We start from the raw sequence: 47,899 nt of genomic DNA on the forward strand, positions 1-47,899 counted from the left end.
ATGGTTGTTTGTGCAATTTCACCGCCTGTTAAGCGTTTATTTGAAATGTCGGGCTTATTCAAAATCGTTCGCTTAGAAGAAAGTGAAGCGCACGCGCTCGCGACGTTGGGGGTGGCATAGATGAGAAATGAAATGAACCTTCAATTTTCAGCATTAAGTCAAAATGAATCGTTCGCTCGCGTTACAGTAGCGGCTTTCATTGCACAACTAGATCCAACGATGGAAGAATTAACGGAGATTAAAACAGTTGTGTCAGAAGCGGTTACAAATGCAATTATTCATGGATACGAAGGAAATGCAGAAGGTATTGTTTATATTTCTGTAATTTTGGAAGAAGCAATGGTGAAACTCACGATTCGAGATGAAGGGATTGGAATCTTTAACTTAGATGAAGCGAGACAACCCCTTTTTACAACTAAACCTGAATTAGAGCGTTCCGGAATGGGATTTACTATCATGGAAAATTTTATGGATGAAGTAGAAGTTATTTCAAACGAATCTTTCGGGACAACAATCCATTTGACAAAATACTTATCAAATAGTAACGCTCTATGCAATTAAGGAGAATAGCCTATGGACATAGAGGTCAAAAATGAGAAGAAGAAACCTCAGTTAAAGGACCACGAGCTAAAAGCGTTAATTCAAAAAAGTCAAGATGGAGATCAACGAGCGAGAGATACAATCGTTCAAAGTAATATGCGCCTCGTTTGGTCGGTTGTACAGCGGTTTCTTAATCGAGGATACGAACCAGACGACCTATTTCAAATTGGATGTATTGGGCTCTTGAAATCGGTAGATAAATTTGATTTATCTTTCGACGTGAAATTTTCAACATATGCAGTTCCAATGATTATTGGTGAAATACAACGTTTCTTACGTGATGATGGATCAGTGAAAGTTAGTAGGTCTTTAAAAGAAACAGGAAACAAAATTCGAAAGATGAGAGATGAGCTTTCGAAAGAATTCGGAAGGGCTCCAACGATTAATGAAGTGGCAGAGGCACTAGAACTAACGCCAGAGGAAGTTGTTCTAGCACAAGAAGCGAGCCGGGCCCCTTCGTCTATACATGAAACTGTATATGAAAACGATGGAGATCCAATCACTATTTTAGATCAAATTGCAGATCAATCTGAAACGAAATGGTTCGATAAAATTGCTTTAAAAGAAGCGATTAGAGAACTAGATGAACGAGAGCGCTTAATTGTATACTTGCGTTACTATAAAGATCAAACACAGTCAGAAGTAGCAGAGCGCATAGGCATTTCGCAAGTACAAGTTTCAAGACTTGAAAAGAAAATATTAAAACAGATGAAAGATCGAATAGACGAATAATTGTCTATTCGATTTTTTTATGCCGTTAATAGGAGAGAGATGTTAATTTTCGCAAAAATTAACAGAATTTATTGATAATTTAGTCAATTTAAAATATAATCCAAGTATGAACTTGTCATAAAGGGGGAAGGAAACATGGAAACGAGGCAACAATGGGGAACGAGAGCTGGATTTATTTTTGCAGCGGTCGGATCTGCCGTTGGATTAGGAAACATATGGCGTTTTCCTTATACAGCGTATGAAAATGGAGGAGGAGCATTCTTTTTACCGTACTTATTTGCATTATTAACGACTGGTATTTCATTGTTAGCGTTTGAGTTTGCCCTTGGTCATCGTCATCGTGGTTCAGCACCACTTACATTTTTCCGTATTAGCCCGCGTGCCGAATTTATTGGATGGTGGCAAATGTGCGTAACATTTATCGTTTCAACATATTATGCAGTGATTATTGCTTGGTCTATATCGTATACATACTTTGCAATTACTGGAGCATGGGGAAAAGACACGCAATCATTTTTATTTAAAGAGTACTTACATGTTGCAGATAAGCCAGGGCAATTTGGAGGACTTGTACCGGAAGTATTAATTCCATTAGCTCTCGTTTGGATTATTGTACTTGGCGTTGCATTTAAAGGAGTTAAAAAAGGAATAGAAGTTGTTAACCGTATATTTATTCCTTTATTAGTTGTTATGTTCCTTATTATCGTCGTTCGTGCAGTGACGATGGAAGGTGCTATGCAAGGACTAGATGCATTCTTTAAACCAGATTGGAGTCGTATTTTTGATGGGAAAGTATGGCTTGCTGCTTATGGTCAAATATTCTTTAGTTTATCTTTAGCATTTGGAATTATGATTACGTATTCTAGTTATTTACCGAAAAACTCGGATACAACAAATAATGCCTTTATTACTGGATTTGCAAACTCAGGATTTGAATTATTAGCAGGTATTGGGGTCTTTGCAGCTCTTGGATTTATGGCGAATAATATGGGAGTACCGGTTGATAAAGTAGCAAGTGCTGGCGTTGGGCTTGCGTTCGTAGTATTTCCGCAAATTATTAATGAATTGCCGATGTCACCGTTGTTTGGTGTATTATTTTTCTTATCGTTAACGGTTGCTGGAATCACATCACTTATTTCACTCGCGGAAGTATGTTTTGCCGCTGTATCTGAAAAATTCAGTTTAAGTCGGGAAAAAACCATTGGAATTATGGGAACCCTTCTCGTGTTAGTTTCTCTTGTATTTGCAACACGTGGTGGGCTTATGTTCTTAGATGTTGTCGACTATTTCGCTAATAATTTCGGATTAATTACAATTGCACTTGCGGAAGTAGTGACGATAGGGCTCATTTTACGTCGTTTACCAGTTTATCAAAATCATGCAAACTTTGTATCTGATATTAAATTAGGAACGTTTTGGAGAGTGAGTTTACTCGTTATTACTCCGCTTATGTTAGGGTATATGCTAATTGATGGTACAATCCAAAATATTAAAAAGAATTATGGAGATTATCCGACTGAGTTTGTTGTAACGTATGGTTGGTCGATAGCAGCAGCCTTCCTTATTGTTGCGCTAATTATTAGTCTAAAGAAATGGAATGCACAAATACATTCGGATTCTGCCAAGCTTGAAAAAGAATGGAAAGATCGAGGTGTTTCATAATGAGTGGATCAGCAATTATGATGATGGTTATTGGAATAGTAGTCATTTGGGGAGGGCTTGCATTAAGTATTGCAAACTTATTTAAGAAAAAGGCATAAGTAAAAAACATCTGTACCGAAATGGTGCAGATGTTTTTTTATGAAAAAATTGTATTAGAAAAAAATTCAATAACCATACTACAACTACGAGGAAGAGTGAAGGGGTGAATGAAAGTTGGAACAAACGATTTATATTAAAATGCGCAATCGTTTAAAAGTTTCTCCTACTTATGAAGTAAAGCTGGGCGATGTTGCTCAACTTGCCGGAGATTCTTCCGTAGTTGAGTTGTTACAAAATGAGATAGTTTACAAAATAACAGCGCATGATAAGACGCATGTTGTAATTGATGTTATGAAAGTAATTGAGATTATTCAACAGAAAGCATCTCATGTACAAATTAATTTACTCGGTTCTGGACAAACTCTTGTTGAAATTATATACGAAAAAAAGAAGGCGCACCCAATTTTTTTCGGGCTTGTATGGCTGTTACTGTTCATTGGAGCCGCCCTTGCGATCATTTATTTCCATGAAGATGTAAGTATGCAACAAGTACATCAACGGTTATATTACATGATTACTGGAGAATTTAATGCGCAACCACTTTTATTTCAAATTCCTTATTCTTTAGTTCTTGGCTTAGGGATGGTTTTATTCTTTAATCATGTATTTCAAAAGCGAATTAATGAAGAGCCAAGTCCGCTAGAAGTTGAGATGTTTCAATACCAACAGTCACTTGATCAGTATGTAATCGTTAATGAAAACAAGGATAATATGAAACAACTTACCGATGATTGAGTCTGGATTTGTTATTTTAATTGGTTTAGCTGGAGGGATTGCGGTAGGTAGCGGATATGTCGCATTTTTAGCTGTACTTGGTATAATCCCCCGTTTAGCCCAATTAACGAGAAGTGGAAAGCATATTCAATATTTTGAGTGGGCAGTCATTGCAGGTACTTTAACAGGGGCTTGGTGCAGTTTGAAAAACATTACATTTCAAACGTCGCAATATTGGCTCGTTATATTAGGGATATTTTGTGGCACGTTCATTGGAATGCTTGCTGCAGCATTAACAGAGGTGTTAAATGTTCTACCTATTTTAGCGAAACGAGTAGGGGTAGAGGGGAAGATTATTGTTTTACTCGTCGCTCTTGTACTTGGGAAAGTAATAGGATCGTTGTTTCACTGGATTTATTTCGTAAAGTAGGAGGCAGTATATAAATGACAAGTCAGAAATTGAAGGATGATTACATAAATAAAGTGAAGGAGTATCATCCAAAGCCAAACTATTTGCTAAATTGTATTAAAGCATTTCTTGTAGGTGGACTCATTTGCACAGTTGGAGAAGTATTGATGAAATTTTATATACATTATTTTCACTTCAGTGAACAAGAGGCAGGAAACCCAACTGTTGCAACCCTTGTTTTATTATCCGCGATTTTAACAGGGTGTGGTGTATATGATAAAATCGGTCAATTTGCTGGAGCAGGATCAGCGGTACCGGTAACAGGATTTGCAAATTCTATGGCGAGCGCTGCCTTAGAACATAAGAGCGAAGGGGTTGTTCTAGGGATTGCTACAAATATGTTTAAACTGGCAGGAAGTGTGATTGTATTTGGGGTTGTTGGTGCATATATCATTGGGTTAATAAGGTATACCTTTAAAATTTTTATGTCTTAAAGGAGGGGCTAGTATGAGGTTGACCGGAAAACAAACGTGGGTATTTCAAAATGATATATATGTGAATGCAACGGGTACTGCTGTCGGTCCGAAAGAAGTTGAGGGCCCTCTTGGGAAAAAATTTGATATTTCATATGATGACTTGCATTGTGGAGAAGAAAATTGGGAGCTCGCCGAACGAAGATTAATGTCAGACTCAATTCAACAAGCAGTGCAAAAAGGGAATATAAAAACATCGCAAATTGATTTCTTTTTAGCGGGAGATTTATTAAATCAAACAGTGACAGCAAATTATGTTGCGCGTAAGTGGGGCATTCCTTTTTTAGGAATGTTTAGCGCTTGTGCAACGTCTATGGAGACTTTAGCAGTTGGCTCAGCTTTTATAGACGGTGGATTTGCAAATCGTGTCTTAGCTACAGTAAGCAGTCATAATGCAACGGCTGAAAGACAATTTCGCTATCCAACAGAGTACGGTGGGCAAAAACCAGGGACAGCAAATTCAACTGTGACTGGTGCAGGATCTATATTAATTAGCAATGAAAAAAGTGCAATTAAAATTACGTCAGCTACAATCGGAAAAGTGCAAGATTTAGGAATTACAAATCCTTTGGATATGGGGGCAGCGATGGCTCCAGCAGCAGCTCATACAATTCAACAACATTTTGAAGATTTAAGAAGAAGTGCCGATGATTATGATTTGATTGTTACGGGTGATTTATCAGCTGTTGGGACGCCGATTGCGAAACAACTTTTACTTGAGGAAGGTTATGATCTTGGGCATATATACAATGATTGTGGATTGATGATTTATGAATCAAGTCAAGAAGAAGTGTTTGCAGGTGGTAGTGGTTGCGCTTGTTCAGCAGTTGTTACGTATGGCCATTTATTACACGAGATGCAAAAAGGGAATTTACAACGAATTTTTGTCGTTGCGACTGGTGCATTATTAAGCCCGATGATGATGCAACAGAAGGAAACGATTCCAACAATTGCACATGGTGTCGTATTTGAGAGAGTTAAAGGAGAGTGAATTGTGGATTTTATATATGCATTTCTTGTAGGTGGAGCTATTTGTTTAATTGGGCAACTATTGTTAGATTTCGTAAAGTTAACACCAGCTCATTTAATGGCAACTTTTGTAGTCATCGGAGCAATTTTAGATGGATTTGGATTGTACGATAAACTAATAAAATTTGCAGGTGCTGGAGCGACAGTCCCTATCACAAGTTTTGGACATTCACTATTGCACGGAGCAATGCATGCAGCAGAAAAACATGGATATTTAGGAATTGGTATTGGCATGTTTAGTTTAACGTCTGCGGGCATTTCCGCAGCGATATTGTTTTCATTTTTTATAGCACTTATATGTAAACCGAAAGGATAAATCAAATGAGACGAAGGGTTGTTTTGGTCACAGATGGAGATGAATATGCAAAGCGGACAATTGAGCTTTTAACGAAGGAATTTGGGGGAAGGTGTATTTCAGCATCACAAAGTAATCCAACCAAATTGACAGGGAAAAAAGTTGTTGAGCTTATTATGCAAACGCCATATGACCCTGTATTTGTCATGTTTGATGACAGTGGATTTATTGGAGAAGGATCTGGTGAAAAGGCATTAAAATATGTGGCTACCCATAAACAAATTGATGTGCTCGGTATTTTAGCAGTAGCGTCTAATACGCATCATTGGGAATGGGCACGTGTAGATGTAAGTGTAGATCGGAACGGGAATTTAACCGAATACGGTGTTGATAAATTTGGACTTCCAGATGGTGAAATTGGCAGGATTAGCGGAGATACAATATATTGTTTAGACGATTTAAATGTTCCTGTCATTGTTGGAGTCGGTGACATTGGTAAGATGTGTGGAAATGATGAATGGGAGAGGGGATCACCTATTACGAAGAAAGCAATTCAATTAATTTTGGAAAGGAGTGGTTTTTATGACGAAGCCTAAAAAAGTGGATATCCCTATATCAACTTTCATAAGTGACAATGAAAATTATTTAAAGCAGACAGTTGGACTAGGCGTTACATACGATGTCGGCATTCGTAAATTTCAAATTTTGAATAAAGAAATTGGTGTGTTATTTGTAAACGGACTTTGTGATACAAATTATATTATCCCTATTTTAGAAGAAGCGGTGGATACAAATGAGATAAGGGATGTAGAAGAAGATACAGTGAAGCTTTTAGAGAATCGCTTAATCCATCAACAAGTAAGTAAAGTGAAAACGATGGATGAGGTAATGCTCCAAGTATTATCAGGACTGATCGTGATATTTGTGGAAGGTGAAACGGAAGCGTTCGCGATCGATGTTCGTAGTTATCCAGGGCGAACACCGACAGAACCGGATACCGAAAAGGTAGTACGAGGTGCGAGGGATGGATTTGTTGAAAATATCGTTGTAAATACAGCGTTAATTCGTAGGAGAATTCGAGATCCACGTCTTCGAAATGAAATGGTTCGAGTAGGAGATAGATCGCAAACGGATATTTGTATTACATACGTTCAAGATGTTGCAAATCCAGATTTAGTAAAGATTATAAAACAAGAATTAAATAACATCGATGTAGATGGAATTACGATGGCGGATAAAACAGTAGAAGAATTTGTTGTAAAGCAAAGCTATAACCCATTCCCACTTATTCGATATACAGAAAGGCCAGATGTAGCAGCAAATCATCTACTAGAAGGACATGTGTTAGTACTTGTTGACACATCGCCAAGTGCTATGATTACACCGACAACATATTTTCATCATTTACAGCACGCGGAAGAGTTTAGACAAAATCCAGCTGTCGGTACATTTTTACGCTGGGTGCGCTTTTTAGGTGTTATATTCTCGTTATTTTTATTACCATTTTGGTTAGTGTTTGTATTTGATCCAACTCTTTTGCCAGCAAATCTTGCTTTTATTGGACCGACTAAGATGACGCATTTACCAATTTTATTACAGGTGTTAATGGCAGAGGTCGGACTTGAGTTTTTAAGGATGGCAGCCATTCATACTCCAACGCCGTTATCGTCTGCAGCAGGGTTGATTTCCGCTATATTAATTGGTCAAATTGCAATTGATGTAGGTTTGTTTGTGCCAGAAGTAATTTTGTATGTAGCAGTTTCGATGGTTGGTGCATATGCAACACCGAGTTATGAACTAGGATTAGGGAATAAGGTTGGGAAATTGTTTGTTATTATTTTAACAGGTCTCTTCCATGAGATGGGATTTGTAATTGGTATGACGATATTAATTTTATTTTTAACGTCTATAAAAAGTTTACAAACACCTTATTTATGGCCGTTTTTACCATTTGATTGGGGCGCGTTAACAAAAATTTTACTCCGTCCAACGATGTCTAGTTTAAAAGTACGACCAAGTATTGTAAGACCTCAAAATGTAAAAAGACAAAAATAAACGGGATTATACACCCGTTTATTTTTTTTAGCAAAAATTTATTATTTTTTAACAAAAATCAAACATTTTTTGTGTACACTTAGAGTAGATATTGTGTATGAAAGGGGAAGAGGACATGATTAAATTATTTGTAAGTGATTTAGATGACACGCTCGTTTACGATGTGAATCATATGCAAAAAGAAGATGAACGTGCGCTGTGTTGGTTAGCTGAGAAAGGGACAAATATTTGTTTTGCCTCTGGCCGCTTTACACACAGAATTGATGAAGTTGTAAAAAGGTTTGCATTCCCATATTACACAACTGGCTTAAATGGAGCGACAATGTTACTTCCAGATGGAAATTTATTTCATGAATCGAGTTTTGAAAATGTGGTTGCCCAGGAAATATATCGATATATACATAAAAAAGGACTAGCGGATATTGTTTGTGCAAATGAGCAGCGATATACAAAAAGGAAGAATGAACATCACCATAATTTTGAAGCATATATGGGCGTGCATATCGCTGAAATTGAAGCGTTAGAAGAAGAGTTTGGTAAGACTGTACACCCTGCAAAATTGTTTGTTTTTGGAGAAGAAGAGAAAATTGTGACGTTAGATCAAGAGCTACGAGATACGTTTCAAGGCGAAGCGGAAGTTTTTATATCAGGTAAACGCTATGTTGATATTATGCCAAGAGGCGTGAGTAAGGGGAGTGCTCTAAAGCGACTAATGGATCATTTGCAAATTGAAGCAAATGAAGTTGCTTGTATCGGAGATTCTTTCAATGATATTTCTATGTTTGAAGTAACCCCGCATTCATTTACTCTTCATCATGCCCATCCATATGTAAAGGAGAAAGCAAATCATATAGTGCGTTCGGTTGAAGAGGCTGTTATGAAATTACCGTTACTTGTATAAAAAAGAAGCCCGTCATTGGCGGGCTTCTTTTTTACTTGAATAAAGATTTAACAAAATCAATGATACTTGAGAAGAAATCTTTCACTTTATCTAGAAAACTTTGCCCTTCTTCAGATCCTAAAAAGGCAGAAACATGTTCTTTTGCTTTGTTTAATTGACTACCAACTTGATTCCAATCGATATTAAGATTCTTCATTTTATCAAATAACGATACTAAGTTATCTAACTGTTCATCTGTTAATGTAATGCCGAGTTGGTCAGCAATTTTTTTAATTAATGAACGTAAATCTTCTGTTGTTTTTGGCTGTTCTTTTGCAATTTCTTCTTTAATTTTTGCAACAAGTTGAACTGCTTTTTCTTCACCAATTTTATCACCAAGCTGGGCTGTTTGTACCATTTCTTCATTCGCTACTTTTTTAACTTCTTCAGGAATTTGTTTATTGGACGCAGTTTCGTATGCTTTCATTAATCCAGTTAAAGCTGCAGTTCCTGAAACTTTAAAAGGTGCAGTAATTTGAATTTCTGCATCTTTTACACCTGCTGTAATCAAAGCGTTAGTGTACATTGCATCTGTTACCCAGTTAATGTTCTTTGATCGTACAATAAGACCAGATCCTGGTTTTGTGTATGTAATCATAGAAGAAGAAATTGCTCTCGTACCAATTTGTGCTTTTGGAACAATGCCTTCTAGAAATTTATGTTCTTCCGCATTAGATACAGTGATAATTGTAGCATCTTTTGGTGCTTTCATTTCTTTTAACAGATCTTGTTTTTGTTGTTCGGATAAGTTCTCTCCTAATGTAACAATTGATTCTCCCTCGATGATGTCTGCAAATGAAGCTGTTGGCATCATAAATACCGTTACAGCTAATAGCAGAGCTAATAATTTCGTTTTCACGAAAAATCGCTCCCTTTCTCTTTCTAAAATTTTCGGGCAACAAAGTTATTATAGTATATATTTCTTATTTGTCACCTAGCTTTTTCCACATTTCAAAAAAGAAGTATCTAGATTGTCGGATTCTTTTTGTTTCTAGTCATGAATGTGGTAATATAGTGCTGAGATAATTGAAAGGAGACATATACGCATGAAAACTTTAGGATACATATTAATGGAAAACGGTGAAAAAATCGACTTGGAATTTTTCCCAGAAGAAGCACCGAAAACAGTAGAAAACTTTAAAAAATTAGCAGAGCAAGGATTTTATGACGGTGTTACATTCCACCGTGTTATTCCTGGCTTCGTAAGCCAAGGTGGAGACCCAACAGGTACAGGTGCAGGTGGCCCAGGTTACTCTATTCCATGTGAAACTGATGGAAACCCTCATAGACACCTTGTAGGATCACTTTCTATGGCTCACGCTGGCCGTAACACAGGCGGTAGCCAATTCTTTATCGTTCATGAGCCACAACCGCATTTAGATGGTGTTCATACTGTATTTGGTAAAGCAACAAGCGGTATTGAAACAGTATTAAAAATGCGTCAAGGCGATGTAATGAAAGAAGTTAAAGTTTGGGAAGAATAAGGTAAGGAAAAAGAGAGCTTTTGCTCTCTTTTTTATTTTTAATGAGATTGAGTACTTCTTCTACAGCTCATCATACAAGTAGTATTGTTGCTAAAATATATTGCTTGTGAGAACAAACCTTTAACCAATTACATAGAATACATTACATTATATGTTTCAATAAATATTTTTTGTTATATTAATTTTGCTAGAATTGTGCTGCTTTAGGGTAACTATAAATGAAGTGCTGTTGAATGATATGTTTCTTTCCATTCCATATAAAATTTTCTTTTTTTAACTCTATTTATTAAAGGAATAGTGCTGAAACATAGATTTGACTTTCTTCTTTTCGCTTTGTATGATTATCAAGTTGTTTTAGACTCTTCTCACTCTGTTGAAAATATTGTAAAATGAATGTGATATGAAAAGAGTGATTGAGGGGATTACTAGTTTGTAACTTTTGTAAGAAGGGATAAGGGTTATGTTAATTCGTTTTAAAAAAAGTTATGAAAAAATTGCAATGGGGCTTCTTTCGTTTATGCCAACTGAAAAAGATGTGAAAACATTACAATTGACAATGAAAGAATATGAAGCAAAAGATGATTGGCAATTGTATTTGTGGAAAGAAAATGAAGATTTTGTTGGAATAATGGGGATTGTAAAAAAAGAGAATCAAGTATTAGAAATTCAGCATTTGAGTGTGAACCCGTCTCACCGTCATGTGGGGATTGGGACGAAGATGGTTCAAGAGTTAAAGAGTAAATTTCTTGAGTTTACAATTTGCGGAAATGAGCAAACGGCAAGTTTTTGCGAAAAATGTAAAGGGCTAGAACAAAATATACATTCGTGAAAGCAGAGATAAGTAGTTTATTATCTCTGCTTTCTTTTTTGTAATTGTTCGTTTCGTTCAGTAATGACCTCTGTGCGATCACGCATAGTGTGCTTGTTTATAATATATTCACCTGGGATAGCATTCAAGTCTTTCCAAGAGAGGTTTTGTTTTTGACATAACTTTATGCACTGCTTCTCTAACGATGGATCTGATAAGGGTAAAAATAAAGGTACAAAACGTTCTTTTTTATGGATAGATTGCAATCTTTCATTGAGCAAGGAAAGAAGTTGTACTTGATTAATTCCTAAACGTTGTAAAGGCACACCGCTTTTTTCTAAAATTGTGATTGCGCTTTTCATCATTTTTGTGGAACCATTCCAATTAGCACGTCTTTGGTGGTATAAAGAAACTGCGATTTGAATGAGACCAACTAAGTAATGATCACGATTACCTCTTGGTTTTGTTTTCCAATACTCTTCTAGTATTTCGTGGCATTCAAAATAGTCATAATCTCCATGGAAATGAATTAAAAATTGTATGTATTCGGTAGGATACATGTTTTCTCGCTCCTATCTAACGGTTATACATATAAGTGTATCATAGAAATATGAACAATAAACGACTAGGAGGTTTCCCCCTAGCCGTTATTGTTCATATTAGCAGAAGCAAGCTGCTCCTACAATAATTAGTAAAATAAACAGTACAACAAGTAATGCGAACCCACCGCTAAAACCACAATCAACGTGACCCATAGTTTTTTGACCTCCTACATTGTTCTTACTACACTGTTATCATATGAAGTGGTGGGCATGATGACATAGGCATCGGTCTATTTTTAATTAAATTTCTTAAAAAGGTTGGATAGAACATGAGTATGCTCTATACTTATGTTGTTATAGAAAAAATGTGGTGGGATGCTTTGTGCAATATAATTTTAAAGTAGAGGCTTTTGAAGGGCCGTTAGATCTATTGTTACATTTAATACATCGTTATGAAATTGATATATATAATATTCCTGTAGCAGATATTACAGAGCAATATTTATCTTATGTGCATACGATGAAAGAACTTCAATTAGATGTTGCAAGTGAGTATTTAGTAATGGCTGCAACGTTATTACAAATTAAAAGTAAGATGTTGTTGCCGAAACACGAAGAAGATGTACTTGATAACGGTGATGATTTTATAGATGATCCTCGTCAAGAATTGATGGAGAGGTTAATTGAATATAAGAAATATAAGCAAGTTGCTACTGAGTTAAAAGAAAGAGAACAAGAAAGAGCACAGCTATATACACGTCCACCAATTGACTTTACATCGTTGCAACAAGAAGAGGAGACAAGCTTACCTCTTGATGTTACGTTATATGATATGCTAGCAGCATTTCAAAAATTAATGCGCCGTAAAAAGGCAAAAAAACCTGTAACAACACGTATTACTCGTCAAGAAATACCAATTGAACAGCGAATGACTGATATTTTAAAGCAGTTAAAAATAAAGGGTGGTCGCCAAAGTTTTTACGATTTGTTTGTTGATGATGAACGTGAAATAATGGTTGTAACATTTTTAGCGGTTCTGGAACTTATGAAAAATCAACAAATCATAATTGAGCAAGCACATAATTTTGATGAAATTTTCGTATCAAGCTCTAATAAATCTGCATAGAGCAAGTATGTGAAAATGGGATAGAAACATTTTATCTCATGCTATGTTTTAATGTATCGTTTGGAACAAGAGAAAAAATATTGAACCGAACGCATTAATTGTGATTCGGTTTTTTGATGTGTATTTTTATGGGAAAATAGAAGGAAGGAGCTCGTGAAATGGATAGGAAAGAACAAAAGTCAATTATTGAAGGCCTTTTATTTGTTTCTGGTGATGAAGGGATTTATCCAGAACAAATAGCAAAAGTTCTTGAAATTGAAATGAATGAAGTAATTAATATTTTAGAAGAAATGCAACAAGAATGTGAAGGTGCAAACCGTGGTTTGCAAATTGTACAGTATGCAAAAGTATATCGTTTTGCTACAAAGAAAGAACATGCTTCATATTATCAAAAATTAATAGATACACCAACAGCTGCTTCACTCTCACAAGCTGCCCTCGAAACTTTAGCGATTGTTGCATATCGCCAACCAATCACAAGGACTGAAATGGAAGAGATTAGAGGAGTTAAAACCGATAAGGCGTTACAAACGTTGGTTTCACATTTACTTATAAAAGAAATGGGAAGAGCAGAAGGACCAGGGCGTCCTATTTTATACGGAACAACAAAAGAATTTTTGGACACATTTGGATTGAAAACATTAGATGATTTACCACTGCTTTCTGAAGAGAATGAACAAATGAATGAAGCAGATTTATTCTTCGGTTCCTTACAAGAGATATCGAAATAAAAGCTTAGCATTTTGCTAAGCTTTTTTTGTATATCAATTATTTACAGTGCCATACTAAATGAAAAAAGGAGACGAGTTATGAGAGGTATGCGGATTATTTTATTATTAGTTTCTGTTTTATTATGTTTTTCTTTAAATAGCGCATCAGCTAAAAGGTATATGATGTCCATTCATACTACGTCTCCTTTACATATGCATCGGCAACATCTTAGTAAAATGAAAGTGAGCTTTTTAAAAGTGGGGCAAGGTGACGCAACACTTATTATAATGCCAAATGGACAAACAATGTTAATTGATGGAGGACCTTATGAAGCAGGAGAGGTTATTATTCAGAAATTAATTGAGAAAGGGATTAATCATTTAGATGTAATTGTCAGTACGCATCCCGATATGGATCACATAGGGGGGTTAATTCCAATTGTAGAGCAAATGCCGGTATCGCTTATATTAGATAGCGGAAAAACATATAGTTCTCTTACTTATCATACGTATCGGAATAATATTAAAAAAAGAGGGATACCTTTCGTTTCAGTAAAGGAAGGACAATATATACCGCTGGATCCACATGTTTCTATACAAGTATTAAACAACGGGAAATCAAAAGATGAAAATAATGAATCCTCAATTGTTTTAAAGGTGCGATATGGAAAAGCGGATTTTTTATTAATGGGTGACGCGGATGTACGGACAGAACATGAAATATTAAAACAATTTGATGTCCATGCAGATGTGTTAAAAGTGGGGCATCACGGCTCATATACTTCAACAAGTGAAACGTTTATAAAAAAAGTGGAACCGCAGTTTGCTATTTTGTCGTACGGGAGTAGTAATCCGTATGGACATCCTCACCAAAGTGTAGTGAAACGCTTAAAAAGGCACGGTATAATGGTATATAGAACGAATAAACGTACAGTAGAAATGGAAACAGATGGTGAACATATTATGTTAGAATCTAGCGGGTTAATGCCATTATTGAAGTGATTTCTAGATTAGGGGGCGATACTGTCCCTTTTTGGAAAAATGAATAATATATATTATAATTATAAGAGACGTAAGAAATTTCCTTTTCTGTTGAATAAAAAGGAAATTTCATTAGAATGTATAGACAACTACTCGTGCGTATATTAAGATGGAACTAGGCGAATAAGGTAATAATAACAAGTAGGTAATTCATGGGAAAGGATCGATGAAAATGAAAACGCAAATTGTCATCAATGCCAAAATTTACACAGGTCAAGAAATAGTGGAAAACGGATTTATTCGTTACGCAGAAACCATTAAAGAAATTGGTTTGATGGCTCAATATGTACCACAAGAAAATGAAACTGTTTTTGATGCTACAGGGAAGATTGTAATTCCAGGTATGATCGATGTTCATATTCATGGTGGATACGATATTGATGCGATGGATGCAAATAGCGATGGGTTAGTAACTCTAGGTAAAGAAATGTTAAAAGAAGGGGTTACAACTTACTTCCCAACAACAATGACACAAGCTCCAGAGGCAATTGAAACAGCGTTAACTGCTGCAAAAGAAGCAAAAGAAAAAGGAGCGCATTTCGAATATATTCACTTAGAAGGACCTTATGTTTCAAAGAAACGTGCAGGTGCACAACCACTTGAACATATCGTTCCTGCAAATATTGAGCAATTTAAACAATGGCAAGAAGCAAGTGGGAATTTAATTAAATTAGTAACATATGCACCAGAAGAAGAGGGAGCGTTAGAGTTTGAACAATATCTTGCTGAAACTGGTGTAGTTGGCACAATGGGGCATACAGATGCAATTGATGCGCAACTAAAAAATAGAAAGATTACACATGCGACACATTTATACAATCAAATGCGTGGATTACATCACCGTGAACCAGGAGTTGTTGGTCATGTGTTATTAAATCCAGATGTAATGGTTGAAGTAATTACAGATGGCATTCATATTCACCCTGATATGGTGAAATTAGCATATAAGTTAAAAGGACCAAAAAAAGTAAGTGTTATCACTGACGCAATGCGTGCAAAGGGTCTTGAAGATGGATTATATGAGCTTGGCGGACAGCCAGTACATGTAAAAGATGGTAGTGCTCGATTAGAAGATGGAACATTAGCTGGTAGTATTTTAAAAATGGATCAAGCTTTCCGAAATGTAATTGAATTTACAGGTTGTTCAATCGAAGATGCAGTACTGATGACATCAGTTAACCAAGCAGAAGAGTTTGGATTAAATAATAAAGGTGCATTAGCGGTAGGAAAAGATGCAGACTTTGTTGTGATGAATGAAGATTTACATGTATATGATACGGTTCGTTTAGGAATTCATATGAAGGAAGGGAAGTAATTAAATGAATATTCTTGTTGTAAAAACTCCAGAAGAACTAGCAGAAGCAGGTTATAAATTAATTGAAGAAGTTGTAAAAACAAAAGAAAATCCAACGTTAGGAATGGCTACAGGAAGCTCTCCATTAGGTATTTATGCAGAAATGCGAAAAAATAAACTTGATACAAGCCGTGTAACCACTGTAAACTTAGATGAGTACGTAAATTTACCACATGAAGATAAAAACAGCTATCATTATTTCATGCAAGAACAGTTGTTTGATCATCTTCCATTTAAACAAACTTATGTACCAAACGGGATGGCAAGTGATTTAGAGGAAGAGTGCAAACGTTACGAGAGCATTCTAGCTGCTAACCCAGTTGACCTACAGATTCTTGGAATCGGTGAAAACGGTCACATCGGATTTAATGAGCCAGGAACACCGTTTAATTCTCCAACAAACATTGTTGAATTAACAGAATCTACACGCCAAGCAAACCTTCGCTTCTTCGAAAAAGAAGAAGATGTGCCAACTCATGCGATTACAATGGGAATTGGAAGCATTATGAAAGCGAAACAAGTTCTACTAGTTGCTATGGGTTCTAAAAAGGCAGAAGCTGTTAAAGAATTATTGCAAGGTGAATATAGTGAAGAGTGTCCGGCTACAGTTTTACAACGTCATCCGAATGTAACCGTAATCGCTGATCAAGAAGCTCTATCTTTATGCAGTGAGGCGATTGCTGATGAACATCGACAAGTATTCACCATTTCCGATCTATTATCAGATTCAAGAGTGGGTGAAACAGCTAATTGAGGACGGCGAATGGAAGCCGGGAGATAAAATCCCATCTGAGAATGAACTTTGTGATAAGTTCGAAGTGAGTCGAATGACAATCAGACAGGCGATTAATAATTTAGTGGAACAAGGCTATTTATATCGGAAGCGTGGAATTGGAACATTTGTCCAACTTCCGAAAGTGGAACAAAAATTGCAAGGAATGACGGGATTCACAGAAGACATGATTTCTCGTGGGATGAACCCAAGTAGTCAATTACTTAGTTTCCGCCTAGTTCCAGCTACTGCGAAAATAGCAGACCGGTTGAGAATACAGGAGGGGGAATCGGTTTATGAAGTGAGGCGTATTCGCTTAGCTGATGATGAACCGATTGCTTTTGAGACGACATATTTGTCGCCAGCTCTTGTAAAAGATATTAACGAAGAGATATTGCAACAATCTTTATATGAACATTTAGAGAAAAAACTGGGCTTTAAACTTGTTAGCGCTACTCAGTCAATTGAAGCTTCCGTTGCGACGGAAAATGAAGCTGAACATCTGCATATTCCTAAAAAGGCGCCTGTACTTGTAATGCGTCAATGGTCATATTCAGAAGGTGAGGTACCGCTAGAGTACGTGAAATGTATTTATCGTGGAGATCGTTATAAATTTATTACGAATATCGCACGTAACAAATAGTATATTTCAGTTTGTGAAGTACAGTGGAATTGAAAATGGTTAACATGTAAAGAAATAAAAATACGACTCATCCTTATAAGGAATGAGTCGTATTTTTATTATGAGCAATTACGTGGTTAACAGCATCTTTGACGTGATTTACTACATAGTGAGCGTGATTTTTTACTGCATCATCTGCTTGTGACATAGCAAAACTGTGAGGAGTTAAAGAAAACATAGGAATATCATTGTAAGAATCCCCTATACAAGCAATTTCCTCAGGTTTTATTTGAAACTCATTTAATAAAACAGAAATGGCAGAGCCTTTACTAACATTCGGTGGCATTACATCTAAACATTGTTCTGCTGAGATGAAAGTACTAACTTTCCCGTGGAATTTTTCATCAATTTTTTTCTGAAGGAGTTGCAAGCTCTCCTTTGTTCCACCGACAGAAATTTTATTTGGGAAAATTGTATCATCAATCTTCTGTAGTAAGTTTGGTTCTTCAACAGAAGTCATAGTTACTTGTTGTTCAAGTTCTTGAATAAAAGGTGTTTTCTCTTCAATGTAATAATTATGCTCATCACTTACATAACGGAAATAAGGATCTTCATTCGTCATAGCTAACAAATCGGGAAGTATGCTGGAATCAAAAGTTGCAGATAATAGTTGTTTATTTTCATGTGTATATACAAAAACACCATTTACACTAATGCGATGAAAATTTGTATTTACAGCTTTCATTAAGTCTGCAATTTCATTATCAAGTCTTCCGGAAGCGAAGCAAAGAATAACATTTTGTTCGGCAAGGCTGCGTAGTGCCGCAACATCTTGTTCATCAATAAGACCTCCGTGTTGCATCATTGTACCATCGATATCACTTACAAACATTTTAATCATGCTGTTATCTCCTTTCTATGTACAGTTGCTCTTACATTATACGCATCATATATAAACATGTCTAAAAAATGAATTTTTATTAAATGGCAGATGTTTTACATTGACGACAAAGAAGAATATTCTGTAACATGAAAGTAGGCTATTTAAGTACGAGGGTGGTGTTATATGAATAATTATCTAGAAATTAAAAAAGTTTTAAATAATAATGTCATCATTGCTAGCCATCCTGAACACGAGGAAGTAGTAGTGATTGGAAAAGGAATTGGATTTGGGAAAAAAGCGAAAGATGTATTGGAGCAAGAACAAATCGAAAAAATGTTTGTCTTAAAAAATGAACGTGATCGTGAACAATATAAATTATTAGTGCCGCATATTAGTGAAAAATTAATTGAATTGATGAACGATATTATGCTGTACATTCAAGAAAAAGCGAAATCTCCACTAAATGAACATATTCATATTGCGTTAACGGATCATATTTCATTTGCGATTAAAAGGTTAAAACAAGGACTTACAATTGATAACCCTTTTTTAGTTGAAACAAAAATGCTCTATCCAGAGGAATATGCAATTGCGGAAGGTGTTGTACAACTTTTAAATTCTCGTTTGCAAATTACATTGCCAGAAGGAGAAATTGGTTTTATTGCACTTCACATTTACAGTTCGCTTACAAATTCTGATTTATCTTCAGTTAATCAAAACTCCCGTCTCATTGCACAACTTGTATCTTTAATTGAGACAAACTTACAAATTACATTAGACCAAGAGAGCATTCATTATTTACGCCTTATTCGTCATCTTCAATATGCTATTGAGAGGGTGAAAAAAGGAGAAAAAGTAGAAGAATCGCAAAGTTTTGCTGATTTATTAAAGGCGGAGTATCCAGTTTGCTATAACTTGGCTTGGAAGCTAGTTAAGGTCATGCAAAAAGAGTTGCAACTACCTGTATATGAAGCTGAAAGTATTTATTTAACGATGCACTTGCAACGCTTAGTGAAGGCAGAGCATGTGTAAAAAGTCATATATTTTTGTCTAAAATGAAAACGTTAAAAAAAATGATTGAATCGCTTACAATAGTTATGTATAATAACTATTGCAAAGTTATACAAATTTCGACAAACACATTAAGGTGAGTAACGAAAACGTTTGCCTTAATTATAGTGAACTTATACGTAAACCTATTTTTGACACGTGTTACTGATTCGATCAGGCATGAGTGGAGAAAAGTAAGGAATGTAAGCTAGAGAAAGGGATATACTACCCTTTGTATAGCTATCGTTCTATCTTTTTTTCCTCATGTCTTTTTGGCGTTTGTCGGAAGGTATCAATATAGATAAGAGAGGAAGGGTTTCCATGTTTAAGAAGATCTTTGGTGTTCTTCAAAAAGTCGGAAAAGCGTTAATGCTTCCAGTAGCGATTTTACCGGCGGCAGGTATTTTACTTGGATTTGGTAATGCATTTCAAAATCCACAGTTAACAAATGTTATTCCTGCTTTAAAAGCAGATTGGTTCGTAATGGTTGCAAAAATTATGGAACAATCTGGTGATATTATTTTCGCTAACCTTGCATTATTATTCGCAGTTGGGGTAGCAATTGGTTTAGCTGGTGGAGACGGAGTAGCTGGTTTAGCAGCATTCGTCGGCTACTTAATTATGAACAAAACGATGAGTGTGTTCTTAGAAGTAGATAAGCTAGTGAAAGTAACAAGTTCTGGAGCAGACCCAGTAAAAATTGGATTTGCAGATCCAGCGTATGCAAACGTATTAGGTATTCCAACGCTACAAACAGGAGTATTTGGTGGTATTATCGTCGGTATAGTAGCGGCATATTGCTATAATAAATACTTCAACATTGAATTACCATCATACTTAGGTTTCTTTGCAGGTAAGCGCTTCGTACCGATCGCAACTGCAACATTCTCTTTAATAGTAGGTATTATCATGTGCTTCATTTGGCCATACATTCAAGGTGGCTTAAACACGTTCTCACATCAAATGATTGATGCAAATAGAACAATCGCAGCATTTATATTCGGTTTAATTGAACGTTCATTAATTCCATTTGGATTACATCACATTTTCTATTCACCGTTCTGGTTCGAATTCGGTCAGTATACAAATGCAGCTGGCGAATTAATCCGTGGTGACCAAAAAATCTTTATGGCACAGTTAAAAGACGGTGTAGAATTAACAGCAGGTACATTTACAACTGGTAAGTATCCGTTCATGATGTTTGGTCTTCCAGCAGCAGCTTTAGCAATGTACCATGAAGCACGTCCAGAAAATAAAAAATTAGCAGCAGGTATTTTAGGTTCTGCAGCATTAACATCTTTCTTAACAGGTATTACAGAGCCACTTGAATTTTCATTCTTATTCGTAGCGCCAGTATTATTCGGAATTCACGCTGTATTTGCTGGTCTATCATTTATGACAATGCAAATTTTAGGTGTTAAAATTGGTATGACATTCTCTGGTGGTTTAATTGACTTCCTATTATTCGGTGTATTACCAGGCCGTACAGCATGGTGGTGGGTAATTATTGTTGGTCTTGTACTAGCAGTTATTTACTACTTCGGATTCCGCTTTGCAATTCGCAAATGGAATCTAAAAACACCTGGTCGTGAAGTGGCAAATGCAAATGACGGCGCAGGAAAAGCAGAAGCAGGCGAACTTCCTCGTGAAGTATTAGTAGCACTTGGTGGTAAAGAAAACATTGCTTCTTTAGATGCTTGTATTACTCGTTTACGTGTTCAAGTTAACGAACAAAAGAATGTAAACAAAGACCGCTTAAAAGAACTTGGAGCAGCTGGTGTACTTGAAGTTGGAAATAACATTCAAGCTATTTTCGGGCCGAAATCTGACACATTAAAATCACAAATTCATGATATTATGTCAGGGCGTACACCTCATGTTGAAAAAGAAGAACCTGTAAAAGTGGAAGAAACTCCTCAAAAAGTTGATGAAAATGAAACAATTGTATCACCAATCGAAGGAAAAATCTTACCAATTACAGAAGTACCTGACCAAGTATTCTCAGGAAAAATGATGGGAGACGGATTTGCAATTGAACCAACTGAAGGAACAGTAGTTTCTCCAGTGAACGGTGAGATTGTCAATGTATTCCCTACAAAACATGCGATTGGCATTCAATCTGAAGGCGGAAAAGAAATTTTAATCCACTTCGGTATTGATACTGTAAAATTAAATGGTGAAGGTTTTGAAGCGCTTGTAGCACAAGGCGACAAGGTGAAACAAGGCCAACCATTATTAAAAGTAGATCTTGCATTTGTAAAAGAAAATGCACCATCTATCATTACACCAATTGTCTTTACAAACTTACAACAAGGGCAACAAATCGAATTGAAAAAAGATGGAAATGTTAAGAAGGGCGAAACCGCTATTATTGACATTCAGTAGGAATTTGACGCAAAATGTTTATAATTATAATAGGCGATGTGGTTGACCGAACATCGCCTATTATATACAATAGATGGTGTAGTACTCACGTCTATACAACTAAAAAATACTGTAATTTAAAGGAGATAAATTATCATGGAAAAAATCTTTAAAGTAACTAGCGACTCAGGAATTCATGCTCGTCCAGCAACTCTACTTGTAAACACTGCAAGCAAATTCGGTTCTGACATTAACTTAGAGTATAACGGAAAGAACGTTAACTTAAAATCAATCATGGGCGTTATGTCTTTAGGCATTCAACAAAACGCAGAAATTAAAATCACTGCAAATGGTGATGATGCAGCTCAAGCACTAGCAGCTATCGAAGAAACTATGAAAAATGAAGGATTAGGAGAATAATGACTCTTAACATTCAAGGGATCGCTGCATCAAGTGGGATTGCTATTGCAAAGGCTTTCAGACTTGAAAATCCTGAATTTAACATCGAAAAGAAATCAATTACAAACGAAGCTGCAGAAATTGCACGCTTAGACGCTGCGCTTGAGAAAGCAAAAACTGAATTAGAAGCTATTAAGGACCACGCATTTGCTGAACTAGGTGCTGACAAAGCTGCGATCTTTGAAGCACATTTATTAGTGTTAAATGATCCAGAACTAGTAAACCCAGTAAAAGATAAAGTAAATAGCGAAAAAGTAAATGCTGAATTTGCAATGGATGAAGTTGCATCAATGTTTATTTCTATGTTTGAAAACATGGATAACGAATATATGAAAGAACGTGCTGCGGACATTCGTGACGTAACAAAACGCGTTCTTGCACATTTACTAGGAATTAACTTCTCAAATCCTGGTACAATTTCTGAAGAGGTAATCATCATTGCTGAAGATTTAACACCATCTGATACAGCTCAGTTAAACCGTAAGTATGCAAAAGGTTTCACTACTGATATCGGTGGACGTACATCTCACTCTGCAATTATGGCTCGTTCTATGGAAATTCCAGCTGTTGTTGGTACGAAAGTTGTTATGGAGAAAATCCAAAACGGCGATATCGTAATCATTGACGGTTTAGATGGAGAAGTAATTGTAAATCCATCAGAAGAAACTCTTCGTTCGTTTGAAGAAAAGAAAGCGAAATTTGAAGAGCAAAAAGCTGAATGGGCTAAATTAAAAGACCAAGCTACTGTAACAAGTGACGGACATCACGTTGAGCTTGTTGCAAATATCGGAACACCAAATGATGTACAAGGTATTATCGATAATGGCGGAGAAGGCGTTGGCTTATACCGTACAGAATTCTTATACATGGGCCGTGATAATCTTCCAACAGAAGAAGAGCAGTTCGAAGCGTATAAAGCAGTTCTTGAAGGTGTAAAAGAAGGTCAACCAGTCGTTGTTCGTACACTTGACATCGGTGGAGATAAAGAGCTTCCATACTTACATTTACCAAAAGAAATGAACCCATTCTTAGGATACCGTGCAATTCGCTTATGTCTTGATGAGCAAGATGTGTTCCGTACACAACTTCGTGCATTACTTCGTGCTAGCGTATACGGTAACTTAAAAATTATGTTCCCAATGATTGCAACTCTTGATGAGTTCCGTCAAGCGAAAGCGATTTTATTAGAAGAGAAAGCGAAACTTGTAGAAGCGGGTACAACTGTTTCTGATTCTATTGAAGTTGGTATGATGGTTGAAATCCCAGCTTCAGCAGTATTAGCAGATCAATTCGCGAAAGAAGTTGACTTCTTCTCTATCGGAACAAATGATTTAATCCAATACACAATGGCTGCAGACCGTATGAACGAACAAGTATCTTACTTATACCAACCATATAACCCATCTATTTTACGTCTTGTAAAAATGGTTATCGATGCTGCTCATAAAGAAGGCAAATGGGCTGGTATGTGTGGTGAGATGGCGGGCGATTCACTTGCTATCCCATTATTATTAGGATTAGGTTTAGATGAGTTCAGTATGAGTGCAACATCTATTCTTCCTGCAAGAACACAGCTAAGCAAGTTGTCAAAAGCAGAAATGGAAACATTAGCAGAAAAAGCATTAATGATGTCAACTGCTGAAGAAGTTGTTGAACTAGTTAAAAGCATATAAACAATAAAAAAACCTGAGCCGATTTGAAATCGGTCTCAGGTTTTTTCTATGAGAAAAGTAAATCTTATTTGCTTACTATTGAGGATAAGAGACAGAATTAGATAGCGATTGCAACGATATCAGTTGGGCATACACGTAAAATACCAGTAAAAGTATTTCGATTTTGATTGTTCTTATCGTCTTTATTGTTATCTTTGTCGTCTTTGTTATTACGAGCTAAAGCAGAGAAAAGAGCAACACCGTTAGCGAAACCTTCAAAAATTACATTATTGAAAGTGCCATTACCTCTAATGCTTAAAAGAGAAAGTTCTGTTCCAACTGAAATGCTAGCAAGTACGTTACATACAGCTGGTTGTTGTGGTCTAACTACTTCTCTCTCTTTCTCGCGATGTTCACGATGGTCACACTCTCTTTCACGATGATGACAGTCTCTAAAGTTATCACAGCATCCAAATGATCCAAACATAATCCTCATCACCCCCTTCACACTTATAATCTATGTAAGTTCGGTAGTTAGTGACTGGACAGAGAGTGGAATTTTTTCTAGGGGATTTTCTCATTTTAAATGACTAGCTGGGTGTTTAGTATGGAATGATGTTTAAAATAGGGGGAATATAACAAAAAAATGTAAAAACCACCGAAATAAATGAAATGGGTAGCCTTTACACTTTTTTACTTTTATATAAAACGATGATATATACAGGAAGAGCTAGGAGTAGTGGCACAATGGATCGTGCAGTATGTTTTTCTGATTCTAATTGGAATGCTTCTTCTTTTGGAAATTGTAAAATGGAGATGTTTGCGGCATCACCAATAAAATATAGAAGCAGTACAGTTACTATGTAACATAAAAGTGCGATAAAGCTTCCGTATGAACTCAATGAAAATCCCTCTCTTGTTATCTATTTGTTATCATTGTATCACAATTGTAACAAAAATACACGGGTATATTTCAACGCCTTAACAAAATTCGACACGAAACGTCACGTTTATTTATGAGGAGGGAATAGAATATACTTTTCCATAAGTATAAATGTCGAATGATTTGTAGTAATATTACAAAAGTATGACAGGGAATAAAAAAACGAAGGCAACGTAGTTACCTTCGTTTTTTATTATTTTGCCCACTCACTCACTTGCTCTACACTCATGCGAGGTGCAGGGTGGCCTTTTAAAGTTGATTCACCAATTGTAATAAGCATAATTGGAACGTAACGAGATGAAACGTTAAATTCGTCTGTCAGTGCTTGTGGATTGAAGCCACCAATAGCACAAGTATCCCAACCAGTTGCTTTAGCTGCAAGCATAAGTTGCATTGCTGCTAAAGATGCATTTGAAAAGGCAGCATCTCTTGGGAATTGTTCACGAGCATATGCAGATTCAATATTTTTAGCTAAGCGTTCTTTTGCTTCTTCTTTCATAAATCCTTGTTCTACAATTGGACCATATACCGGCTCAACATTTTTATAAGCTTCTAAATCGCCTAAAATAGCGACTACTGCAGAAGCATCAAGAATTTGTTGTTGGTTATAAGCTATTGGGTGTAATCGTTTTTGTACATCTTCACCTTGAAAAACAAGGAATTTCCAGTGTTGTAAGTTCCAAGCGGAAGGTGCTTGTGCTGCGGCTTTTAAAATCTCATGTAATTCTGTAGATGAGATTTCTTTATTTGGGTTGAATGCACGTGTAGATGTGCGTTCATATAGAACATCAAAAAAGTTGTCGTTTGTCATTGTATATCCTCCAAATTGTATATCGAATTATCTTCAAAAAAATAATATACACTACTTACATTTTGTAAGTTATCGAATTTAAGAATATAATATCTTTATTTTAATTGTCAAGTTTTAAAAATTAGCTAGGGCATTCATACAAACGATACAATTCCTACAATCATACACTAAAAAAGGAATTTATAGAGTGAAAAGCGAAGATAACATTCTCAATTAGCTTGTTAATATGTATCTCTCACAAATTAAAGTTTATTGGAGACCAGTCTTTTAAAAAAGTTTGTGAGGAATTCAGTAGAACAAGATATATGAAGTGAGTGAAGACTAGTGATGAACATACTACATTTTTTATTAGAGAATACGGTTTTCCAAAATGTGTTACAAGATCTGCAGTTAAATGTCCTTTATATAGAAAATGGATGTAAGCATCAACAAACGGTAGAAAATATCCATCCCAAATGTATGTTTATAGCAAATAGTTTTGAAGAGGGCGAACTATTATTTCAAAGAACGAAACCACACATTATCATTACGTATGTAACAGATTATTCTCAAATAAAATATATAAAGAATATGTATACTCCGCACAGTACATTCATTGTCATTTGGGATCAACAAATAACAAAAGAATTCACAGATGTACTTGCATTAGGAATACGTAATATTGTAATAGCTCCTGTAACTCCGCAAGCAGTGTTAGAGGAAGTGAATAAGAGTTTGTATCAACTTTCTTTAGTGAGGCAAGTTAGTTTGCAGCAGGAATTGCTTCAAACGATGTTTGATTTTCAAAATGATCTATTATTTATAGTAGAAGATGATGAAATAGTTGATTGTAATACAAATTTTTTAGCTTTTTTCGGATATGAAAATTTGTTTGCCTATCGTGAGCAACATTTAGTATTTGCTGAACATTTTATTAGAGAAAATGGATACTACTCGACGACGCATGATATAACATGGCTAGACGATACTTTATCTAGTGGTAGAAGAATTAAGATGTTAAATTATGAAGGGGCAGTATCTACTTTTCTATTACGTGCGACACCATTGCCAGAAGATTTATCAAGATTTATTGTAAAGTGCACGGAAATTACAGAATTAGATGAAATCTATCAAGAACAAGAAAGACTTGCTATGATAGATTCATTGACAGAGATTTATAATCGTTTAAAGTTTCAACAAATACTAGAGGTAGAATGGGAAAAGGTAATACGTAGTGATGAGAAAATAGCAATCATTTTATTTGATATAGATAATTTTAAAACAGTTAATGACACATATGGTCATGATTTTGGCGATTTAGCATTAATACAACTTGCAGAGCTTATGAAATCTAAAGTGGAGCAGCAACATGTATTTGCAAGATGGGGAGGAGAAGAATTCATTATATTAGTGACAAATACAGTAGAAAAGGAAGCATTTCAAGTTGCGGAGTCATTACGATTCTTTATTGAAACAAAGCAATTTACTGGAATTTCGAAGTTAACAGCTAGCTTTGGAGTTGCGTTATATGAACAAGGAACTACAAGAGAAGAATTAATGCAACGAGCGGACATTGCATTATATGAAGCGAAAAAAAATGGAAAGAATCAAGTATGTGTGTATAGAAAAGAAAAAATGTAATTTTTCGCAACAAATTGTTGCGATTTTTTTTTATTGTTTGATAATAGAATAGGGGGGATAATTTTTAGCGAAGGAATTATGGAGGATCAATATGATAAAAAAAGTAATGGTGGTGGCTTCACTGTCTGCTATAGTTGGCGGCGGAGTATACTATTTTCTTGTTAGCCCCAATATAAAGGAAAACACTGTATTAACAACGAAAGTGAATCCTACTATTGAATCGGAAATACAAGGGAATATAGAAGAAAAAGAAGAGCAACAAATTGATTATGCTAGCATATCTCAAAAATTAGATCAATATTTAGTCGGAAAGCAATTCAATGGAACAGTTTTGGTAACAGATAAAGAGCATGTTATATTGAATAAAGGATATGGGTATGCTGATGTTCAAAATAAAATAGAAAATACGCCTCAAACAAAATATCGTATCGGTTCTATTACGAAAACAGTCGTTGCCACATCTATTTTACAGCTGCAAGAACAAGGGAAATTGAATATTCAAGATAATGTAAATAAATATATTCCTTCATTTCCGGAGAATAAAAATATTACGCTATATCATTTATTAACGCATACCTCTGGTTTACCTGAACATGCGAAAGGAAATGTGAATGCGGCTTCCCGCTTACAATTAATTAATTGGATTGGACGTCAAAATTTAGAATTTCCTGCAGGAACAGGTTGGAGATATACAGATTATAATTATATGGTGCTTGCTTATATAATAGAACATATATCGAAAAAACCTTTAGGAGATTACATAAAAGAAAACATATTTGTAAAAGCAGATATGCATGAATCCGGTATGGGAAATATGGTACCTGGAGATAAAAATTTTACAAAGGGTTATGTGAAAAAAGATAAAGAGCTTGTACCAGCGCAGAAGTTAGGCATGGATTGGCTATATGGTTGTGGTGAGATGTATACGACAGTTGGAGATATGAAGAAGTTAGACGAAGCAATTATAAATGGAAAACTTCTTTCTGAACAAAGTATACAAGCAATGTTTTCACCTTCAGCAGAACGGAAATATGCATTTAGTTTTTATATATATCCAGATTATTTTCATAATCATGGTGTATTATCTGGTTGGAACACTTTCAATAATTTTAATAAAGAAAAAGGAATTTTTGTTATGTTATTTTCAAATGTGAAAAATAGTATGGATGATGACTTTAATAAAGAGTTCCGAAAGATGGTAAATGATTTATTAGAACAAAGGGGATGAGAAAATGGAACATAAAACTGTATCAATAGGTTTCATTGGTATTGGCGTAATGGGAAAAAGTATGGTTTATCACTTAATGCAAGATGGTCATAAAGTATATGTATATAATAGAACGAAAGCAAAAACAGATTCTTTAGTGCAAGCTGGTGCAAATTGGTGTAATACGCCAAAAGAGTTAGTGAAGCAAGTTGATATTGTAATGACAATGGTTGGATATCCACATGATGTAGAAGAAGTGTATTTTGGTATAGAAGGAATTATAGAACATGCAAAAGAAGGTACGATAGCAATTGACTTTACGACATCTACACCTACTTTAGCAAAACGTATTAATGAAGTTGCAAAAAGCAAAAAAATATATACGTTAGATGCACCTGTCTCAGGAGGAGATGTTGGCGCGAAAGAAGCAAAACTCACAATTATGGTAGGTGGAGAGAAAGAAATATATGATAGATGCTTACCTTTACTTGAAAAGTTAGGAACAAACATTCAATTACAAGGACCAGCTGGGAGTGGACAACATACAAAAATGTGCAATCAAATTGCCATTGCTTCCAATATGATTGGAGTATGTGAAGCTGTTGCTTACGCGAAGAAGGCTGGACTGAATCCAGATAAAGTGTTAGAGAGTATTTCAACAGGAGCAGCAGGTAGCTGGTCATTAAGTAATTTAGCTCCTCGAATGTTAAAAGGAGACTTTGAGCCAGGATTTTATGTAAAGCATTTTATGAAAGATATGAAAATTGCTTTAGAGGAAGCAGAAAAATTACAATTACCAGTCCCAGGCTTAAGTTTGGCGAAAGAATTGTATGAAGAGTTAATTAAGGATGGCGAAGAAAATAGTGGAACACAAGTATTATATAAAAAATATATAAGGGGGTAAACGAGGTGGACCTTCAAAAGTTTGATGAGATGATTGATACTGTACAGCGAGCTACTTGTATGCAAATTAATGAAAGACAAAAAGAAGCTTTTAAACAAAAATATGATTTTGAACCAGAATTTGAATATGGAAGAGATGAGAAGGGGCATTATGTAATTCGAACCTCAAAAAAGATGTTAGAAGAAATGGAGTTTTATTTAGCATTGAAATATGATCGTGATGGAGTGGATCTTTATATGCAAGCTGAGATTGACGGCATATTTTATGTATCTATTAGCTATGGTGAAGATGCCCTACATCTACAAGAATTGTTTCAATTTCTAGAAGAAAATAAATAAAAGTCCTCAAATGAGGACTTTTATTTATTTAGTCATCTTTAATTTTTATAATTATAAGTTAGAAGCCCGGCGGCATCGTTCAACCGGGAACGGGATAATTTGTGCGATGTGATTAGGGCCAAATTGTTTTGTACGAGCATGGCGTATTATATAAAAAGCACACAGAATTGAAACAGGAATAGCGCCGAATAAACCAAATAATAAAGCGCTTACACAAGATGCGACAAATCCTAAAACACCAATTTCTAACTCTTCCATAATAGCTCCTAAAATAACAGGAAATGCTCCACATGTAACTCCAAGTATAAGTGCGATAAGTAAGCTCATGATTATCCCCCTCTGTTTGCGATATTATTTTCCTTCTTAGTTAATTGTAGTATATCACATATAAAACAGAATTTTCAGAAAAAATTCAAAAAATGTTCAAAAAATGCACTTGAAAAATCAAGGTGTTAAACTTGTGATGAAATGGTACTTTCAAGTAAATAAAAAATCAGGCTTATTTCAAAATGAAATAAGCCTGTTCCATAGGAGGATGTATATATGTAGAGTGAATAAAAGTTTGGAAAAGGGGGTCCAAGTCCTTTTATTCAACTAACTACCTTAATAGATTGGAACCCAGCCTTCAGTTGTCACAAAAATACGAATAGCTACAACTTGGCGATCATCTTGCAAGGTAAAATAATGTCTTGCATTTTCAGGAACAGATATTAAATCGCCTGGCTCAAGTTCAACATCAAAGAATTTCCCATCTTTACCTTCAATAGCGAAAATGCCATGACCACTGACGATAAAACGAACTTCGTCATCTGTATGATGGTGTTCCTTTTGGAAATTAATTAATAATTCGTCAAGGTTAGGGGTGCTATTTGAAAGTGAAATTACATCATGTGCTTTATAACCACGGCGTGCTGAAACATCAGCGATTTCTTTTGAAAACACAGCTAATATTTCAGCTTTGTTTTCATCTGTTAAAGAATAATTTTCATTTAAATGAGTAGGAAGTTTAGAAATATTCCATTTCTCATATAAAACGCCTTCCTCTTGTAGAAATTTAGATACTTCCACTTCATTTTCAATACGAGTATTTACTTCATGAATACGAATTTGCGCCATTAGAAACGCCTCCTTGAATTGATAATAGTTTTATATGAAATTGGAATAAAAACTCATAAGCTTCTAATCTCTTCTTTGCATCAAAGCTATCTCGACCCCATACGGTAATACCGTGGTTACGGATTAATACTGCACCCGAATCTCCTTGTATATGCTTTCGGAAGTTTTCTCCAAGCGTTGGGATATGGGCATGGTTTTCAATAATAGGAATTTGAATTGTTGCACCTTCTTCCCAAATATCGAGAGCTTTAATAATTTCTTGATTTTGAAGGGTGACTGCATCACTATATAAATTTGTGATGACATTATTATCAGTTGTATGAACATGAAGTACGCACCCGGCATTCGTATTGTTATAAATGTGTGTATGCAATATTGTTTCTGCTGAAGGGCGTAATTCAGTCTCTAAAACGGGAACTCCTACATGATCTACTAATAGAAAATCATCTGGAGTGGTTTTTGTTTTATCTTTACCGCTTGCTGTAATAAGAAAAGTAAGTGGTTCATGGCTAACCTTTATAGAAATATTACCACTTGTTGCTGGAAACCAATTTCGTGTTGTTAACTCTTTTTTTAACTCGCTTAAGTCATACCATTGACGAAAAAGTTGTTTCATGCCTTCACCTCCAACAAAAGTTTTAATTCAGCTTGCACATCTTGAAATGTTTCAAACGGTGTATAAGCAATATGATTTTCTTCACACTTTGTAATAAGAAAATCGCGAGCGAATACTTTATCAGCTTGTTTCGCGGCTTGTAAATCAGTAATAGAATCTCCAATTACAATATGAAAGTCATTTGTATCACTTAATTTACGGATTAATGATGATTTACATAATCCGCAATGATTTTGACAATGATCATCACAAGAATGAGGCCATTTAACTGTAATAAACTCTGCTGAAAAGTCTGTTTCATTACAATAAATTTGCTCTTTTGGAATGATTCCTTGTAAGAGTGGATAGACGAAGAAATCCATTCCACCTGATATCACGTAAAAAGAAATGTTATTTTTCTTTACGAATTGTATAAACTCATGAAAACCACTACGGATTTCAGCAGTTTCTATTAAAAATTGAATAATATCATCGTGCAGATTAGTAGGTATGAATTGAAATAATTGAGAAACACCTTCTTGAATGGATAGTTCTTGTGATAAAATTTTATTCTTTACTTCTTCGGCTTCTGGTGGTGCGAATTTTTCCATAATGGACATAATGTTATCATTATTTGTAATCGTGCCATCGAAATCACAAAATACTTGAATACTCATAATTTCACCTCATAAGAGGGATTTCCCCATATTTGTAGTGCACTATGCAAATTTATGTCGTCTACTTCATGGAGTGGTTTATTTTGCAAAGTAGCATCAATTGCAGTACGGAAAGCTTTACCGCCGCCTTGCGCTCCATTTGGATGTCCGTGTATCCCGCCGCCAGCATTAATAACAACATCTTTACCGAAATCTCGTACAATAAAGGGAACGAAACCAGGATGAATACCAGCAGACGGAACAGAAAAGCTCTTCTTGAAAAATGCATCGTCTTCAGTTAAATATTTTGAGATAGCAAGAGCCTCCTCTTTTTCTAGCGCAACACTTCCGTATGGAGATGGGAATAATGAAAAGTCAGCCCCAGCATAACGTAGTAGCTTTCCAAGTAATAATGGTGATGAAACTCCATATAACTTGGATGCTGAATAAGCACCACTTACAGCAGGATGTGCCATAATAGGAACTGGGATTTCATCATCTTCTGCAAGTGATTGTAGTACATCTAGTCCGTAAGCAAATACGTTAAATAATAGAATATCAGCTCCAGCTTGCACTGCACGTTTAGCATTTTCTTTTAAATCAAAAGTTCGTCCTGTTAAATTTAAGGCATATAACGTTTTATGACCGTATGTTTCGTAGACAGATTGTAAAACTTCTTTTCCAGATACAATGCGTTTCGTAAGTGGTGTTAATGCATTTTCAAATAATATTTCATCATCTTTTACTATATCTACACCACCAATTGCTTGATCGCGTAATTGCGTTTTTAAATACCCAATGTTTCGTCCAATCATTCCTTTAAAAATACTCATTAAAAGGGGACGATCATGCACTTGTAAAAGATTTCGAATACCATCTATCCCGAATTTTGGACCAGGAAAATGTTTTTTTAACTCGTCTGAAAAAGTTAAGTCAATTAGTTTTACTTCGCCATCAAGTGATAGCTTTCCAAATGTAGTCGTTAAAATCGCTGGTAAATCTGGACTGAAGTTTAATAGCGGATATTCGATTTTAATAATTCCGCGTTTTACTTTTTTACGTAAATACGAATTGGTATATTCATGTTCAGCTAATTCCTCAACATGAATGACGTTGCCTTTATGCTGCTTTAATTGTTCTTGCAATAAGTGTGGCAAATGAGTCCAAGAGCCAATTGTTAAACCGAGTGCAATTTGCTCAGCTTTTTTTTCTAAGTTATGTGAATCATCATGGATTAAATACGTCGCTATAATTCCGCTCATTGTTATAACCTCCTAGTTAAATAAAAAAACCTCTCAGCTAAGGAGAGGTTTTTTTACAACCAGCTCCTTATCTGTCAGCGTAATGCTGCGAGAATTAGCACCGTGTCTACAATTGTAGATCGGTTGCCGGGTTTCGTCGGGCTCGTCCCTCCACCTGCTCTTGATAAGAAGTATTTAGAAATGTTTAAATTTTTAAGATAACTGAATTTTGTCAGATATTTTTCGTGTTGTCAATTACTTTTTGAAAAAATTTAATTTATCAATTCGATTAATGGCTTCCCGTAATCTATCTTCTGCATGCAAGAGACCAACACGGACATACCCTTCCCCATGCTCACCAAATCCAACACCAGGAGCAACTGCGACATGTGCTTTTTCTAGTAAAATATCAGAAAATTGCTCAGAGGTATATCCTTTTGGAACGGGAAGCCATGCAAAGAATGATCCTTTTGGAATGTCTACATTCCAACCAATTGAGTGACAGGCTGAAATAAGAGCGTTTCTTCGAGATTCGTAACTATTTACAAGGTCTATTACGCAAGACTGTGAACTTAATAGCGCTTCTCGAGCAGCATCTTGAACTGCACCGAATATACTAACATACATATGATCTTGTAATAGGTTAATTGTTTCAATCACACTTTCATTCCCTACAGCAAAAGCGATGCGCCAGCCAGCCATATTGAAAGTTTTTGATAATGTGTAAATTTCAATTCCTATATCTTTCGCACCATCTGCTTGCAAGAAACTAACAGGTTTTTGACCATCAAATCCGATAGCGCCATAAGCAAAATCGTGAACAACTAATATATTATGTTTATTAGCAAAGTGAATGGTTTCATCAAAAAAATCTTTTGATGCAGTAGCACCGGTAGGATTATTTGGATAGTTTAAAAACATTAATTTTGCACGCTCTGCAATAGAGTCATCAATGTTCGTATAATCTGGTAAAAAGTTATTTTCTGCAATAAGCGGCATTGTTTCAAAGTGTGCTTTTGCTAAAGCAACCCCGGATAAATAATCTGGATAACCTGGATCCGGAACGAGAATCGTATCACCAGGATTTGTAAAACAAATCGGTAATTCTACTAGTCCAGCCTTCCCGCCAAACAAAATAGCAACTTCAGTTTTTGGGTTTAATTCGACGCCGTATTCACGTTTATAGAATGTAGCCACGGCTTCCTTTAAGCTTTCATGTCCGCGAAATGGCGGATATTTATGATGAATGGTCTTTTCGGCAGCATTTTGTAAAGCTTTTACGATATGCTGCGGTGTTGGTTGATCTGGATTACCTTGACCTAGATTAATAACATCGTGACCAGCTGCAACGACTTTGTTAACTTTTGCAACAAGTGAAGCGAAAAATTGTGTTGGCAATGATGTTACTATCTCAGAAGGTTGAAATAATTTCATACTTTCCACCTCTTTTGAAAGTTGTTACAATTCTAGTGACAAATGATATAATCTTTCCAGTATTTTGTAAAGAGAAAAATAAGAATGGGGCTGAAAAAATGAAAGTCGCATGTATTCAAATGGATATTGTTTTTGGAGAGGTAGAAAAAAATATTGAGAATGCTAAAAATAAAATAAGCGAAGCTATGAAGGAAAGGCCAGATGTTATCGTCTTACCAGAACTATGGACAACAGGATATGATTTAACGAGACTTTCTGAAATTGCAGATAAGGATGGAGTGGAAACGAAAGAAAAGTTAATAGAATGGGCGAAGCAATATAATGTACATATTGTTGGTGGGTCCATAGCGAAGCAAACGGATCAAGGCGTTACAAATACGATGTATGTTGTAAATAATGAAGGACAGCTAGTCAACGAATATAGTAAAGTACATTTATTTCAGCTTATGGATGAACATAAATATTTAATAGCTGGTAATGGTACGGGCGAATTTAAGCTAGATGATGTTGAATGCGCTGGAACAATTTGTTATGACATTCGTTTTCCAGAGTGGATGCGTGTCCATACTGCTAAAGGGGCAAAAGTATTATTTGTTGTAGCTGAATGGCCATTAGTTCGTTTAGCACATTGGCGTTTGCTATTGCAAGCAAGAGCAGTTGAAAATCAATGTTATGTTGTTGCGTGTAATAGAGCAGGAAAGGATTCGAATAATGTGTTTGCAGGTCATTCTTTAATTGTGGATCCTTGGGGTGAAGTTGTAGTAGAGGCGAATGAAGAGGAATCAATTTTATTTGGAGAGCTTGTATTCGAGAAAATTAAAGAAGTACGTAAGGGAATTCCAGTTTTTGCGGATCGCCGTCCAGAATTATACAAATAAAATGTTGACAAGTGATTTTTATTCTTGGTATAGTCTTCAACATAAAGTTAAAAATTCAAAAAATTATACAACTCTTATCAAGAGCAGGTGGAGGGATTTGGCCCGATGAAGCCCAGCAACCGACCGTAATACCATTGTGAAATGGGGCGTTTATTACGCCAAAAGGCACGGTGCTAATTCCAGCAGAAAGTAAAACTTTCTGGCAGATAAGAGGGGAGAAGATAAACTTCAAACCTCTTTCTTAGTGGAAAGAGGTTTTTCTATGTTAGAAAAACCTCTGAATTTAAAAAGGGGGAGAAGACGATGGGATATTATTCATTAACAGAAATAACAGCTGTACAATATGCGAAAGATCATGGCTATTTTGAAGAGAAGGCAAATGTCATTTGTCATGAAATTGGAGATGGAAACTTAAATTACGTGTTCAAATTAGATGATGGAGAGAAATCCATTATAATAAAACAAGCACTGCCTTATGCTAAAATAGTTGGTGAAAGCTGGCCATTGTCTATAAAAAGAGCAACGATTGAAAGAAAGGCACTGCAAATTTTTGCGCAGTATGTACCGGATTATGTTCCAGTAGTGTACAGTCATGATGAAGAGCTAGCGATAACGGTAATAGAAGACTTATCAAGACTAACAATTACAAGAAAAGGATTAATAGACGGAGAAGAATATCCGCTTTTATCCCAGCATATTGGTCGTTTTCTAGCACATGTTTTATTTTACACTTCAGATTTTGGTTTACAGTCAGAAGAGAAGAGGGTACTAGAAGGTACCTTTGTAAATCCGGACCTTTGTAAAATTACAGAGGATTTAGTGTTTACAGATCCATTTGGACATTATGATACAAATGATTATGAGCCAGATTTACAGCTCGTGGTTGATGAACTTTGGAGTGATAAAACTTTAAAACTAAAAGTAGCACAATATAAATATAAGTTCTTAACAAGAAAAGAAACTCTTATTCATGGTGATTTACATACTGGTAGTATTTTTTCGTCACCTTCTGAAACGAAAGTGATTGATCCAGAATTTGCGACATATGGCCCATTTGGATTTGACATAGGTCAATTTATTGCAAATCTATTATTAAATGCTTTATCTAGAGAAGAAGAAAAGAGAAGTGTACTATTTTTTCATATAGAAAAGACGTGGAGTTATTTTGTAGAGACTTTTACAAAGTTATGGATTGGGGAAGGTGTAGAAGCATATACGAAAGAAAAACAATGGTTACCAATTATTTTGCAAAATATCTTTACTGATGCTGTTGGATTTGCCGGATGTGAACTAATTCGTAGAACAATTGGTTTAGCTCATGTAGCAGATTTAGATGAAATAGAAAATAAAGAAACAAGAATTCAAGCTAAGAAACAAGCGCTATCCTTAGGAAAAGAACTAATAAAATATGAATCTAAAAGTGCTGATATTCAACTGTTTCGAATATTATTTCAACAGACAGTTTCAAGGGGTGTAAAAGCATGAGTACAATCGTTACTGTTCCGAGATCTGTAAGTTGGAAAGGTGATGCAATTGCGGTATTAAATCAAACGAAATTGCCACATAGCACAGAATACAAAACATTAACGACTATTGAAGAGGTTTGGAAAAGTATTATACTGTTAGAAGTACGCGGAGCGCCTGCAATTGGAATTGTAGCTGCATTTGGCTTGGCGCTTGCAGCGAAAAAATATAATACTTTACATATCGAAGAATTTCAAAAGAAGTTTAATAGAGACTGTAACTATTTAGGAACATCACGCCCAACGGCAGTAAATTTATTTTGGGCAATTGATCGTATGAGAGAATCTATTCGAGAGATTACTACAATAAAAGAAGCACAAAAAATATTAGAAGAAGAAGCGCTTCGTATTCAACAGGAAGATGAAGAGGTGTGTCGAAATATTGGGGAATATGCGTTAACATGTTTTAAAGATGGCGATAATATTTTAACAATCTGTAACGCTGGAAGTATCGCAACTGCCAGATATGGAACTGCATTAGCTCCCTTTTATATTGGAAAAGAGAAAGGTGTGCGTTTACATGCATATGCGTGTGAAACGAGGCCAGTTTTACAAGGTGGTCGCTTAACGACGTGGGAATTGAAGCAAGCAAATATTGATGTGACCCTTATTACAGATAATACTGCAGCTCATGCTATTCAAACGAAAGAAATAAACGCGATTATTGTGGGAGCGGATCGAATTGTCGCAAATGGAGATACAGCCAATAAAATAGGGACAATGAATTTAGCTATTTTAGCAAAGCACTTTAATATCCCATTTTACGTTGCTGCTCCACTGTCAACATTTGATGTTACGAAAGAAACTGGAGCCGAAATTATTATTGAAGAAAGAGATGAAACAGAAGTTACGAAAATCTTTGGAAAACAAGTAGCACCAATTGGAACGGATGTTTATAATCCAGCATTTGATATAACGCCGAATGAATTAATTACAGGAATTATTACTGAGAAAGGTATTATACGCGGGGACTATAAACGAGAAATTGCATCATTATTTGAAAAACAAGCTAATACATAATAGCTTGTTTTTTTATGCCTAAATGCAGTGTTTTCTCTTACTTATATAATGAAAGGAGGGGAAGAGGATGGAAGAGTGGATCAAGATGATAGGTAATGTAGGGTTTCCGATTGTTGTAACATTATATTTACTCCACCGTATTGAAAGTAAATTAGAGGGGGTAATTGTTGCAATTGAGAAGCTCCCGCGGCAATTACTAAAGTACGAAGATCCTCGGGATAAAAAATAAAGTTTGCTCTTCTTGAGCAAACTTTATTTTTATTGAGCGGTATAACCACCATCGATAACGACAGCTTGACCAGTTATACCTTTAGCTTTTTCACTCGCTAAAAACATCGCATAATCTGCAATTTCTTGTACTTGTAATAAGCGCTTTTGTGGAACAAGTGGATAAATAACATCTTCTAAAACATTTTCAAGTGGTACATTTCGTGTAGTAGCTAAGTCTTGTAGTTGATTACGTACAAGGGGGGTATCAACATAACCAGGGCAAAGGGCATTAACAGTAATACCATGCGTAGCACCTTCTAAAGCGGCAACTTTTGTTAATCCAATTACGCCATGTTTTGCACTATTGTAGGCAGCTTTTCCAGCAAACCCGACAAGGCCGTTAATAGAAGCGACATTAATAATACGACCATATTTTTGTTGTTTCATAATCGGAAAGGCATGCTTAATTGCAATAAACGGAGCAATTTGCATAATTTGAATTAGTAGCTCGAACTTTTCAGTTGGAAAGTCTTCAATGGGTGAAACGTGTTGCATTCCTGCGTTGTTAATTAATATATGTAATGAACCGAAATGATCAACTGTTTGAGAAATTGCTGCTGTAATTTCCTCTTCAGATGTAACGTCACATTTTAAACCGATAGCTTGAAAACCTTCATTTTGTAATTGTTCAGCAGCTTCTTTTGCACGTTCTTCAAGCCGATCGGTAATCACAACTTTTGCACCTTCTTTTGCAAAAGCCTTTCCCATTTCATAACCAATGCCACTTGCAGCACCTGTTAAAAAGACAACTCGATTTGTAACCATGATGAAAAACATCCCTTCATAATAAAGTTTTCATAGTGCTCTATTTAGAGAAGCTATAATGAAATTCCTGCAAACATTTGGAAAAAATATCGTTAGCTATCTTGTTTTGCAAAATAGTCTTTGCTATACTATTTTGTAAAGCAAGATAGTAGGAGGATTTGAATTATGTCGACAAGTCAAATGCTGAAAGGGATTTTAGAAGGATGCTTACTTGCTATTATTTCTGAAGGCGAAATATACGGTTATGAAATGAGTGAAAAGCTAGCGAAGTATGGTTTTACAATGGCGAGTGAGGGAAGTATTTATCCGTTATTAATACGAATGCAAAAAGAAGGACTAATAACAAGCGTAATGAAGGAATCTCCATCTGGTCCAAAGAGAAAATATTATACATTAACAGAAAAAGGCGAGGAAGCACTTGATGAATTTATGGATCGCTGGGAAACGATGCAAAGTAGTGTAGAACGTCTACTTGAAGGGAAGGGAAGGAGAAAATAATGCTATCAAGTGAAGCGCGAAAGTTTTTGTTAGATATGAGATTATTTTTGACGGCAAAGAGTGTGAAAGAAAGCGATATTGAAAATTTTATAGAAGATGCGGAACTCCATTTAATTGATGGTGAGAGTGATGGGAAAAGTGTAGAAGATATTTTCGGAAGCTCACCGAAAGAATATGCAAATGAACTTGTAAAAGTGATGGAAAGAGATAGACAGGAAACGTGGAAGGAAATTGGTTTTACAGTAATGAATATCGTATCGTTTTGGATTATTGCTTCTATCTTAATAGTGAATCATGGAATGTTACAGATTTCACTTATTCAGTGTATCGGTTATAGTTTTTCATTTATTTTAGTTGTTATAGGTCCTAATTTTCTACTTCGCAAAATGACTTTTGTAACAAGTTTTTCAAAAACGTGGTTTTCTATGTGGTTTTTAGTAATGATAGCGCCAATGTTTTTAATGGGAGTTATTATGGTACTAGATGTGATATATCCTACAAAAATGTTTATATTCACTCAAATGCAAAGTTATTTATTGGCTGGTGGTATTTTTATTATTACAGTAGCGGTAAATATGTATTTTAATGGATGGTTTAAAAACTTATATTTAATTATTCCACTTTCAATTATGTTAGTGTTTAAAACATTTACATCGGAAGATCTCGTGCCAATTTTATTTCAAATTATATGTTTATATGGAAGTTTATTCATTTTAATTTTTGTTGAAATTATGATAAAGACGAATAGAAGAGAAATGATTAAATAAGGGAGGGGTTATAATGAAGATTTCTAAAGAAGGTGAAAAGTTTTTAATCGATACGAAAGTATATTTAATAACAAAAGGTATTAAAGAAGAAGATGTGGACGCTTTTCTAGAAGATGCAGAGCTTCATTTAATAGAAGGTGAAAAAAAGGGAAAGACAGTAAGTGACATATTTGGTGACTCACCAAAAGAGTATGCGGAAGAATTAGCGAAAGAGATGGAGAAGGATAAAAGTGGGAGCATAAAAAGTATTTTAGGGATGATTATTGGTATTGGTGGATATTGGTTACTGACAAATATTTTATTTGGAAGTCCAGATCAACAATTTACGTTAACAAATATACAGTTAATTGGTTATCCTATCGTTTTAATCATTACGATTATTGGAACGATTGTTGCATTTAGAATGTCTTCTTTTAAAAGTAAATTAGTAGAATTTGGAATAATTTATGTAATAGTAATGGTTCCTATTTTATTATTGGTGTTATTGATGTTTATGAACAAATGGTATGGGACACCTGTATTGCAATTGGCGACAATGCAAACATATATATTAGCAGCAATTATCTTTTTATTACTTCTTATTGGTGAAGTATATGTTCTTGGCTGGATGGGTGTTTTTGTACTAATTGTTCCTCTTATGATTATGTTCTTATTTAAAGACTTAGAAGAAAGTAATGTATTTTGGGGAATTGCAAAGGTCTTACTTATGTATGGAAGTATATATGGATTAATGAAATGGTCTTTAAAAATTGAAGAAAGAAAAAGTATGAACTAGAAATTCAATAAAAAGCGGCTGCTCTGGATATACCAAAAATTATTTCCAAAGAAATATTATATAGGGATTTTTAGAGGGATTACATTTACATTTAGTTGTCTATTTTTATTTCTAGCAGCCGGGATTTGTTTTGTTGATTGGAATAAGTTGTTTTAAACAGTAACATGAGGGTTACTGTTTTTTTCTTTGCAATAAAGAGCTTTGTAAAGAGAGTGTTTTTTGTTCTGCTGTTAATAAGGAATGAATATGAACGTTTTCTGGACGAGGGACTATCGGATACATAAGATTTGTTGGAGAAGGGTGGTGCTCCGAGCCGGTTGGAGAATGAGGATCTGCATGAGTAAGTTTTCCATGAATACGTCTTGTAAATAAAATATGACCAATTTCGTGAGCGAGCGTATATATATTTTTCATAGGAGCAGCCGAATTTGTTAAAACGATATAACCGGTAAGTTGCTGTTGTTTTGCTAAAGAATAAGCGCAGGCAATTACTGCTGTTTCTTTGAAATAATCACTGCCAATATAACAAATATAAAGGTCGCATTCAGGAGCTTCATTTACACATGTTTGGAAAAAGGATGCCAGCTTTTCTTGACTTTGAATGGAATTTTTATAACTGATTTCACGATCGGAAAAACGGAAAAGTTCATTTAATACAATTACTTCTTGAATTTGAAATGTAATGGGGTGCCAAATTGATTCTGCAACAGCTAAATCTTTTGCGATGCGGTCATCAGAAATATCGGCGCCGGGAGTAATGCAAATACATATATTGACGTATGGATCCATAAGGAACACCTCAAATGAAAAAAAGTTCTTCCTATAATATATGTGGGAAAAAGATGTCATGTATGGATAAACGCCTTCTTTATTGAATATATAGATGACAAGTCGAAAAAATTTCATAGTTCTATAACATGGTGTGGTCGTCTTTTTGATATAGTAAAGGAAAGGGGGAGAATATATGTATACATTAAAAATCGTTTCAGACAGAGAAGCACTTTATCAATTTGCGAGTTATGTAAGAGTTGTACAAGGGGTTGAAGATGTATATGTAGAGGTGGGAGAACCTTTATATGAACATCCTTTAATGAAGTTTTATGTACATATTAAGCTGAAAGAAACATATGAGCAGCATAAAGCGTTACAGGAAATAGCAAGATTAGTAGAGTTGGGTCGTTTTACATATGTCCATTATCGTAATGATGAAATTGAGGAAGCTTTTGAAGCTGTAAAATATGAAAGTTTTAAGAAATAAAGGTGAAAAAAAGGAGGCGAAAGCTTCTTTTTTTCTTTAAAATTACATGAACAAAAAGAGCAAAATTTTGTTATGATAAGGGAGGTTAGGGAAAGGGGAATTTACATATGGGGTATATTGAAGAGTTACGAAAAGTCGTTGGTACAAGGCCGCTTATTCTCGTAGGATCAGCAATTATTATATTAAACGATAATCAAGAAGTATTGCTTCAATATCGTTCAGATACATATGATTGGGGTGTACCTGGTGGGGCGATGGAACTGGGCGAAACGACAGAAGAAACTGCACGTAGAGAGTTATTTGAAGAAACGGGGTTAACTGCAAAAATAATGCAATTTCTTGGTGTTCTATCAGGAAAAGAAGTATATTTCCGTTATCCGAATGGCGATGAAATTTTCAATGTCATTCATCTGTATCAGGCACATCATGTGAGCGGGGAATTAAAGCTCGATCATGAAGGGTTGAAACTTCAATATTTTCCAGTAGATAAGTTGCCAAAATTGAATGAAACAACAGAGAAAATTTTACAAAAGTTTTTATATGCACTAACAGAATAGAAGGTTAATTCCTTCTATTTTTATTATATCAAATATTTTGATTTTTTAGTATGTTTATAGTATGATAGTTATAGATATACATCTTATGGAATTTCACCTAAAAACTTACTAGGGTACATAAGAGAGGGGCAAGTGCAAAATGCATAATGTTGTTATTACAGCTGCAGTTCGTTCGCCAATTGGAACTTTTGGAGGAGCGCTAAAAAATGTAACGCCAGTAGAATTAGCTGTTCCTGTACTTCAGGAAGCTGTAAAACGAGGCGGGGTAGAACCACATGAAGTTGATGAAGTAATTTTAGGTCATTGTATTCAAAGAACTGATGAAGCAAATACGGCGAGAACAGCTGCATTAGCGGCAGGATTTCCTGACACAGTTACGGGATATACAATCCAACGCCAATGTTCTTCAGGTATGCAAGCAATTATGTCAGCTGCAATGCAAATCCAATTAGGTGTAAGTGATGTTGTTGTTGCAGGTGGAGTAGAAGCGATGAGTTCGAGCCCTTATGCATTGAAACAGCACCGCTGGGGACAACGTCTACAGCACGGAGAAATTCGTGATACGGTGTGGGAAGTGTTAGAAGATCCGATTCACCATATTATGATGGGTGAAACAGCGGAAAATTTAGTTGAACAATATGAAATTACAAGAGAGGAACAAGATGAAGTTGCTCTTCGCAGTCATACATTGGCACTGAAGGCAATCGAGTCTGGATACTTTGACGATCAAATTGTTCCTATTACAATAAAAGAGCGTAGAAAAGAAGTTATATTTTCGAAGGATGAACATCCACGTGCAGATATTACAGCTGAAAAATTAGCTGGATTGAAGCCGGCATTCCGTAAAGATGGATCAGTGACTGCGGGGAATGCATCTGGCCTTAATGACGGGAGTGCAGTTCTAGTATTAATGAGCGAAGAAAAAGCGAAAGAAAAAGGTTTACAACCGTTAGCTAGAATTGTTGGATATTCAGTAGCTGGAGTAGATCCAAAAATTATGGGTATTGGACCAGCACCAGCAATTCGTAAAGGTTTAGAAAAAGTAGATTGGTCATTGGAAGATGCAGATTTACTTGAAATTAATGAAGCTTTCGCGGCTCAATATTTAGCTGTAGAGAAAGAGTTAGGCTTAGACCGTGAAAAAGTGAACGTAAACGGTAGTGGCGTAGGACTTGGGCATCCAATTGGTTGTACAGGGGCTCGTATTACAGTAAGTTTAATTCACGAATTAAAAAGACGTGGGTTAGAAAAAGGAATTGCCTCTTTATGCGTCGGTGGCGGTATCGGGGTTGCCTTATTTATAGAAGCACTATAAAAAAGAAGCAGCTATTGCTGCTTCTTTTTTTACGGCTCAAATAGATGATGAAATAATCGATCACGATTTTCAAAGAAAAGTTTCGTCGTTTGGTAATGCTCAGTTTCTTCTAATGTGGATTCGTGAATCCCTTCTTGTGTTAAAGAATATATAGTGGATTCAGGGTAGGCCATTAAAATAGGAGAATGCGTCGCAATAACAAATTGTGAACCTTGTTCCGCTAGCTCGTGCATTCGAATGAGCATGGAAAGTTGTCTCATTGGTGATAAAGCTGCCTCAGGCTCATCTAAAATGTATAAACCTTGTCCTGAAAAACGATTCATAAATAATGAGAAGAACGATTCGCCGTGTGATTGTTCGTGTAGTGAAACGCCGCCGTAAGATTTTATAGCATCTATTTCATCAATATAAGAAGCAACGTTATAAAATGATTCAGCGCGAAGAAAGAAACCGTCGTTTGGTGTATTGAAACTTTTTGAAATTCGAAGGTATTCATGTAAAGATGAATGGGAATCGTTTGTGCTAAAGCGGAAGTTCTTCGTTCCACCTTCTGCATTAAAACCTAACGCAATTGCAATTCCTTCAAGTAATGTTGATTTACCTGTTCCGTTTTCTCCAATAATGAATGTTACATTTGGATGGAAAGCTAGTGATTGTAATGTTCGGATAGCAGGTAAGCAGTAAGGATATGCGGAAAAACTAGGGATATTTTCTTTTTTTAATGTGACATTTTGTAAAAAAGGTACGTCAATCAATATATAAACCTCAATTCATAACGGATTTTGAATTTAAAAAGGCAGAAAATACAAGTGTTAATGACACCTGAATCCCTTCCTTATTTTCTGAATATTTTATGTGGATTATATCATTTAAACTATCATATTCCAATGTGAAAATAAATATTGCATGAAGATCCATTCTCTCGTTATGATATATGGTATTCTATTGAAAATGTGAGAAGGAGTTAAAGTATGCCGTTTACATTTGCACATCCAGCAGCAGTTCTTCCTTTTGCGAAAAAGCATTCTAAACATATTTCAGTAACGGCTCTTATATTAGGTAGTATGGTGCCTGACTTTGAATATTTCTTACACTTTAGACCGTATGGTGTAATTGGGCATACGTGGCTTGGATTCTTATATTTCAATTTACCACTTGTCTTTTTGTTAGCATACATATATCATTACATTTTAAAAAAGCCGTTTATAACGCATTTGCCTAAACCGTTTGCTGGTTATTATTCATATGCAATAGATGAGAGGTGGGGGCTATATACATGGAAAGAATTCTTTGTATTTTGCTATTCTGCATTATTCGGTATGCTCACGCATGTCGTTTGGGATGCATTTACTCATAATACAGGCTATTTTGTTATGAAAATACCATTATTACAAAGAGAATGGTACGGTATCTCTGTTTATAAATATATGCAACATGGAAGTACATGTATTGGTGTTCTACTATTAGTATACGTTTTATGGAAGTATAGAAATGAAATGGGTAAAGATCTTATTTTAGCTTCGGAAAAAAGAAAGTATTGGGTTTCAGTAATTGTTGTAGCAACTATTATATTTATCGTGCACGCGTTCCTAGATCCCTATTTTCATATTTTCCAAATTGGAGGTATAATAGTATCTGGACTGACAAGTTCATTTTGTGGACTTGTCATTGTTTCTATAGTTTACAAAGCCAGGGACTAATTTTATATTCATGAATGATAGCGTTAGGAGAAATGAAATGATGAAAGCATGGAAAAGTATTTTTGTTTTATGTAGTTTTCTTCTTATGTTAAGTGGTTGCTTCCATCAAGAAGAAAAGAAAGCTGAACCAAAGAAGAAAGAATCTATTCCTGAAACAAAAGAATATGGTGGGCGTGAGCTGAAAAAAGTAGGACAAAAAGTGAAAGAAACAGGATGGGGTACTTTCAAGTTAGAGCAGATGCATTCTGTGAATCAAACATTTGAAGTAGCGCCAATGAAAATTCACGTACAAGATGTGAAAGTAATTTCTTTATCACAGATGAGTGAAAAGGCAAAAAAAACATTGAAAGTATACACGGCACTAACCCCTGAAGAAGTAAAACGGAGATTAGGGGATAAAGTAAGCCAAGAAGATGCAGAATTATATGCATCGCTAAGTGGAACAGAGATTAGTAATACAATTCGTTACGTTGAGATTACATATAAAGTGGAGAATACCGGAAATAAAAATATGCAATTTTTCTCTATGAATGATGTTATGATTAATGGTAAGCAACATTTTAAAGTAGCCACTCAAAACTTTTTATATGACGAAGATACGTTAGTTGGTACAAAAAATGTATCAAGAGAAGACTATAAGCCTGGTGAAACAAGAGATGGTATTATTGGTTTAATACTTGACGATGGAAAAGACAAGGTAAAGGATATTCAGTTTACAACTGATGATTTACTTGCAGGGGATTCAGAAACACAAGATGTTGTAAAAGAGCCACAAACGTTTAACATCTCACTAAAATAATGTAAGACAAAACAGTCAGCATTCAAATATTATGCTGACTGTTTTTTTATTTCTTTTATGTATGAATCTACATTTTGAAAAGGTACCTTAATTTTAAACGCATCTTTTTGTTCATTAAATTGCTTTTCATTGTAGGGACCGAAACGTTTATTGTGCTTTACGTCAATAATCCAATAATGTTCACTTTTTTTATTTGCAATTGCTGCGTCAGGGTTATTCGGATCTGATTTTTCCTCGGTTTGTTTTGCAATAATGTATTTATCATCCCAAGCAATGTCTGTAATTTTTGCAGGGATGTATTGTGTGGCATATACAGCATCTTGCGAGGGGAAAAGTTCAAATGCATTTCCAGAAGTACGTATGAGTTCGTATTCATCGTTAACCGTATAAGTTAAGTGACCTGTGTTTCCTGCACAACCAGTTAATAGGAAGGCGACGAATAGGATTATCCATTTTTTCAATATGGGAACCTCCTTTATAATGCTATTGTAACAAATTGTACAAGAAAAGTAAGAGAAACGCTAGTTTACAATGTTTTTTAGAAGTGGTACTATGAGACGGGTAAAGAAGGATATGAAGGAGTCGACATAAAATGAAGTTAAAGATGCATCGTCCAGCGCTTGTAATGAATCGCATAGGTGCTTCCCTAATTGACATGTTTTTAATCTCGGTTATGTATGGTGCAGTAGTAGCTGTTATGACCGGAAACTATAGTGCTATGTTTAAGCGCTTTAATATAAGCTTAGGTGATTTTAGATATGATTTCGCAGTAGTTTTTATATTAATGGCGATATATTTTATTGTGTTACCCTTTATTTGGAACGGTGTTACACTTGGAAAAAAGGTAACGAGAATAAAATTAATTTCATTGAAGAGTGAAAAGCTAACGTTGCAAACATTAATTATAAGATTTTTTGTAGTGTTATTACCGAACGTATTGCTATTAGGAATTCCATTAATATGTAATATATATA

At 35.3% G+C, this 47,899-nt stretch carries 59 protein-coding genes, 1 pseudogene and 2 riboswitches (1 of these 62 running past the window's edge); of the genes and pseudogenes, 43 read left to right on the forward strand and 17 right to left on the reverse strand.

Annotated features, from left to right (window positions below; translation table 11 throughout):
- The 13 genes from spoIIAA to GBN78_RS06020 all read left to right on the forward strand — a co-directional run.
- On the forward strand, positions 1-120 hold the end of the coding sequence (spoIIAA, locus tag GBN78_RS05960) for an anti-sigma F factor antagonist (protein ID WP_000059135.1). Its footprint begins 231 nt before the window's first position; 120 of the gene's 351 nt are visible here — the last part of the coding sequence; the start codon falls outside the window, past its left edge; its stop codon occupies positions 118-120.
- Positions 121-561, forward strand: coding sequence for an anti-sigma F factor (gene spoIIAB, locus GBN78_RS05965; RefSeq protein WP_001243398.1), 441 nt, complete (start codon positions 121-123; stop codon positions 559-561).
- Positions 562-573: 12 nt separating this feature from the next.
- On the forward strand, positions 574-1,332 hold the full coding sequence (gene sigF, locus GBN78_RS05970; RefSeq protein ID WP_000350731.1) for an RNA polymerase sporulation sigma factor SigF: 759 nt from the start codon (positions 574-576) through the stop codon (positions 1,330-1,332).
- A 135-nt stretch (positions 1,333-1,467) separates the two neighbouring features.
- Positions 1,468-2,994 (forward strand): sodium-dependent transporter, encoded by a 1,527-nt coding sequence (locus tag GBN78_RS05975; protein WP_000450089.1) that lies wholly within the window; start codon positions 1,468-1,470, stop codon positions 2,992-2,994.
- The gene (locus tag GBN78_RS05980; protein ID WP_000016826.1) at positions 2,994-3,092 is read left to right on the forward strand and encodes a methionine/alanine import family NSS transporter small subunit; all 99 of its coding nucleotides are present in this window, start codon (positions 2,994-2,996) and stop codon (positions 3,090-3,092) included. Before GBN78_RS05975 ends, GBN78_RS05980 begins: the two co-directional genes overlap by 1 nt.
- Positions 3,093-3,207: 115 nt before the next feature.
- Complete coding sequence (locus GBN78_RS05985) at positions 3,208-3,828, forward strand: stage V sporulation protein AA (RefSeq protein WP_152127070.1); 621 nt, start codon at positions 3,208-3,210, stop codon at positions 3,826-3,828.
- Positions 3,821-4,237 carry a stage V sporulation protein SpoVAB gene (gene spoVAB / locus GBN78_RS05990; RefSeq protein ID WP_000572936.1) on the forward strand — a complete coding sequence of 139 codons (417 nt, stop codon included), beginning with the start codon at positions 3,821-3,823 and terminating at the stop codon, positions 4,235-4,237. Before GBN78_RS05985 ends, spoVAB begins: the two co-directional genes overlap by 8 nt.
- A 14-nt stretch (positions 4,238-4,251) precedes the next feature.
- Positions 4,252-4,710, forward strand: a complete 459-nt coding sequence (gene spoVAC / locus GBN78_RS05995; protein WP_000203810.1) for a stage V sporulation protein AC — start codon at positions 4,252-4,254, stop codon at positions 4,708-4,710.
- Positions 4,711-4,723: 13 nt separating this feature from the next.
- The gene (gene spoVAD / locus GBN78_RS06000; RefSeq protein WP_098299665.1) at positions 4,724-5,740 is read left to right on the forward strand and encodes a stage V sporulation protein AD; all 1,017 of its coding nucleotides are present in this window, start codon (positions 4,724-4,726) and stop codon (positions 5,738-5,740) included.
- Positions 5,741-5,743: 3 nt separating this feature from the next.
- A complete protein-coding gene (gene spoVAE, locus GBN78_RS06005) occupies positions 5,744-6,094 on the forward strand; it encodes a stage V sporulation protein AE (protein ID WP_000345904.1) in 351 nt (116 codons plus the stop codon).
- A gap of 5 nt (positions 6,095-6,099) precedes the next feature.
- Positions 6,100-6,669: a stage V sporulation protein SpoVABEA gene (spoVAEA, locus tag GBN78_RS06010; RefSeq protein ID WP_001254415.1), complete on the forward strand. Its 570-nt coding sequence runs from the start codon at positions 6,100-6,102 to the stop codon at positions 6,667-6,669.
- A complete protein-coding gene (gene spoVAF, locus GBN78_RS06015) occupies positions 6,656-8,128 on the forward strand; it encodes a spore germination protein SpoVAF (protein ID WP_000165596.1) in 1,473 nt (490 codons plus the stop codon). Before spoVAEA ends, spoVAF begins: the two co-directional genes overlap by 14 nt.
- Before the next feature lie 97 nt (positions 8,129-8,225).
- Positions 8,226-9,029, forward strand: a complete 804-nt coding sequence (locus tag GBN78_RS06020; RefSeq protein ID WP_001987215.1) for a Cof-type HAD-IIB family hydrolase — start codon at positions 8,226-8,228, stop codon at positions 9,027-9,029.
- A gap of 31 nt (positions 9,030-9,060) precedes the next feature.
- Here the strand turns inward: GBN78_RS06020 and GBN78_RS06025 are convergent, their stop codons facing one another.
- Positions 9,061-9,927: a DUF1002 domain-containing protein gene (locus GBN78_RS06025; protein WP_000850515.1), complete on the reverse strand. Its 867-nt coding sequence runs from the start codon at positions 9,925-9,927 to the stop codon at positions 9,061-9,063.
- A gap of 187 nt (positions 9,928-10,114) precedes the next feature.
- Between GBN78_RS06025 and GBN78_RS06030 the strand changes: the two genes are divergently transcribed.
- Together GBN78_RS06030 and ribT are read left to right on the forward strand one after the other, a co-directional pair.
- A complete protein-coding gene (locus GBN78_RS06030; protein WP_000853782.1) occupies positions 10,115-10,552 on the forward strand; it encodes a peptidylprolyl isomerase in 438 nt (145 codons plus the stop codon).
- Between the two features lie 460 nt (positions 10,553-11,012).
- A complete protein-coding gene (gene ribT, locus GBN78_RS06035; RefSeq protein WP_000908401.1) occupies positions 11,013-11,381 on the forward strand; it encodes a GNAT family N-acetyltransferase RibT in 369 nt (122 codons plus the stop codon).
- 20 nt (positions 11,382-11,401) lie between these two features.
- On the opposite strand, the gene GBN78_RS06040 is transcribed toward ribT, so the two are convergent.
- Both GBN78_RS06040 and GBN78_RS06045 read right to left on the reverse strand, forming a co-directional pair.
- Positions 11,402-11,920 carry a DUF309 domain-containing protein gene (locus GBN78_RS06040; protein ID WP_000283594.1) on the reverse strand — a complete coding sequence of 173 codons (519 nt, stop codon included), beginning with the start codon at positions 11,918-11,920 and terminating at the stop codon, positions 11,402-11,404.
- A 99-nt stretch (positions 11,921-12,019) separates the two neighbouring features.
- On the reverse strand, positions 12,020-12,115 hold the full coding sequence (locus GBN78_RS06045) for a YjcZ family sporulation protein (RefSeq protein ID WP_000510194.1): 96 nt from the start codon (positions 12,113-12,115) through the stop codon (positions 12,020-12,022).
- Positions 12,116-12,284: 169 nt separating this feature from the next.
- Here GBN78_RS06045 and scpA point away from each other — a divergent pair, with 169 nt between their 5' ends.
- The 6 genes from scpA (at position 12,285) to phnF (ending at position 17,548) form a co-directional block, all read left to right on the forward strand.
- Positions 12,285-13,028: a segregation/condensation protein A gene (gene scpA / locus GBN78_RS06050; protein ID WP_098299666.1), complete on the forward strand. Its 744-nt coding sequence runs from the start codon at positions 12,285-12,287 to the stop codon at positions 13,026-13,028.
- A gap of 158 nt (positions 13,029-13,186) precedes the next feature.
- Positions 13,187-13,759 carry a segregation/condensation protein ScpB gene (gene scpB / locus GBN78_RS06060; RefSeq protein ID WP_000375170.1) on the forward strand — a complete coding sequence of 191 codons (573 nt, stop codon included), beginning with the start codon at positions 13,187-13,189 and terminating at the stop codon, positions 13,757-13,759.
- 78 nt (positions 13,760-13,837) lie between these two features.
- Entirely contained in the window at positions 13,838-14,740 is a 903-nt protein-coding gene (locus GBN78_RS06065; protein WP_001214829.1) for a ComEC/Rec2 family competence protein, read from the forward strand.
- A gap of 211 nt (positions 14,741-14,951) precedes the next feature.
- Positions 14,952-16,094, forward strand: a complete 1,143-nt coding sequence (gene nagA / locus GBN78_RS06070) for an N-acetylglucosamine-6-phosphate deacetylase (RefSeq protein ID WP_074618789.1) — start codon at positions 14,952-14,954, stop codon at positions 16,092-16,094.
- A gap of 4 nt (positions 16,095-16,098) precedes the next feature.
- A complete protein-coding gene (nagB, locus tag GBN78_RS06075) occupies positions 16,099-16,887 on the forward strand; it encodes a glucosamine-6-phosphate deaminase (protein ID WP_001024210.1) in 789 nt (262 codons plus the stop codon).
- Positions 16,817-17,548, forward strand: a complete 732-nt coding sequence (phnF, locus tag GBN78_RS06080; RefSeq protein WP_021727649.1) for a phosphonate metabolism transcriptional regulator PhnF — start codon at positions 16,817-16,819, stop codon at positions 17,546-17,548. The genes nagB and phnF overlap by 71 nt, the downstream gene beginning before the upstream one ends.
- Before the next feature lie 73 nt (positions 17,549-17,621).
- On the opposite strand, the gene GBN78_RS06085 is transcribed toward phnF, so the two are convergent.
- On the reverse strand, positions 17,622-18,428 hold the full coding sequence (locus GBN78_RS06085; RefSeq protein ID WP_000594244.1) for a Cof-type HAD-IIB family hydrolase: 807 nt from the start codon (positions 18,426-18,428) through the stop codon (positions 17,622-17,624).
- Positions 18,429-18,593: 165 nt separating this feature from the next.
- Between GBN78_RS06085 and glcT the strand changes: the two genes are divergently transcribed.
- From glcT to ptsP, 4 genes are all read left to right on the forward strand, one after another.
- A complete protein-coding gene (gene glcT / locus GBN78_RS06090; protein ID WP_001067317.1) occupies positions 18,594-19,442 on the forward strand; it encodes a glucose PTS transporter transcription antiterminator GlcT in 849 nt (282 codons plus the stop codon).
- A gap of 339 nt (positions 19,443-19,781) precedes the next feature.
- Positions 19,782-21,845 carry a PTS glucose transporter subunit IIABC gene (gene ptsG, locus GBN78_RS06095; protein ID WP_098939661.1) on the forward strand — a complete coding sequence of 688 codons (2,064 nt, stop codon included), beginning with the start codon at positions 19,782-19,784 and terminating at the stop codon, positions 21,843-21,845.
- A gap of 135 nt (positions 21,846-21,980) precedes the next feature.
- Positions 21,981-22,244 (forward strand): phosphocarrier protein HPr, encoded by a 264-nt coding sequence (gene ptsH, locus GBN78_RS06100; protein ID WP_000411080.1) that lies wholly within the window; start codon positions 21,981-21,983, stop codon positions 22,242-22,244.
- A complete protein-coding gene (gene ptsP, locus GBN78_RS06105; protein ID WP_000174207.1) occupies positions 22,244-23,956 on the forward strand; it encodes a phosphoenolpyruvate--protein phosphotransferase in 1,713 nt (570 codons plus the stop codon). The genes ptsH and ptsP overlap by 1 nt, the downstream gene beginning before the upstream one ends.
- Positions 23,957-24,053: 97 nt before the next feature.
- Here the strand turns inward: ptsP and GBN78_RS06110 are convergent, their stop codons facing one another.
- The 3 genes from GBN78_RS06110 to GBN78_RS06120 form a co-directional block, all read right to left on the reverse strand.
- Positions 24,054-24,422, reverse strand: coding sequence for a DUF3915 domain-containing protein (locus GBN78_RS06110; protein ID WP_000468038.1), 369 nt, complete (start codon positions 24,420-24,422; stop codon positions 24,054-24,056).
- A 196-nt stretch (positions 24,423-24,618) separates the two neighbouring features.
- Positions 24,619-24,837 (reverse strand): hypothetical protein, encoded by a 219-nt coding sequence (locus GBN78_RS06115; RefSeq protein ID WP_000100485.1) that lies wholly within the window; start codon positions 24,835-24,837, stop codon positions 24,619-24,621.
- Positions 24,838-25,071: 234 nt separating this feature from the next.
- Positions 25,072-25,689, reverse strand: coding sequence for a nitroreductase family protein (locus GBN78_RS06120; RefSeq protein ID WP_000180372.1), 618 nt, complete (start codon positions 25,687-25,689; stop codon positions 25,072-25,074).
- A 327-nt stretch (positions 25,690-26,016) separates the two neighbouring features.
- On the opposite strand from GBN78_RS06120, the gene GBN78_RS06125 reads away from it, so the two are divergent.
- From GBN78_RS06125 to GBN78_RS06140, 4 genes are all read left to right on the forward strand, one after another.
- Positions 26,017-27,309, forward strand: coding sequence for a GGDEF domain-containing protein (locus GBN78_RS06125; protein WP_001023189.1), 1,293 nt, complete (start codon positions 26,017-26,019; stop codon positions 27,307-27,309).
- 91 nt (positions 27,310-27,400) lie between these two features.
- A complete protein-coding gene (locus GBN78_RS06130) occupies positions 27,401-28,537 on the forward strand; it encodes a serine hydrolase (protein WP_044584822.1) in 1,137 nt (378 codons plus the stop codon).
- Between the two features lie 4 nt (positions 28,538-28,541).
- Positions 28,542-29,420, forward strand: coding sequence for an NAD(P)-dependent oxidoreductase (locus GBN78_RS06135; protein ID WP_044584821.1), 879 nt, complete (start codon positions 28,542-28,544; stop codon positions 29,418-29,420).
- Between the two features lie 5 nt (positions 29,421-29,425).
- Positions 29,426-29,758, forward strand: a complete 333-nt coding sequence (locus GBN78_RS06140) for a DUF3909 family protein (protein WP_000365624.1) — start codon at positions 29,426-29,428, stop codon at positions 29,756-29,758.
- 51 nt (positions 29,759-29,809) lie between these two features.
- On the opposite strand, the gene GBN78_RS06145 is transcribed toward GBN78_RS06140, so the two are convergent.
- From GBN78_RS06145 to GBN78_RS06170, 6 genes are all read right to left on the reverse strand, one after another.
- Positions 29,810-30,085 (reverse strand): hypothetical protein, encoded by a 276-nt coding sequence (locus GBN78_RS06145; RefSeq protein ID WP_000054659.1) that lies wholly within the window; start codon positions 30,083-30,085, stop codon positions 29,810-29,812.
- A 276-nt stretch (positions 30,086-30,361) separates the two neighbouring features.
- Positions 30,362-30,874, reverse strand: coding sequence for a 1,2-dihydroxy-3-keto-5-methylthiopentene dioxygenase (locus GBN78_RS06150; protein ID WP_000057317.1), 513 nt, complete (start codon positions 30,872-30,874; stop codon positions 30,362-30,364).
- Complete coding sequence (locus GBN78_RS06155) at positions 30,852-31,490, reverse strand: methylthioribulose 1-phosphate dehydratase (RefSeq protein ID WP_000811347.1); 639 nt, start codon at positions 31,488-31,490, stop codon at positions 30,852-30,854. Before GBN78_RS06155 ends, GBN78_RS06150 begins: the two co-directional genes overlap by 23 nt.
- Positions 31,487-32,146 carry a 2-hydroxy-3-keto-5-methylthiopentenyl-1-phosphate phosphatase gene (locus GBN78_RS06160; RefSeq protein ID WP_044584820.1) on the reverse strand — a complete coding sequence of 220 codons (660 nt, stop codon included), beginning with the start codon at positions 32,144-32,146 and terminating at the stop codon, positions 31,487-31,489. Before GBN78_RS06160 ends, GBN78_RS06155 begins: the two co-directional genes overlap by 4 nt.
- The gene (mtnW, locus tag GBN78_RS06165; RefSeq protein WP_000014192.1) at positions 32,143-33,387 is read right to left on the reverse strand and encodes a 2,3-diketo-5-methylthiopentyl-1-phosphate enolase; all 1,245 of its coding nucleotides are present in this window, start codon (positions 33,385-33,387) and stop codon (positions 32,143-32,145) included. The genes GBN78_RS06160 and mtnW overlap by 4 nt, the downstream gene beginning before the upstream one ends.
- 64 nt (positions 33,388-33,451) lie before the next feature.
- A riboswitch (SAM riboswitch) is annotated at positions 33,452-33,557 on the reverse strand.
- A 64-nt stretch (positions 33,558-33,621) separates the two neighbouring features.
- Positions 33,622-34,800 carry a pyridoxal phosphate-dependent aminotransferase gene (locus GBN78_RS06170; RefSeq protein WP_000765543.1) on the reverse strand — a complete coding sequence of 393 codons (1,179 nt, stop codon included), beginning with the start codon at positions 34,798-34,800 and terminating at the stop codon, positions 33,622-33,624.
- A gap of 14 nt (positions 34,801-34,814) precedes the next feature.
- Here GBN78_RS06170 and GBN78_RS06175 point away from each other — a divergent pair, with 14 nt between their 5' ends.
- The 4 genes from GBN78_RS06175 to GBN78_RS06190 all read left to right on the forward strand — a co-directional run bounded on the left by GBN78_RS06175 (position 34,815) and on the right by GBN78_RS06190 (position 38,450).
- The gene (locus GBN78_RS06175) at positions 34,815-35,678 is read left to right on the forward strand and encodes a carbon-nitrogen family hydrolase (protein WP_047387054.1); all 864 of its coding nucleotides are present in this window, start codon (positions 34,815-34,817) and stop codon (positions 35,676-35,678) included.
- A 71-nt stretch (positions 35,679-35,749) separates the two neighbouring features.
- Positions 35,750-35,891, forward strand: a riboswitch (SAM riboswitch).
- 90 nt (positions 35,892-35,981) lie between these two features.
- A complete protein-coding gene (gene mtnK, locus GBN78_RS06180) occupies positions 35,982-37,163 on the forward strand; it encodes an S-methyl-5-thioribose kinase (protein WP_152127072.1) in 1,182 nt (393 codons plus the stop codon).
- Complete coding sequence (mtnA, locus tag GBN78_RS06185; protein ID WP_098283363.1) at positions 37,160-38,221, forward strand: S-methyl-5-thioribose-1-phosphate isomerase; 1,062 nt, start codon at positions 37,160-37,162, stop codon at positions 38,219-38,221. Before mtnK ends, mtnA begins: the two co-directional genes overlap by 4 nt.
- 67 nt (positions 38,222-38,288) lie before the next feature.
- Positions 38,289-38,450 carry a YvrJ family protein gene (locus tag GBN78_RS06190; protein ID WP_000393336.1) on the forward strand — a complete coding sequence of 54 codons (162 nt, stop codon included), beginning with the start codon at positions 38,289-38,291 and terminating at the stop codon, positions 38,448-38,450.
- A 29-nt stretch (positions 38,451-38,479) separates the two neighbouring features.
- On the opposite strand, the gene GBN78_RS06195 is transcribed toward GBN78_RS06190, so the two are convergent.
- Positions 38,480-39,256 (reverse strand): 3-hydroxybutyrate dehydrogenase, encoded by a 777-nt coding sequence (locus GBN78_RS06195; RefSeq protein ID WP_000258428.1) that lies wholly within the window; start codon positions 39,254-39,256, stop codon positions 38,480-38,482.
- Between the two features lie 165 nt (positions 39,257-39,421).
- On the opposite strand from GBN78_RS06195, the gene GBN78_RS06200 reads away from it, so the two are divergent.
- From GBN78_RS06200 to GBN78_RS30585, 4 genes and pseudogenes are all read left to right on the forward strand, one after another.
- Positions 39,422-39,754, forward strand: coding sequence for a PadR family transcriptional regulator (locus tag GBN78_RS06200; protein WP_000107982.1), 333 nt, complete (start codon positions 39,422-39,424; stop codon positions 39,752-39,754).
- The gene (locus GBN78_RS06205; RefSeq protein WP_152127074.1) at positions 39,754-40,521 is read left to right on the forward strand and encodes a DUF1129 domain-containing protein; all 768 of its coding nucleotides are present in this window, start codon (positions 39,754-39,756) and stop codon (positions 40,519-40,521) included. The genes GBN78_RS06200 and GBN78_RS06205 overlap by 1 nt, the downstream gene beginning before the upstream one ends.
- Positions 40,522-40,534: 13 nt before the next feature.
- Positions 40,535-41,296, forward strand: coding sequence for a DUF1129 domain-containing protein (locus tag GBN78_RS06210; RefSeq protein ID WP_030027768.1), 762 nt, complete (start codon positions 40,535-40,537; stop codon positions 41,294-41,296).
- Between the two features lie 12 nt (positions 41,297-41,308).
- Positions 41,309-41,452 (forward strand): annotated as a pseudogene (locus GBN78_RS30585) (DNA-binding protein); the annotation flags it as partial.
- Between the two features lie 15 nt (positions 41,453-41,467).
- Here the strand turns inward: GBN78_RS30585 and GBN78_RS06220 are convergent.
- The gene (locus tag GBN78_RS06220) at positions 41,468-42,085 is read right to left on the reverse strand and encodes an ImmA/IrrE family metallo-endopeptidase (RefSeq protein ID WP_000371615.1); all 618 of its coding nucleotides are present in this window, start codon (positions 42,083-42,085) and stop codon (positions 41,468-41,470) included.
- 175 nt (positions 42,086-42,260) lie between these two features.
- Here GBN78_RS06220 and GBN78_RS06225 point away from each other — a divergent pair, with 175 nt between their 5' ends.
- The 3 genes from GBN78_RS06225 to GBN78_RS06235 all read left to right on the forward strand — a co-directional run bounded on the left by GBN78_RS06225 (position 42,261) and on the right by GBN78_RS06235 (position 44,426).
- Complete coding sequence (locus GBN78_RS06225) at positions 42,261-42,554, forward strand: DUF3928 family protein (protein WP_000288330.1); 294 nt, start codon at positions 42,261-42,263, stop codon at positions 42,552-42,554.
- A 107-nt stretch (positions 42,555-42,661) separates the two neighbouring features.
- On the forward strand, positions 42,662-43,111 hold the full coding sequence (locus GBN78_RS06230) for an NUDIX hydrolase (protein WP_000540529.1): 450 nt from the start codon (positions 42,662-42,664) through the stop codon (positions 43,109-43,111).
- Between the two features lie 139 nt (positions 43,112-43,250).
- Positions 43,251-44,426 carry an acetyl-CoA C-acetyltransferase gene (locus GBN78_RS06235; protein ID WP_000552076.1) on the forward strand — a complete coding sequence of 392 codons (1,176 nt, stop codon included), beginning with the start codon at positions 43,251-43,253 and terminating at the stop codon, positions 44,424-44,426.
- Between the two features lie 29 nt (positions 44,427-44,455).
- Here the strand turns inward: GBN78_RS06235 and GBN78_RS06240 are convergent, their stop codons facing one another.
- Entirely contained in the window at positions 44,456-45,181 is a 726-nt protein-coding gene (locus GBN78_RS06240) for an AAA family ATPase (RefSeq protein WP_030027760.1), read from the reverse strand.
- 216 nt (positions 45,182-45,397) lie between these two features.
- On the opposite strand from GBN78_RS06240, the gene GBN78_RS06245 reads away from it, so the two are divergent.
- Together GBN78_RS06245 and GBN78_RS06250 are read left to right on the forward strand one after the other, a co-directional pair.
- Positions 45,398-46,126, forward strand: coding sequence for a DUF4184 family protein (locus tag GBN78_RS06245; RefSeq protein ID WP_152127076.1), 729 nt, complete (start codon positions 45,398-45,400; stop codon positions 46,124-46,126).
- A 37-nt stretch (positions 46,127-46,163) separates the two neighbouring features.
- The gene (locus GBN78_RS06250) at positions 46,164-46,925 is read left to right on the forward strand and encodes a hypothetical protein (RefSeq protein ID WP_000973895.1); all 762 of its coding nucleotides are present in this window, start codon (positions 46,164-46,166) and stop codon (positions 46,923-46,925) included.
- Positions 46,926-46,954: 29 nt separating this feature from the next.
- Here the strand turns inward: GBN78_RS06250 and GBN78_RS06255 are convergent, their stop codons facing one another.
- Positions 46,955-47,386, reverse strand: a complete 432-nt coding sequence (locus GBN78_RS06255; protein WP_000758785.1) for a DUF3997 domain-containing protein — start codon at positions 47,384-47,386, stop codon at positions 46,955-46,957.
- Between the two features lie 131 nt (positions 47,387-47,517).
- On the opposite strand from GBN78_RS06255, the gene GBN78_RS06260 reads away from it, so the two are divergent.
- Positions 47,518-47,899 (forward strand): RDD family protein (locus GBN78_RS06260; protein ID WP_152127078.1); only part of this gene is annotated, 382 nt, incomplete at its 3' end.

The organism is Bacillus sp. B2-WWTP-C-10-Post-4 (genome assembly GCF_009183805.1).
Lineage (GTDB): Bacteria > Bacillota > Bacilli > Bacillales > Bacillaceae_G > Bacillus_A > Bacillus_A cereus.

What these genes read in the sequence shown, in the direction of transcription:
- spoIIAB (WP_001243398.1), top strand. Translation starts at nt 121, where the DNA reads ATGAGAAATGAAATGAACCTTCAATTTTCAGCATTAAGTCAAAATGAA.
- sigF (WP_000350731.1), top strand. Translation starts at nt 574, where the DNA reads ATGGACATAGAGGTCAAAAATGAGAAGAAGAAACCTCAGTTAAAGGAC.
- GBN78_RS05975 (WP_000450089.1), top strand. Translation starts at nt 1,468, where the DNA reads ATGGAAACGAGGCAACAATGGGGAACGAGAGCTGGATTTATTTTTGCA.
- GBN78_RS05980 (WP_000016826.1), top strand. Translation starts at nt 2,994, where the DNA reads ATGAGTGGATCAGCAATTATGATGATGGTTATTGGAATAGTAGTCATT.
- spoVAB (WP_000572936.1), top strand. Translation starts at nt 3,821, where the DNA reads ATGATTGAGTCTGGATTTGTTATTTTAATTGGTTTAGCTGGAGGGATT.
- spoVAC (WP_000203810.1), top strand. Translation starts at nt 4,252, where the DNA reads ATGACAAGTCAGAAATTGAAGGATGATTACATAAATAAAGTGAAGGAG.
- spoVAD (WP_098299665.1), top strand. Translation starts at nt 4,724, where the DNA reads ATGAGGTTGACCGGAAAACAAACGTGGGTATTTCAAAATGATATATAT.
- spoVAEA (WP_001254415.1), top strand. Translation starts at nt 6,100, where the DNA reads ATGAGACGAAGGGTTGTTTTGGTCACAGATGGAGATGAATATGCAAAG.
- spoVAF (WP_000165596.1), top strand. Translation starts at nt 6,656, where the DNA reads ATGACGAAGCCTAAAAAAGTGGATATCCCTATATCAACTTTCATAAGT.
- GBN78_RS06020 (WP_001987215.1), top strand. Translation starts at nt 8,226, where the DNA reads ATGAAAGGGGAAGAGGACATGATTAAATTATTTGTAAGTGATTTAGAT.
- GBN78_RS06030 (WP_000853782.1), top strand. Translation starts at nt 10,115, where the DNA reads ATGAAAACTTTAGGATACATATTAATGGAAAACGGTGAAAAAATCGAC.
- ribT (WP_000908401.1), top strand. Translation starts at nt 11,013, where the DNA reads ATGTTAATTCGTTTTAAAAAAAGTTATGAAAAAATTGCAATGGGGCTT.
- GBN78_RS06040 (WP_000283594.1), bottom strand. Translation starts at nt 11,920, where the DNA reads ATGTATCCTACCGAATACATACAATTTTTAATTCATTTCCATGGAGAT.
- GBN78_RS06045 (WP_000510194.1), bottom strand. Translation starts at nt 12,115, where the DNA reads ATGGGTCACGTTGATTGTGGTTTTAGCGGTGGGTTCGCATTACTTGTT.
- scpB (WP_000375170.1), top strand. Translation starts at nt 13,187, where the DNA reads ATGGATAGGAAAGAACAAAAGTCAATTATTGAAGGCCTTTTATTTGTT.
- GBN78_RS06065 (WP_001214829.1), top strand. Translation starts at nt 13,838, where the DNA reads ATGAGAGGTATGCGGATTATTTTATTATTAGTTTCTGTTTTATTATGT.
- nagA (WP_074618789.1), top strand. Translation starts at nt 14,952, where the DNA reads ATGAAAACGCAAATTGTCATCAATGCCAAAATTTACACAGGTCAAGAA.
- nagB (WP_001024210.1), top strand. Translation starts at nt 16,099, where the DNA reads ATGAATATTCTTGTTGTAAAAACTCCAGAAGAACTAGCAGAAGCAGGT.
- phnF (WP_021727649.1), top strand. Translation starts at nt 16,817, where the DNA reads ATGAACATCGACAAGTATTCACCATTTCCGATCTATTATCAGATTCAA.
- GBN78_RS06085 (WP_000594244.1), bottom strand. Translation starts at nt 18,428, where the DNA reads ATGATTAAAATGTTTGTAAGTGATATCGATGGTACAATGATGCAACAC.
- glcT (WP_001067317.1), top strand. Translation starts at nt 18,594, where the DNA reads ATGAATAATTATCTAGAAATTAAAAAAGTTTTAAATAATAATGTCATC.
- ptsG (WP_098939661.1), top strand. Translation starts at nt 19,782, where the DNA reads ATGTTTAAGAAGATCTTTGGTGTTCTTCAAAAAGTCGGAAAAGCGTTA.
- ptsH (WP_000411080.1), top strand. Translation starts at nt 21,981, where the DNA reads ATGGAAAAAATCTTTAAAGTAACTAGCGACTCAGGAATTCATGCTCGT.
- ptsP (WP_000174207.1), top strand. Translation starts at nt 22,244, where the DNA reads ATGACTCTTAACATTCAAGGGATCGCTGCATCAAGTGGGATTGCTATT.
- GBN78_RS06110 (WP_000468038.1), bottom strand. Translation starts at nt 24,422, where the DNA reads ATGTTTGGATCATTTGGATGCTGTGATAACTTTAGAGACTGTCATCAT.
- GBN78_RS06120 (WP_000180372.1), bottom strand. Translation starts at nt 25,689, where the DNA reads ATGACAAACGACAACTTTTTTGATGTTCTATATGAACGCACATCTACA.
- GBN78_RS06125 (WP_001023189.1), top strand. Translation starts at nt 26,017, where the DNA reads ATGAACATACTACATTTTTTATTAGAGAATACGGTTTTCCAAAATGTG.
- GBN78_RS06130 (WP_044584822.1), top strand. Translation starts at nt 27,401, where the DNA reads ATGATAAAAAAAGTAATGGTGGTGGCTTCACTGTCTGCTATAGTTGGC.
- GBN78_RS06135 (WP_044584821.1), top strand. Translation starts at nt 28,542, where the DNA reads ATGGAACATAAAACTGTATCAATAGGTTTCATTGGTATTGGCGTAATG.
- GBN78_RS06145 (WP_000054659.1), bottom strand. Translation starts at nt 30,085, where the DNA reads ATGAGCTTACTTATCGCACTTATACTTGGAGTTACATGTGGAGCATTT.
- GBN78_RS06150 (WP_000057317.1), bottom strand. Translation starts at nt 30,874, where the DNA reads ATGGCGCAAATTCGTATTCATGAAGTAAATACTCGTATTGAAAATGAA.
- GBN78_RS06155 (WP_000811347.1), bottom strand. Translation starts at nt 31,490, where the DNA reads ATGAAACAACTTTTTCGTCAATGGTATGACTTAAGCGAGTTAAAAAAA.
- GBN78_RS06160 (WP_044584820.1), bottom strand. Translation starts at nt 32,146, where the DNA reads ATGAGTATTCAAGTATTTTGTGATTTCGATGGCACGATTACAAATAAT.
- mtnW (WP_000014192.1), bottom strand. Translation starts at nt 33,387, where the DNA reads ATGAGCGGAATTATAGCGACGTATTTAATCCATGATGATTCACATAAC.
- GBN78_RS06170 (WP_000765543.1), bottom strand. Translation starts at nt 34,800, where the DNA reads ATGAAATTATTTCAACCTTCTGAGATAGTAACATCATTGCCAACACAA.
- mtnK (WP_152127072.1), top strand. Translation starts at nt 35,982, where the DNA reads ATGGGATATTATTCATTAACAGAAATAACAGCTGTACAATATGCGAAA.
- mtnA (WP_098283363.1), top strand. Translation starts at nt 37,160, where the DNA reads ATGAGTACAATCGTTACTGTTCCGAGATCTGTAAGTTGGAAAGGTGAT.
- GBN78_RS06190 (WP_000393336.1), top strand. Translation starts at nt 38,289, where the DNA reads ATGGAAGAGTGGATCAAGATGATAGGTAATGTAGGGTTTCCGATTGTT.
- GBN78_RS06195 (WP_000258428.1), bottom strand. Translation starts at nt 39,256, where the DNA reads ATGGTTACAAATCGAGTTGTCTTTTTAACAGGTGCTGCAAGTGGCATT.
- GBN78_RS06200 (WP_000107982.1), top strand. Translation starts at nt 39,422, where the DNA reads ATGTCGACAAGTCAAATGCTGAAAGGGATTTTAGAAGGATGCTTACTT.
- GBN78_RS06205 (WP_152127074.1), top strand. Translation starts at nt 39,754, where the DNA reads ATGCTATCAAGTGAAGCGCGAAAGTTTTTGTTAGATATGAGATTATTT.
- GBN78_RS06210 (WP_030027768.1), top strand. Translation starts at nt 40,535, where the DNA reads ATGAAGATTTCTAAAGAAGGTGAAAAGTTTTTAATCGATACGAAAGTA.
- GBN78_RS06220 (WP_000371615.1), bottom strand. Translation starts at nt 42,085, where the DNA reads ATGGATCCATACGTCAATATATGTATTTGCATTACTCCCGGCGCCGAT.
- GBN78_RS06225 (WP_000288330.1), top strand. Translation starts at nt 42,261, where the DNA reads ATGTATACATTAAAAATCGTTTCAGACAGAGAAGCACTTTATCAATTT.
- GBN78_RS06230 (WP_000540529.1), top strand. Translation starts at nt 42,662, where the DNA reads ATGGGGTATATTGAAGAGTTACGAAAAGTCGTTGGTACAAGGCCGCTT.
- GBN78_RS06235 (WP_000552076.1), top strand. Translation starts at nt 43,251, where the DNA reads ATGCATAATGTTGTTATTACAGCTGCAGTTCGTTCGCCAATTGGAACT.
- GBN78_RS06245 (WP_152127076.1), top strand. Translation starts at nt 45,398, where the DNA reads ATGCCGTTTACATTTGCACATCCAGCAGCAGTTCTTCCTTTTGCGAAA.
- GBN78_RS06250 (WP_000973895.1), top strand. Translation starts at nt 46,164, where the DNA reads ATGATGAAAGCATGGAAAAGTATTTTTGTTTTATGTAGTTTTCTTCTT.